The following is a 56225-nucleotide window of genomic DNA, read 5'->3' on the forward strand; positions in this document are numbered from 1 at the left end:
ACAGGCGGATGGAAACGCTGCAGATCCACCCCATGCATGATGACCTGATGCGGGACTTCGAGAAAGCTTCCCGAGCGACCACTCGTTGCAATCACCGCATTCATGCGGCGGATGAGCCATTTGGTAAACGGCTTGTGGTCTCGCTGTGCAGCTGAGGTAAAGATCAGCCTCAGTTTCATGCGCAGCACATCGCGCATGAAAATACCGGCGAGCATTTCAATATTGCGCCGCGCATGCCAGATGCGGAACGGTTTCGTAGCTGGCTTTGACCAGAAGGACCAAAGAGCGCTCCATCCCAGATGCGGAAGCGTATCCGGCAGGCCCGGCCCCATCGTCGCAATGTTCAACCCCTTTGCGCGCTGCAAGGGGATCAGCTGAACGATTGTCGATGTGACACCGGAGAGGCGGCGCTTGAAATTCGGCGCCACCACCTCAACGTCCTGAACCCGAACCGGTCCGGAATCTGGCTTATGCACGGACACGGAAATCAGACGAACTTCAAACCGACGATTTCATAGGAACGCGAGCCGCCCGGTGCGTTGACTTCAATCGTATCGCCTTCGCCCTTGCCGATCAGCGCACGCGCAATCGGCGATGAAATGGAGATGCGGCCTTCCTTCACATCGGCTTCCTGATCGCCGACGATCTGGTAGACCTTCTCTTCTTCCGTATCCTCATCAATCATGGTGACGGTGGCACCGAACTTGATGCGGTCACCCGACAGCTTCGAGACATCGATAATCTCGGCGCGCGCGACCAGATCTTCCAGTTCGTTGATACGACCTTCATTCAGGCTCTGGGCTTCTTTCGCAGCATGATATTCGGCATTTTCCGACAGATCGCCATGCGCACGTGCTTCGGCGATCGCCTCAATAATCCGAGGGCGCTCCGATTGCTGACGCCAGCGCAGCTCTTCCTTGAGCTTTTCGAAACCGCCAGGGGTCATAGGGAACTTTTCCATACCCAGTCCTTTCCTTCGTCCGGTACTCACCTCTCCCCGAGGTCCTGCACGCACCGGCATCTTGATTTGCCCGCCTCACCTCGCGCAATGCTTGGATAGTGCGAGGCGCTTTTCGAAGGCCAACCAGCCTCCGACACACAAAAAGAAAACGGTCACCGAAACATCCGCCTCGGAACCGTTCGAATAGCCGTTCACAGAACTATAGCATTTCCATCAACCATTTCACGCGGAAAAATATGTCTCTGTCAACTGTGCCCTTAAGCGGCACCTATTGCGCGTTAACCGGCCAGCTCGCGGGCCACTTCTCCGGGCCTCCGGCATAATTGCCATCGCAATCGCCTTTTGAACGTTCCTGCACCAGAACGAAACGCACCCGGCCCTCGCCGCTGTCAGTAGCTTTCCAGACATCGTAAATGCCGCAATCTCCAAGCCCTCTCCCCTTGAAGAAGGCCGTCAGCGTCAAGGTTTTCTGGGCCCAGTCGATGTTCCATGCCGTGTCGGTCACAGTCGGGCCATCGTCGGAAATGGTCGGTAGCGAGATCGGCACAGTCTTGTTTTCGTAGCGGCTGTAGAAGGCATAAGGCTGATTGTAGGCGCCCGGCGATCCGCATGGCAGGCCGATAAGATCGAGGCCATCGGCAATCTTCGTCTCGAAACCGCCTGCATTGCGGAACGTGCCGGGGCTTGCCCCGCCACAGACCGCCGCCTCGTCGGAAAAATCCTTGCGGATGTCAGCCGGTATCTGCTCGATCGTTTCGATCAGCTTGAGCTGTGGCGGAACAGGCGCCGGTTTGCTGCCCTTGACCTGCAATGCCTCGACAGTTCCGTCGCGCGATTGCTGTTCGTCCACATAGATCAGCCCGCCGACAAGGCCCGAAAGCGAATAGGTCGAGGTCTTTCCGGCAAATTTCAGCTGCAGTTTCTGACCGTTCTTCATCCCGTCGAGCGCCTTGACCATATCGCCCGTATAATCCAGCTGATCGTCCTGCGCCTTCAAAGCCGAGACATCGACATCGAGCAGTGTTTGACCGTCGATGGAAATCTCCAACTTGCCAGTTTTCTGCGATGGATCGACATAGGAAAGCCGGAGTAGCGGCTTCGAGCCTGACTGGCTGCTGCGAAAGATGCCAAGCCCCGGCGCACCATCGCTTGCTACCGGCGTAAGGGTCAAAGTGCAGTTTTGCGCGAAATCGCACAGAACCAGCGTGTCGCGAACCTTCTTGAAAGCAGCCTGCGATTCCCCGCCCGCCAGAAACAGCAGTGTTGTGGCAATCAATGCCACAACAGCGGATTGACGATTTAAAGAGAGCATAAAACACTCCGTCAGTAAGAAATCGCTCTAATTATAATCAGACTATGCATGAATGTCGCAGAATCGGAAGTTCCCTTGCCGCCTGCCCATAATATTGCCTATAGCATGACGACCGGGAAAGGCTGAAAAGCGTCCGGTTTCTCTTTCTGCAATGACATATCCCGAACCGAGGTAATGATGACGCGCGTACAGGCCAATATGCTGCTGCTTCTGGCAGGCGTCATCTGGGGCATGGGTTTCGTCGCCCAATCGACGGCAATGGCCAGTATCGGCCCGTTTCTGTTCATCGGTATCCGCTCGGCAATCGCCGCCCTTACTGTCCTGCCATGGGCCGTAGCCGAGGGCCGTCGGGCGAAGACCAGCCTGAGCCGCTCGAACTATCTCTTCTTCATGTTCATCGGACTGAGCCTGTTCACCGGGCTTGTTCTCCAGCAGATCGGGCTCATCACCACATCCGTCACCAATGCCGGTTTTCTGACCGGGCTCTATGTCGTCATGGTGCCAGTGCTTGGCGTCGTCCTGTTTCGCACTTGGCCGCATCCTGTCGTCTGGCCGAGTGCGGCGGCATGTCTGGCAGGCATATTCCTGCTTTCCGGCGGAACGTTGACTGCGCTCAAGCAAGGTGACTGGCTGGTCATTTGCGGCGCGGTCTTCTGGGCCTTGCAGGTGGTCCTGATCAGCAGGGCAAACCGCGCAGGGCGACCGATAACGCTGAGCTGCATCCAGTTCGCAACCAGTGCCTTCGCAGGACTTGCGATCGCGTCCATGATCGAAGACTTCAACTGGACCGCCATCGCACTCACCTGGAAGGAAATTCTTTTCACCGGCGTCTTCTCGTCCGGCATTGCCTTCACCTTGCAGGCCATAGGACAGCGCTATACGACTTCCGCACAGGCCGCGATCTTCCTGTCGTCGGAAGCGCTTTTTGCGGCCCTGTTCGGTGCACTCTTCCTCGGCGAGCGGGTGACCTTCATAGGCTTTATCGGCTGCGGACTGATCTTCGCCGCCATGATGGCGGTGGAACTCATTCCCATGTTCTGGAAACGCAAGGCGGCGCTTATACCCGCCACCGAACCTGCCGAGTAACCCGGTCAGCCTTTGAAAATCAGGGCCGCGCCGCCTGCTATGAACGCAAAGCCCAGCAGATGGTGCCATGTAAAGGCTTCCTTGAGGTAGAACACCGAGAACAGGCTGAAGATCACCAGCGTGATGACTTCCTGAATGGTCTTGAGCTGCGCCGCTGAATAGACCTCGTGCCCGATGCGGTTGGCCGGAACCGCGAGGCAGTATTCGATCAGAGCGATGCCCCAGCTGATGAAAATGACGGTGACGAGTGGCGTGCTGGTGAATTTCAGATGCCCGTACCAGGCGAATGTCATGAAAACGTTCGAGCCGATGAGAAGCAGGATCGGCAGGACGCTCGGCGAAATCAGTGCTGACATGGAAATGACTTCAGGGACCGGGAGGATGTTGTCGGCGGCATGGCCCGAAACCGCTGCATGGTGATAGAACAAAGGCGGCATTTTGCCAATCCTGCGCGCTGGAGCGCGTTTCACTCCGGCCGGATTATGCTCTGGTCGCTGCCCTGATTACGCCACAGCACTTAACGCGAGCGCTGACTCTTCCTTTACGCTTCCAAGCTAATATTCGTGGAACGCCATCGGTCTGGTCTCCTGAAGAAAAGGTATGGACATGAGTTCTGCGTTGTCCGCCACCGCTCCAGTCAGCCGCCAGCGCTCCCGGTTGCGAGGTCTGGCCCCGTCATTATCCCTCGCCCTGCTGGCAATCATCGCCGGTTGTTCCGGTGAAAGCGCTCCGCGCCCGCAGGCCAGTGTCGGCAATTCCGACGTGATGGTTCCCGATGCACCGATTGCAAATGCTGCCCCGGTTGTAGACGCACCCGTCATGCAGGAGCCACAGCAAGAACGCATCGTCGGGCTTGCCGAGGAGGAAGAGAACCACGTCACGCAATCCACGCAGCAGAGCCAGCCGCAATATTCCGGCGACTATGGCTTCTCAGCCCCGATTCAAAATCCGGTAACAGCAGCCGAAAACATCTATACGATGTCCAATGCGGAAACCGCCTGCCGCACGCGCCTGAAACGGCTCGGCGTCGTCTTCAAGGAAAAACCGCCGATCTATCGCAGCAGTGCCTGCCAGATCGCAAATCCCATCGAGGTGTCCGGCTTCAACAGCGGCTCCATCGCGTTCAAACCGGCGGCAACGCTGAACTGTCAGGTGACCGAGGCCTTTGCCCGCTGGATCAAAGGCGACCTGCAACCTGCCTCGCGTATGCGCTATCTGTCCGGCGTGAGCACGATCTATAATGCCGGGGGCTATTCCTGCCGCACCATGAACAGCCGTCGCGGCGCGAAAATGTCGGAACATTCACGCGGCAACGCCATCGATGTCACCAAGATCGTGCTGAACAACGGCAAGAACATCATGGTGCGCAAGCCGGGCTTCTTCGCCTTTCGCGAAAAGGGCCTGCTCAACAGCGTTCGCTCCGATGCGTGCGGCTATTTCTCGACAGTTCTCGGCCCCGGCTATAACCCGGAACATGCCGATCACTTCCATTTCGACCTGATGCAGCGTCGCAGCGGCTATCGCGCTTGTAAATAGAGCATTTCCAGTAAAAGTACGAAGCGGTTTTGCGTAGGATAATGCGTGAAAACAAATAGATAGAGCGGTTCCAACCACCGGTTTTAACCGGAACCGCTCTAAATAAGCCCGGCGCAATGCCGGGCTTGACGATACTTTATTCCTCCGGCGGCACCGGCGTCGGCTTGCCGTTTTCATCCAGAGAAACCATGACGAATTCGCCATGGGTCACGAGATCCATCTGCTGGGTCAGGTAACGCTGTGCCCAGGCTTCCACCCGCAGCGTGATCGAGCTGCGCCCAACCCGCGTAATCTCGGTATAGACGCAGAGCGCGTCACCGATCTTCACCGGCTTGGCAAAGGACATTTCACGAACCGCTGCCGTCACCACGCGGCCCTTGGCGCGTTCTGCAGCACGAATGCCGGATGCGGAGTCCATCTGCGCCATCACCCAGCCGCCGAAAATATCGAACGCCGCATTCGCATCCTTGGGCATGGCCGGAACGCGCAATGTCAGCATGCCCTTCGGCGCATTGTCAGTATTCATCGAAGTCGGTCCTTAAGTGCTTGAGAGAGTCGCCCTTTAATATGAGACAAGCCCGCCACGAAGAAAAGTACCGCATGAAGCGCTTAAACCGTTAGTGTGAAAGCCGATTTCAAGAGGTCGATATTCATTAATCATGAATTGAAATCGAAAAATCGTGATGCACGTAAATAATAATCTTCATGTTATAAGTAATTAAAGAAAGTATATTAGAGGAATGACATATGAAACTATCGGTTAAGTCCTCCATAGTTACATTAGCACTTCTTGTTTCAACGAATGCTTATGCATCATCAGCAATTGTAACATCGACAATTAATCTTCGCGTCGGCCCGGGCACCCAGTACGGAACCATCGGGGCGATCCCGAATGGCGTCGGCATTACAGTGGCTGGCTGCACCAGCGGTTATGGCTGGTGTCAGGTGACCTATGGCGGCATGACCGGCTGGGCTGCATCGAGCTACATCGCCATTCAGACAGGCAACGGCTATACGACGAACGACAATTTCGGATCGACCGCCGCAGCGGTTGGCATACCGCTCATCGCAGGCATCGCCATCGGTTCGGCACTGGCGGCCAACAGCGGCCCCTATTGGGGACCCGGCTGGGGTCCAGGCCCTTATCGCGGCTGGAACGGTGGCGGCAATGTCTATAATGGCTGCATCGGGCGTAATTGCCAGTCGAACAGGGGACCAGCACGCCCACACTGGACGGACCGTCCCGGCTGGAACGATCATCCGGGCTATCATCCCGGTTTTGGCCCCGGCTTCGGGCATGGTTTTGGCCCCGGCCCTCGCATGCGTCCCGGCGGCAGGCTGTAAAGCCGCCTCTGGAACCACACCTCCTGACAACCTTCTGTCAGGAGCATCGCCGGATAGGGTAAGGGTGCGGAGGATTTCACCTTCGCACTCTTTTCATTTGGACGCTGAAAATCCATATTGGGGACATGGCTTCCTCAAAAGACAAACACTCCCAGGATTCGCACGACAAGGCTGGCGGCTTCGGTGAAGCACCACATTCAGGTGGTTTCGGCGAAATGCCTCAGGCCGAACTTTCCGGTGCGCCCCTTTCCGGCTCCATCGCCGGCCCCATCGCCGATTGGGCGAAGGAGATCGGCGACGAGGCTGCGAAACCACGCGCGAAAAACCCAAAACAACCCAAGAAAATTCCCGAGCGCAGCAAGGAAGCGTCGCGCAGCGGGCGCGGCACATCCATGGGTGGCGCTGCATCCGCCAAGGAGCGTGCAGCGGCTGGCCTCAATCCGGTTGCCGGTCTCGACATCAGTCTGGAAGACGCTGCCGGACTGAACCCGACCGGTGCGACCGCGACAGTTCAGGCCCTGTCGGACCTGATTGCCTCCGGCAATCCGCTGTTCAAGAACGGCGAACTCTGGACGCCTCACCGCCCGGCACGTCCAGATAAATCCGAAGGCGGCATCGCCATCGAGATGGAAACCAGTTTCGAACCCTCTGGCGACCAACCAACGGCTATTCGCGATTTGCTGGAAGGGCTGGACAACGACGACCGCACGCAGGTCCTGCTCGGTGTCACCGGTTCGGGCAAGACCTTCACCATGGCGCAGGTCATCCAGCGGACGCAGCGCCCTGCCCTGATCCTGGCGCCGAACAAGACTTTGGCCGCGCAGCTTTATGGCGAGTTCAAGAGCTTCTTTCCGAACAACGCCGTCGAATATTTCGTTTCCTACTACGATTATTACCAGCCGGAAGCCTATGTGCCGCGCTCGGACACTTATATCGAGAAGGAATCGTCCATCAACGAACAGATCGACCGGATGCGCCACTCGGCCACCCGCGCGCTGCTCGAACGCGACGATGTGATTATCGTCGCTTCCGTATCGTGCATCTACGGTATCGGATCGGTCGAAACCTATACGGCCATGACCTTCGAAATGAAGATCGGGGACCGGCTCGACCAGCGCCAGCTGCTCGCCGATCTCGTGGCCCAGCAATACAAGCGGCAAGACATCAATTTCGTGCGCGGCTCGTTTCGCGTGCGCGGCGACACGATCGAATTGTTCCCGGCTCACTTGGAAGATCGCGCCTGGCGCATTTCCCTTTTCGGCGATGAGATCGAGACCATCACCGAGTTCGACCCGCTCACCGGCCAGAAGACCGGCGATCTGAAATCGGTCAAGATTTATGCGAATTCGCACTATGTGACGCCGCGTCCGACCCTCAATCAGGCGATAAAGTCGATCAAGGAAGAGCTGAAGCATCGCCTTGTCGAACTGAACAATGCCGGGCGTCTGCTGGAAGCCCAGCGCCTCGACCAGCGCACGACATTCGATCTCGAAATGCTGGAAGCAACCGGTTCCTGTGCGGGTATCGAAAACTATTCACGCTATCTGACAGGCCGCAATCCCGGCGAGCCGCCTCCGACGCTGTTCGAATATATTCCGGACAATGCGCTGGTTTTCATCGACGAAAGCCACGTCACGGTTCCGCAGATCGGCGGCATGTATCGCGGCGACTTCCGCCGCAAGGCAACGCTTGCCGAATATGGTTTCCGCCTGCCATCCTGCATGGACAATCGCCCGCTTCGTTTCGAGGAATGGGACGCCATGCGCCCGCAGACCATTGCTGTTTCGGCAACGCCGGGCGGTTGGGAAATGGAAGAAGCTGGCGGCGTGTTCGCAGAACAGGTCATCCGCCCGACCGGGCTGATCGATCCGCCGGTCGAAATCCGCCCTGCCAAGTCGCAGGTCGATGATGTACTCGGCGAAATTCGTGAAACGGCACAGAAGGGTTACCGTACATTGGTCACAGTGCTGACCAAGCGCATGGCCGAAGACCTGACGGAATATCTGCATGAACAGGGCGTGCGCGTTCGCTACATGCATTCCGATATCGACACGCTGGAACGTATCGAAATCATTCGCGATCTGCGTCTCGGCGCCTTCGATGTGCTGGTTGGCATCAACCTCCTGCGCGAAGGTCTCGACATTCCGGAATGCGGCTTCGTCGCCATTCTCGATGCCGACAAGGAAGGCTTCCTGCGCTCGGAAACCTCACTGGTTCAGACCATTGGACGTGCAGCGCGTAACGTTGACGGCAAGGTCATTCTCTACGCCGACAATATTACCGGCTCGATGCAGCGCGCGATGGATGAAACCAGCCGCCGCCGTGAGAAGCAGGTTGCCTATAATGAAGAGCACGGCATCACGCCTGCCTCGGTGAAGAAGAATATCTCGGACATCCTCGGCTCAGTTTACGAGCGCGATCATGTCCGCGCGGATATTTCGGGCTTTGCGGAAGAAGGCGCGATGATGGGCAACAATCTTGCCGCCCATCTGGAGCATCTGGAAAAGCAGATGCGCGACGCCGCTGCCGATCTCGACTTCGAAAAGGCCGCGCGCCTGCGCGACGAAATCAAGCGGCTGCGTGAGACGGAACTGGCTATTGCCGACGACCCGCTGGCACGCGAGTTTGAGGCGGGCGATGCAGGTGCAAGCCGCAACAAGGGCAAGCCCACCGGCAATTCACGTTTCCGCAAGCCGGCGCTGGATGAAATGGGCGCTGATACCACGCGCCCGCTTGGCAAGTCGTCTTTGTTCCAGAAGCCATCGCTTGACGATATGGGACCGGGCACCGACATGGCAAAACCGCTCTTCCGCAAGAACACGCTTGATGAGATGACGGTCAAGCGGACCGAAGTGCCAAGTGGCGGCGACGATGCGGCGATCCGCCGTGAGCGCGCAGGCATCGGGTCTTACGAGGACCCTGCCGAAACAGCGCGCAAGAAACGCCGCCCCGGCAAGACAGGCCGACCGGGACGGTGACCGAGATCGTTGATTATGTGTTGGAAGACTTACCGGTCTTCCAACACATCACGAACGGCCATTCGATTTTCTATATTCAGCGGCACTGCCCGCCATTCATAATGCGATAGCCTGCACGGTCGGCTTCGCAACGATTGGGGAAAGTGCGCCTGTCGTTCCCACGGCGTGCACAAACAGGCATATATTCCCGCGTGCAAGCACCCGCGCCCGGCCTGCCCGGTCTGTTGCCCTGATGCGGCGGACGCATGCCGCCTTCGCCGCCCCATCCCGGACCCGGTCTTGATGAGCACTGGCCATTTGCGATGACGCGATAGCCCTCAGCTCTTGCCTGACAGGAATTGCCGAAGGTCTTGCGCGAAGAACCGCGCGTGGCGCAGACGGGAGCATAGATCATCGGGCACATCTGCGGCTGTGACGGTCCAGGGCGAATCGGCGGACGATAATCCGGGCCGCCTTCGGCAACACAACCGGCGAGAAGCAGAGCGCCCGCAAGCACAGCCAATTGTCTGAATCGATGAAACTGCATTTTCCTCTCCCTTGTCCGGATAAATCCGATCTGTCCCGGACACTAAAATGGCGCAACCTACGATAAGAGCAAGTCTTTTCGCAAAAGTGCAAAACCTTGCAGACCATATCGACAACCCGCCCATATAGGTTACTTTGGCCGATGTTGAGGGGCGGAACAGGCAGCATGAATCGTTATCGGCACGGCATAGCATTTATCCTGGCTTCGCAGCTTTTCAGCCTGCCTTCCGGCGTGGCTGCATCCTATGCGGCGAGCGAGCCGAACCCGCCAGTCTATGCGCCGCCTTTACCGCCGGAGAAGAAAGTCCCGACCGTCGGCCGCATCTGCCAGCTCATCGGTGCCAATGCCGACATCCACGGCATCCCGCGCGACTTCTTCGCCCGGCTGATCTGGAAAGAAAGCCGGTTCGATCACAACGCGGTCAGCCCTGTCGGCGCTGAAGGCATTGCGCAGTTCATGCCTTATACTGCTAAGGAGCGTGGGCTTGCCGACCCTTTCGACATAGAACAGGCCATCCCCGCATCGGCGAGTTTCCTGCGCGACCTTAAAGGCGCTTTCGGCAATTGGGGCCTTGCAGCCGCCGCCTATAATGCAGGGGCCGGGCGTGTTTCCAGCTGGATGCGGTCCGGTGGATTTCTGCCGCTCGAAACTGAAAATTACGTGCTGGACATTACCGGCGCACCTGCCGATGACTTCGCGGCAGGCAAGGAGGTCGTGAACCGCCCGCTCGATCCCAAGCTCGCCTTCGTCGATGCCTGCAAGCGCCTGCCGATCATCCGCAGCGCCACAATTCCGATGTCGCGCGTGAAACCCAAGCCATGGGGCATTCAGGTCGCTGGCAATTTCCGCCGCAGCGCGGCGGCCAATCAATGGGTGCGCCTGCGCAAACAGTTCAGCGCCGTGCTGGCAGGCCACGACCCCGTTATCAGCCGGATACGGACGCCGATGGGACGCCGTGGCATCTATGCAGTACGCATCGGCGCTAACAGCCGCGGAGAAGCCGACAGCATCTGTGCGAAGCTGCGCGCCGCCGGTGGCGCATGCATAGTTTCGCGCAATCGATGAAAATACCAGGACATATCCGTTTAAATTCGCGATATATTAGGGTTAGCCTGTTCTATTTTGGGATTGAGTCGATGATTTTCTTGAAACAATCGTAAAAAATTCTGACGATACCGGTTCAAAGATAACCAATCATGTTCCCCCCAAAGAATTTGCTTGCCAAATACCGCTTCATAGATCAGTCTCCACCTGTTCGGGCATTTAGCGAACAAATGGAAGACTGGAAGAACGGCGCGCCGGGGCCGCTATAAGTTCCGGGTCGAAGGCTCCCCTTCGGCAATGATCGGTTCCTTCCCAATGTCGAGAACTGCCTGCATAACCCTCTGCCGGGTGTGTGGTGCGCTTGGCAGAATTTGTAATACCACTGTCTCCACAAGAGCAGTGGCGCCAAGGAAAAGGAACGGATCCCATGGCACAGACCGGACTGGTCAAATTCTTCAATACCGAAAAAGGTTTCGGTTTCATCAAGCCGGACGACGGTGGCGCTGACATCTTCGTACACATTTCTGCTGTACAGGCTTCTGGCCTCACTGGCCTCGCAGACAATCAGAAGGTTTCCTACGAGACGGAACCGGATCGTCGCGGCAAAGGCCCGAAGGCCGTGAACATCACCGTTACCGGCTGATCGTTCATAAAAGAACCTACCACTTGCCCCGGCTTTTGCCGGGGTTTTTTATTGCCGGTATGCAACCCTGAACGGATCATCATTCAGGCGCGAAATATTACAGATGCTGCAAGTAATTGACCGGAAACTGACAGCTTTCCATCGCCCTTCACCATTGTTCAGCCTCCATTCATGTCGAAACAGTTAATTAGTTATTCATAAACGATACGTGTGTGCCCGTTCGGCGAGCGTATCGGAGAAATTACAGTCGAGCTTCTGAAGGAGCGAACAATGAACCGATTTGCGAAAACAGCCATTCTGGCAGCGGCATCCCTTGCGGCTGTTGCCGCACCGCTTGCAACAGCATCGGCAGATTCCTGGGGCCGCCATGGCTGGGATCGTGGCGGCTGGGATCGACCCTACTACCGCGACCGGCATCGCAACCATGGCGACGCCGTTGCCGCAGGTGTGATCGGTCTTGCAGCAGGTGCCCTCATCGGCAGCGCGCTGAGCCAGCCGCAACCGACCTACGTGCAGCCTGCCCCGGTCTATGCACCGCCTCCGCCGCCGCCAGCTTATTACCCGGCAGCCCCGGCTCGTCAGGCGACTTATTATCGCTCAAGCTATGAGCCATGGAGCCGTGGCTGGTACCAGTATTGCGCCGACCGTTACCGGTCATTCAATCCGAATACCGGCACCTATCGCGGTTATGACGGACGCGATCACTTCTGCTCCGCAAATTAAAGCACATCCCGAAAAGTGTGAAACGGTTTTCGGATAAGATGCGCGCCAAAACAAGTGATTAGAGCACCGATCTGCTTCAACCAGATCGGTGCTCCAAAGCAAACCATCCCGATGAAAAGCCGCCTTTAAAGGCGGCTTTTTTTTATGCATATCCGATGTCGTTCAAAAATGGATTGGAGCGCCGTTCATCACCGAACCTACCGCCGGGACCATGCCCGCAAATGAAACCGATATCGTCCCCGAGCGGCAGCAGCTTTTTCTTGATGGAGCGAATCAGCGCCGCGTGATCACCGCCTGGCAGATCAGTGCGCCCGACCGAGCCGTTGAAAAGCACATCACCGACTATCGCAAACCGCGCTTCGGGGTTGAAGAACACGACGTGCCCCGGCGCATGGCCCGGCGTGTGGAAGACGTCGAATTCATGCCCGGCGACGGAAACCTTGTCACCTTCGTCCAGCCAGCGGTCCGGCGTAACATTGCGCACGCCTTCAGTGATGCCATATTTTAGGCCGGTCGCTTCCAGATTATCGAGCAGGAACTTATCATCCCTGTGCGGGCCGATAATGTCCACATTCAGGGCTTCCTTGAGATCAAGGGCTGCCGCAGCATGATCGATATGGCCATGCGTGATCCAGATGGCCTCGACATCGATCCCTTGGGAATCAATCGCCTCGCGGATGCGATCCAGGTCACCGCCCGGATCGATCACGACACCCTTCTTGGTCTCGCCATCGAACAGAATGGTGCAATTCTGCTGGAAAGGCGTGACGGGAACGATGATGGCCTGCAATTGCCCCATAGTCTTACTCCACTTGAATAAATAGCGGTCCGGAAGGTGCTTTCTGACACAGAGATAGTGTCCTGTGCCCGTCAGGTGAAGCTTTAAATAGATACGGGCGGCTGATAGCCGCCCGTTTTCCCTCTCCAGGATTGTCCGAGGCGCTTTCTCCGAAAACCGTTTCACGCTTTCCGGGATAGGCCCGACAGTTCGTCTTACCGGTTGTCCCCACAACCATGCGGTCTCCAGAGCGCGTTTCGATCTGATTGAATCAGACCGGCGCTCCAACTGTTTGCTTTCACGCACATGTTACCCGATCGAAGCGGGATCAGAAATCAGTCCAGTGGACTGATTTCCCTGCGTAGGCGTTTCACACTTCTCGGGATGTCTTAGTGCGTCAGGCCTTGGCGGCCATCGCGTTCTTGATCAGGCCGACAACGGCCGTGAGCACGATACCGCCAATGCCGCCGCCTGCCAGCTGACCAACAACACCGTTGAGAACGGAATCGAGGCCACCGCCAGACAACATCGGAAGCAGCTGCCCGAGGATGACACCACCGATGCCGCCTGCCACCGTGTTACCCGTGGTGCCCAGACTGATATTCTTCACTGCTCCGGCGATGTTGCCACCAACCGCGCCAGCCACAAGCTGGAGAATGATAGGTAGTAGAGATTCCATAATCGTCACCCCATCTGAGTTTTAAACCGGAGTAGCGCGACTCCGGTAAAAAAATCTTGTGCCGAAACTTTCCAATGTCAAACAATAAGCGACGGAATAACAAAAAAGCGGCCCTAAGACCGCTCTTTTTCTGTTTAAAACTTGGTTCGGCACCTACTATTCGGCTGCCGCCCGCTTTGGCTGAACTTCCGCAGAATAGTCATTCATTAGAACATTTGTAATTTCGGAAGGTTTGAAACGGTATTGACCGATCTCGGATACCGGCGTCACTTCCGCTGCTGTTCCGCACAGGAAGCATTCGGAGAAACCGGCAAGTTCTTCCGGCATGATTGCCCGCTCGATGACTTCAATGCCGCGGCGCTTGGCAAGATCAATGACCGTGCGACGCGTAATACCGTCAAGGAAGCAGTCAGGCTTCGGCGTATGCAGTGCGCCGTCCTTCACGAAGAAGACGTTTGCACCGGTTGCTTCCGCAACCTGTCCGCGCCAGTCGAGCATCAATGCATCGGCATAGCCCTTGGCTTCGGCGGCGTGCTTGGAGATCGTGCAGATCATATAGAGACCGGCAGCCTTCGAGCGCGAGGGCGCAGTGCGCGGGTCCGGGCGGCAATATTCAGCGATATCGAGCCGGATGCCCTTCATCTTTTCTTCGGGCGAGAAATAGCTCGGCCATTGCCAGATGGCGATGGCAAGATGAATGCGGTTGTTCTGCGCCGAGACCCCCAGTGACTCCGAACCGCGCCAGGCAATCGGGCGAACATAGGCGTCTTCAAAACCCTGCTTCTTCAGAAGCTCGCGGCAGGCATCGTTGATTTCTGCAACGCTGAAAGGAATCTCGAAACCGAGAATGCGTGCAGATTCATGCAGGCGTTCGGTATGCTCATTGAGCTTGAAGATCTCGCCGCCATAGGCGCGTTCGCCTTCAAACACGGCGCTCGCATAATGCAGACCATGGGTCAGCACGTGGATTTTTGCATCTTTCCAGTCGACGAATTCTCCGTCCAGCCAGATAAATCCGTCCCGTTGATCGAATGGAATCGCAGCCATTTTCTTGCTCCTAAATATTTCATCGAGCATTTCTTTTTTCAGGATGAAACCTTGGAAATGCCCTGTCTATGCATTTTGACGCGCATCCCGAAAATCGCCTCATACTTTTCGGGATGCGCCTCAGCAGCGCTGTCTCGATCTGGTTTCAGGTCGACTTCAGACCAGATAAACTTCTCCGCATCCCGTCTTCCCCAGCTAAATCGATATAACTGGTGAGACGGCCACCTTTTCCTGCGTAATTGCTGGCCTTTTTGTTCAAAATGCTTTGAGGTCACGCAAACATATTGCGCGAATCCCAGGCGGAGCATGCATGGAAAGAAAATAAATCCTCCACAGGGTTCGAATATTGCGACAACCATTCCATCACCAACCCATTGAGACGGTGGCGGGTAGCCCGTTAGCGCAATTATTCCTCCTCCTTGCACGTATCAGCGCAAACATTATTCCAAAAAAGCCAGCTCACACTTATCGAAAATTATCTGGGCGATTGAATTATGTCAATAATGCTGACATATTTAACGCAACAGAACGGAGCACAGATGTGAATTCGACGAACGATATGAATTATATAAGCAATCCGTTGACGGCTGAGGAGGCGGCCGACCTCAACGTGATCGAACTACTGTTTTTTTCCTATCGCGACTTTACCGCCGACCCTGATCTTATTCTGGAAAAGATCGGATTCGGGCGGGCGCATCACCGTGTTCTCTACTTCATCAACCGAAAGCCCGGCATGACGGTTGCCGAGCTGCTGGAGGTCCTGCGGATCACCAAGCAGAGCCTGTCGCGCGTGCTTAAACAGTTGATCGATACGGGGCATGTGGTTCAGGCCACCGGCCTTCACGACCGCCGCCACCGCAAGCTTTATCCGACCAAGAGCGGCCGCCAGCTCACGCTTGCCCTCGCCCTTCCGCAGTCACGACGCATCGCACGTGCACTGGAGGACTGTGCGCCGCAGGACCGGGAAGTCATCGAGCGCTTCCTCTATAATATGGTCAACCCCGAGCGGCGCGCCCAGATCGACGAGTTTTCTGCCGAAGATAGTTCGACCAGACATCTCTGAACCGAGTGACACTGGGCTTGAGTGTTACGTCTAGTTGCACAAAGTGTCTGAATAAAAAAACGTCAGGCCGTGGCGAAAATGGTGGGTTTCGAGAACCGGAGCGCAGTGTACTGCTAAGCATAGTCCCGAAAAGTTGTAGACTTTTCGGATAAGATTATGCGTCTGAGCAAGTACATGAGCACCGGAAGCGCAGAAAAACGCTGTTTGCGAGCCAAGGTATGGCGACTTTTGGATCAGACAATAAGTGCTTGTATAAAAACAGGTCCACGCAGGCAGTGAATGGACGTGCCGCATTCCAGTCGATAATATGTGCACCAAAGCATCGGGCATAAGCTGGAATGCTGAAGTAAAATTATCGGAATGGGATCGAAAGACGCCATGGCTGTAGAAGAAGAAAAGACGCTCTCGGACGACGCGCCACATCTCCTCGTCGTTGACGACGATACGCGTATCCGCAGCCTTCTCTCACAATATCTGACCAATAGCGGATTCCGTGTCACCATGGCTGGAAGCGCTGCCGAAGCGCGCCGCAAACTGGAAGGCATCGATTTCGATCTGCTGATCCTCGACGTCATGATGCCGGGAGAAACCGGCGTTTCGCTGACGCGATCGCTGCGCGAGCAGAAGAACGTCCCCATCCTGATGCTGACGGCATTGTCGGAAACCGACAGCCGCATCGACGGTCTGGCTGCCGGAGCGGACGATTATCTGCCCAAGCCGTTCGATCCCCGCGAGCTGACGCTTCGCATCAACAATATCCTGCGCCGCGGCGCGCCACCCGCACAGCCGAAAATCGAGCAGATCGTGTTCGGCCCCTATACTTTCTTCATCCCGCGCCGCGAGCTGAAAAAGGGTACGGAAACCATCAAGCTGACGGATCGTGAGCAGGATATCATGGCGATTTTCGCCGAGCGTGCCGGCGAGACGATCCCCCGCCATGAGCTGACCGGTCAGGATGGCGATGTCGGTGAACGCACGATCGACGTCCAGATCAATCGCCTTCGCCGCAAGATCGAGCAGGACCCGGCCAATCCGGTCTGGCTCCAGACCGTGCGCGGTATCGGCTACAAGCTCAGCATCGAATAGCAACCATCGGCAATCAGGAATATCGCGATCAGAAAATGGTGTTTTCTCAAAACGCAGGGCGGCATGTACCAAAGGTGCAGCCGCAATGTTGTTCATGGAAAACGCCATTTGCAGACAGCAATATTTCCGGAAGCGTTTTTCGAGCCAAAAAGTGTGAAGCGGCTTTGCGACAAAATAAGTCTTTTGAGCGCAACCACAGGGTACTGAGGGACGTTTTAACACGATGAAATCGCCCTTGAGAAAATTCTCCCGCTGGTTGGCGCGCATCATGCCGAAGGGGCTTTATGCGCGTTCGCTCATCATCATCATTGCCCCGATGGTTCTGCTCCAGTCCGTGATCGCCTATGTGTTCATGGAGCGTCACTGGCAGATGGTGACCGAACGACTGTCGACCGCCGTTGTGCGCGATATTGCAGGCATCATCGACATTCTCGAAACCTATCCGCAGGAACCGGGCTACGACAATCTCATCCGCATCGCGCAGCAGCGGCTGGCGCTGAACATTTCGATCCTGCCGCCCGATCCGCTGCCACCTCCCGGGCCAAAGCCCTTTTTCGCCATTCTCGATTACTTCCTGAGTGAAGAGATCACCCGCCAGATCAATCGCCCCTTCTGGGTCGATACGGTGGGCGATTCCGATCTTATCGAAATCCGCATCAAGCTGGAGGACAAGGTGTTGCGCGTCTTTGCGCGGCGCAGCCAGGCCTATGCATCCAATACAGGCATCTTCCTGACGTGGATGGTGGGCACCGCGCTCGTTCTGCTGATCATCGCCATCGCATTCCTGCGCAACCAGATCAAGCCGATCCAGCAGCTTGCCGAGGCCGCAGAGAGTTTCGGCAAGGGGCGACCAATGCCGGAAGGGTTCCATCCGCGCGGAGCCGAGGAAGTGCGCCGTGCAGGCATCGCTTTTATTCAGATGCGCTCGCGCATCGAACGCCAGATCGAGCAGCGCACGGCCATGCTTTCCGGCGTCAGCCACGATCTGCGCACCATTCTGACCCGTTTCAAGCTGCAGCTTGCGCTGGCTGGCCACTCGATCGACACCGAGCCGCTCAATCAGGATATTGCCGACATGCAGACGATGCTCGAAGGCTATCTCGCCTTTGCGCGCGGCGAAGGTTCGGAGGAAACCGCAAGCTACGATGTCACGAGGCTTTGCGAAAAACTGGAGCATGAAGCACGCCTGCGCGAGCGCGGCTTCAAGTATCATATTGAAGGCGACAGCGAGGTCCATGTGCGTCCGAACGCCTTCTCGCGGCTGGTCAGCAATCTCGTCTCGAACGCCTTCCGTCATGCGCAGAATGTCGAGCTGTCGATTTCGCATGTTGAAGGCTGGCTGAAAGTCGTTGTGGACGATGACGGGCCGGGTATTCCGGAAGACCGCCGCGAAGACGTCTTCAAGCCTTTCGTCCGGCTGGATGAAGCGCGAACGCAGGATTCGGGCGGCACAGGCGGGCTGGGTCTTGCTATTGCACGCGATATTGCACGCAGCCACGGTGGCGACATTACGCTGGAAGACGCTCCGACCGGCGGCCTGCGCGCGACCATCCATATTCCGGCTTAAAGCGTTCTGGCCCCGTCAAATGCACGGCTGCACGTCAAGGCAGAGCGATCCGACAACGGAGTTCCATACTTCCAACGCTATTCTTTTCCCTCATCCTGAGGAGCCGTTGAAAACGGCATCTCGAAGGGCGAGGGAAAACGCACGGTGCTTGCCCTCGTCCTTCGAGATGGCTCTTTCGCAAGCTCAGGAGCCTCCTCAGGATGAGGGAGAAACGCGCTTGCTTAACGCGAAATCATCCGCTCTCAATAAAGCTTGCCACCATTCGGCACGGGCTTGTCGATTGCAGCGAGAACCACTTCGCCATCTTCGTCCGGCATGCCGAGTGTCAGCACTTCCGACATGAAGGGCCCGATCTGTCGTGGCGGGAAGTTCACGACTGCCATGATCTGTTTGCCGACCAGCTCTTCCGGCGTGTAGTGCCTGGTGATCTGGGCTGACGACTTCTTGATGCCGATCTTTTCACCAAAATCGATCTTCAGCTTGAAGGCAGGCTTGCGGGCTTCGGGAAATGGCACAGCTTCCACGATGGTTCCGCTGCGGATATCGACCTGTTCGAAATCTGCCCAGGTGATAGTGGTTGCTTCGCTCATTTTTTCACTCCCCGGCCCGCGCTCCCGGCCTCGCAGAAAACCCGGCGCGAGCGCCGGGCCAAAATTCAACTGATTTATAGTCAGGCGCGACCGACGGTCTCGAACACCACGCATTCAAGCGCTTCACGCGCCGTAACACCCGACCAGACCACAAACTGGAAGGCCTGGAAATAGGCTTCGCAAGCTTCCAGCGCCGCCGAAAGCAGCACTTCCACCTGACGGCTCGTCGGTTCCGCACCACCTGCCAGCAGCAGCGACTGGCGATACATGATCGCGCCTTCCTGCTGCCAGAGATCGAAATGGCCCATCAGAAGCTTTTCATTGATGAGCGACAGCAGGCGCATCACTTCGTTCACACGTGGCTCGGCCACCTTGATGTCGAATGCGCAGGCCAGATGCAGCGCCTCGAAATCCTCCATCCAGGAAAACGAGATGTGATAGTCAGTCCAGTTGCCCGCAACCGAAATTGCGATTTCGTCGTCGCCAGTCCGCTCGAACGTCCAGTCGTTTGAATGCGCGACCTGTTCGATCACATCCACCGGATGTGCCTCACGTGCGAATTCAAGCTCAAGAAGGCTCATGTCCGTTTCCTGTTCTGGGAACCATCTGCCCCCAGATGTTTCCTAATTCCCGGCGCGCAAGTCATTGCTCGCCCGTGCCGGCCACCGCGCAAGAACAAGCGCAGGAAAACAGGCACGAATTGATCGGTTGAGGAACCGGCATGCACGACGGCATGCAAGCGCCTCAATGGCACACGCACATACGCAACTGATACTGGAAAGCAGCCTGAAAGACGCGAAACCTGACACTCAGCCCCTCGCCGCCGCCTACATGACCGCGTTACGAATCATGTAGTGTTTTCAGTCTATTGATGCTGAATCTGAACGCCAGCCCCTTTTGAACAAAGAGCCGTGAAAGCATGTGGAAATATACGAGGGACCGACCGCGACCCTTGCCTTAACCGACTCTAAGACAAGGGTTTTTGCCACTTGCGGCCTGTTAATAAATATTCAGGGATTATTTTTGGATTTTGCCGAAGATGAAGCTGATTTTGCCGATTTGGCTTCAGAATCAACTTCGAATTTCGCAAGACGTGCTTCGAGAGCTTCGATTCTTGCCAGCAACGCGCTGTTTTCCGCACGCGCCTTGATTGCCATTTCACGAACGGCTTCGAAGTCTTCGCGCTGCACGACATCGAGTGTGTTCAGCACGCGTTCTCCTTGCGAACGCAACGCCGTTTCCACTTCACGGCGCACGCCCTGGGCAGCGCCTGCCGCATCCGTCACAAGCTTGGCGAGTTCATCAAGAACCCGGTTCTGTCCGCTGGTCATGGCAATCATTCCTTATTTCCAGGTGAGACCTGTTGAAAACATAAATTTGAAATAGGGCCGTCTCAGTTCCGATGCAAGCGCAGCTATAGAAAGTGATCAGGTTCGGCGCACTTGAATCAAAACCACGGGCCACGCGAAAATGACGGCGACCGGAAACCGGAAGCGCCACTAGCGAATGTACTTAAGGCTACCTTAAGGGTAGATCAGCACCGGAAGCCCAGAAAACGCGATTTGCAAACACGATTTGCAAACGCGATTTGCAGCCGACGGGAACAGCTTGACCATAACGGGTCGGTCCAGCATGTTCCGTCACAAAACGGAGTGATTTCATGATTGAGACGTTGCTGCCCGCATCGGCGCTCGCCTTCCCAAATATCGATCCGGTGATTTTCCGGGTCGGACCGCTGGCAGTGCACTGGTACGGCCTCGGCTATGTCGTCGGCATCATGTTCGCCTGGTGGTACGGCAAGAAGCTCTTGCGAAGCCACCGCCTGTGGGCCAACAACCAGCCGCCCATGGCGCCGGAAGCGCTCGATGATTTCGTCATCTGGGCAGCGCTTGGCGTCGTGCTCGGCGGTCGCATCGGCTACGTGCTCTTCTATAATTTCTCCTATTATATCTCCAACCCGCTTGCCATTCCGGCGGTATGGGATGGCGGCATGTCGTTTCACGGCGGCATTTTGGGCACAACGCTCGCCATGATCCTGTTTGCCCGCTCGCGCGGCATCAAGGTCTGGAGCATGTTCGACACGATTGCCGCTGGTGTTCCGGTCGGACTTGGTGTCGTGCGCGTCGCCAATTTCATCAATTCGGAACTCTGGGGTCGTGTCAGTGATGTGCCGTGGGCAGTCTACTTCCCCAATGGAGGCCCGCTGCCGCGTCATCCAAGCCAGCTTTACGAAGCGTTCCTTGAGGGTGTAGTCCTCTTCCTCGTGCTGTTCCTGCTCGTCTGGGTCGGACGCAAACTGAAGAAGCCCGGCTTCATTGCAGGCGCTTTCGTCACGGGCTACGGCCTCAGCCGCATCGTGGTCGAATTCTTCCGCGAGCCGGATGCGCAGCTCGGCTATCTCTTCGGCGGATGGCTCACCATGGGTATGGTCCTCTCGGTGCCGATGGTACTGATCGGGCTTTGGGCCATGTGGCGCGCAAACCGGACCGCAGCCAAGGATGCCTGATCTTTCGCTGAAAGACCGGCTGAAACGCCTGATCGCCACCTCCGGGCCGATCAGCGTTGCCGATTACATGGCAGCCTGCCTCGGCGACCGCGAGGCGGGCTATTATACGACGCGTGAACCTTTCGGACGCGACGGTGACTTCATCACCGCGCCGGAAGTAAGCCAGATGTTCGGTGAACTGATCGGCATCTGGTGTGTCAGCGAATGGGACGCGCTGGGAGGCCCGGACAATATCGTGCTGTGCGAAATCGGCCCCGGTCGCGGCACGCTGATGAGCGATATGCTGCGCACTATTGGCAGGCTCGCCCCGCAAATGCTGGACCATGTGCGTGTCGCCATGGTCGAAACAAGCCCGCGCCTTGCCGAAAAGCAAAAGGAAAAACTGTCCGACGCAGGCGCGAAGATCGACTGGTTCGAACGCTTTTCCGATATTCCCGCCGATACTGCCAACGGGCCGCTGATCCTCGTCACCAATGAGCTGTTCGATGCGATCCCGTTCCGGCAGTTCGTCAAGGTCGATGGCCGCTTTGTCGAACGGATGATTGCGCTCGATGACAAGGATGAGTTCCATTTCGTCAGCGGTCTGGGTGGTATAGATCCGGCGCTGTTACCTGTAGGCCATGCGGAAGCACCCGAAGGCGCGATCTTTGAAGCAGCCCCTGCGCGCACGGCCTTGATGCAGGAAATTGCCAGCCGTATCGCGACCACACGCGGCGCAGCGCTCAACGTCGACTATGGCCATCTGAAAGCCGGTTTCGGCGACACGCTGCAAGCCATGTTGAAACACGGCTTTGACGATGTATTTGCCAATCCGGGCATTGCGGACCTCACCAGCCATGTCGATTTCGACATTCTGGACAAGACCGCGCGGGCCAGCGGCTGCAAGACCGGAACAATGACGCAGGGCGAATTTCTGCTCGCAATGGGCCTGCTTGATCGCGCCGGACGGCTCGGTACGGGCAAGGACGCAGCGTTTCAGGAAAAAATCCGACAGGACGTCGAAAGACTGGCCGCACCCGATCAAATGGGAACCTTGTTCAAGGTTCTCGCATTGAGTGACGGGCTGACACGCCTCTATCCTTTCGAAACCAAGTGATGCCCTTCCCTTCAAAAAGCTTCAATTGACAAGCCAGCGGACCTCCCCCACCATCCCGCCGTTTACGAAAGCCAGCAAGATGACCGATATGCCGCAACCACTCCGCTCGCCTCTCCTTGAAAAGCCCGTCGGACAGAACGGGAAGCGGATCGCGCATGGCTTTTTCACCCGCAAGGGCGGTGTTTCCGATGGCATCTATACGGGCCTGAACGTTGGAAGCGGGTCAAACGATGTGCCGGAAAAAGTTGCCGAGAATCGCCGCCGCGTCGCCGAGAACCTTGGCGTTGCACCCGATCATCTCATGACCGTGCATCAGGTTCATTCGCCCGATGTCCTCCACGTCACCGAGCCGTTCGGCGCTCCACGCCCGAAGGCCGACGCAATGGTCACAAATGTGCCGGGCATCGCCATTGGTGCTTTGTCCGCCGATTGCGGGCCTGTGCTTTTTGCAGATCACGAAGCGGGAATCATCGGCTCCGCCCATGCCGGATGGCGTGGCGCTTTCGGCGGTGTCCTTGAAAACACGATTGAAGCCATGATCGGCCTCGGTGCGAAACGCGAGAACATCGTTGCTGTTCTCGGGCCGACCATCGGGCCGGAAAATTACGAAGTCGGGCCGGAATTCTATGCAGAATTCATCGGCAGAGATGCTGCCTACACCACCTATTTCCGGCCTTCCGACAAGCCGGAACACAAGCTGTTCGATCTGTGGACATTCATCACCGACCGGCTGACGAAGGCTGGTGTGCGGGCAGAATCCCTTCGCCAGTGCACCTATGCCGATGAGGAACAATTCTATTCCTACCGGCGCACCACCCATCGCAATGAACCCGACTACGGGCGTCAGATTGCAGCGATCGCCATCATAGAAGATTAGGAGAACCGCATGGCCCTTCACTTCGAGCCGGAAGAATTCGCAGCACGTCGCGACCGTCTGATCTTGAAGATGGAGGAGGAAAAGCTGGATGCGCTTCTGCTGTTCGCGCAGGAGAGCATGTACTGGCTGACCGGCTATGACACGTTCGGCTTCTGCTTCTTCCAATGCCTCGTCGTGAAGGCCGACGGGTCGATGGTGCTGATGACACGCTCCGCCGATTTGCGGCAGGCGCGTCATACGTCGAACATCGAGAACGTCGTCGTCTGGACCGATCGCGACAATGCCAATCCGGCTTCCGACCTTCGCAATATTCTGACCGAACTCGACCTTCTCGGCACCCGGATCGGGATCGAATATCAGACGCATGGCCTTACCGGCGCCAATGCGCGCAAGCTGGACGAACAGCTGCAGAGCTTTGCCAAGCTTTACGATGCTTCCGGCATGGTGGATCGCCTGCGGCTGCTCAAAAGCCCTGCGGAAATTGCCTATGCGAAACGCGCCGCCGAACTCAGTGACGACATACTCGACGCTGCGATAAAGCTCACCAAAGGCGGGGCGAGCGAAGCCGATATTCTGGCTGCGATGATGAGCACCAATTTTGCCGGCGACGGCGATTTTCCCGCCAACGAATATATCATCGGCTCGGGCGACGATGCCCTGCTCTGCCGCTACAAATCCGGTCGGCGCAAGCTGAACAAGAACGATCAGCTCACGCTCGAATGGTCGGGCGTCTTCCGGCATTACCACGCGCCGATGATGCGCACGATCGTCGTCGGCAAGCCGACCACACATCATCAAGAGCTCTATGCGGCTGCACGCGAGGCGCTGGAAGCAGTGGAAGCAGCCATGACGCCCGCCTCGACATTCGGCGACGTCTTTGACGCCCATGCGCGGACCATGGAAGCACACGGCCTTACCCGTCATCGCCTCAATACCTGTGGCTATTCGGTGGGAGCACGTTTCACGCCATCATGGATGGACCCGCAGATATTCTATGCCGGAAACCCGGAAAGCATCCAGCCGGACATGACGCTTTTCGCACATATGATCATCATGGATTCCGACACCCAAACCGCCATGACGCTGGGGCAGACATATCTCACAACAAATGGCGCAGCTCAGCCATTATCCCGCCATTCTCTTGATATGATTGTAAAATGAGGCGCAATCGGCGATAAAACTGCCACAAGCGCAACCCGGAAACTGCAAAGCGGCTTTCGGGCAAGATGCACGTCGATAAAATCGATAGATTATTTTGAACTGAAAATGCCCGACCGCAGAGAACCTGCGCCTTCAGGAGCATGAAGCCGAACATGAACAAGGCACGTCTTTCAACGATGTTGTTGCTGGCCGGAGTGCTTACAAGCGTCCTGGCCGCCTGCAACAGCACTGAGTCCGCTCTGAACGTACAGGGTAGCAATCAAAATTCCGGGCAAAATTCCGGGCAAACTACTACGCCAGCCGCGACACCGGGCACCCCGGCGACGGGCACCGCTCCCGTGCAGCCCACGGGAACAACTCCGGCCACGACCGGCACAGCACCTGCGACGACCACGCCAGTGGCACCGCAGCGCAGTGCAGCGCTCAAGCCGGGCAAGTTGCATATCGCCCCGATTGTCGGCGCACCGGTCAATGTGGTGACGCCGCTGACCCATCGCATGAATGACGATGCCAAGTCGAAAGGCATTGAGCTTGCAGGCAATAACGACCCGAGTGCTGCCTACGTCATGAAGGGATATTTCTCCGTTCTTTCGGAAGATAATCAGACCACCGTGCTTTACGTCTGGGATGTTCTGGATGCTTCCGGCAACCGCCTTCACCGGATACAGGGGCAGGAGAAAGTTCCAGGTGCGGCCGCAGACTCATGGAGCGTCGTTCCGGCTTCCGCAATGCAGACAATCGCCGACCGCACCATGCAGGAATATTCGACCTGGCTTGCGGCAAATCGCGCATAGAAACTTGCTTTGGCAGCAAAAGACTGAAATCTTTTGCTGAATCTGTTTTGCCTACTGTGGGAAAGCCGGAAAACCGGGCTTTTTACAGCAATTGTGTTCCCGAGGGCCTTGCAATGGCGATGACTCTTTGCAATAGGCCCCACATCCGAAAGAAAACCTTTCTAGCTGCAGTACTTGGCCGGTCAGACCGTACGCAGCTTTAAAGTTTTTAAGAGATTAAGTCCGTTCCGGCGGACTGTTGCGACAGAACCAAACTGCAAACCGCGACCGCATCGGCGTCAGAGGCAAAAGAATGAAACTTTTCGCAGGCAACTCCAACCGGGTTCTTGCCGAATCCGTTGCTCAGTATCTCAACATTCCACTCGGTAAGGCCAGCGTCCGTCGCTTCGCCGATCAGGAAATCTTCGTAGAGATTCAGGAAAACGTGCGCGGCGAAGACGTATTCGTACTGCAATCGACTTCCTACCCGGCAAACGATCACCTGATGGAACTGCTCATCATGATCGACGCCTTCCGCCGCTCGTCGGCACGTCGCATCACCGCCGTCCTGCCCTATTTCGGCTATGCCCGTCAGGACCGCAAGCCCGGCCCGCGCACGCCGATCTCTGCCAAGCTGGTCGCCAATCTCATCACCGAAGCCGGTGCGAACCGCGTCCTGACGCTTGACCTTCATGCCGGTCAGATTCAGGGCTTCTTCGATATCCCGACCGACAACCTCTACGCCGTTCCGGTCATCGCCCGCGATGTGAAGGCCAATTACGCGACCGGCAATTGCATGGTCGTTTCGCCTGACGTTGGCGGCGTGGTTCGCGCCCGTTCGCTCGCAAAGCGCATCGATGCGCAGCTCGCCATCGTCGACAAGCGCCGCGAACGTCCAGGTGAATCGGAAGTCATGAACGTCATCGGCGACGTTTCCGGCAAGGACTGCCTGCTGTTCGATGACATCGTCGATTCCGGCGGCACGCTCTGCAACGCAGCTGAGGCCCTGTTGAACAAGGGCGCCAAGAGCGTCACCGCCTACATCACGCACGGCGTTCTGTCCGGCGGCGCGGTTGCCCGTATCGCCTCGTCCAAGCTGAAGGAACTGGTCATCACCGATTCCATCCAGCCGACCACTGCCATCAACGATGCGCCAAATATCCGCGTCCTCTCGATCTCGGACCTGATTGGCGAGGCCATCGCCCGCACGGCAGCGGAAGAGTCCGTTTCGAGCCTGTTCGACTAAAACACCAGCCGGATTACAATTCCGAGACATGCCGCCAGCAACAGCACGAGCGGCATGTTGAGCCTCAGAACAACAAGCAAGAATGCCGCCGCGCCTGCAATCAGGACGGCGGCATTGTCTATTGTGCTCCAGACCGGCAGCGGCAATGTGAAGGGACCTATAGCCTTCTCGACAACCTGCGAAAACAGGACATGCAGCGAGAACCACAGCGCCAGATTGGCAATCACGCCGACGACCGCAGCCGTGATCCCGCCCAGCATGGCCGACAGCCAGCGCACCTGACGCAGCCGCTCCACGAATGGCGCGCCCGCCAATATCCATAGAAAGCAGGGCACGAAGGTAAACCACAGCGCGATCAGTCCGCCGAAAAGGCCACCCAGAAGTGGCGGCAGGCCCGACAGGTTCGCAGCCCCCACAAAGCCGACAAAAACCAGCACGAGGATCAGCGGTCCCGGCGTGGTTTCCGCCAGACCGAGCCCCGTCAGCATTTCCCCCGGCTTCATCCAGCCGAAATGCTCGACCGCCTGCTGCGCCGTATAGGAAAGAGCTGCATAAGCGCCCCCAAATGTCACCGCAGCGAGCTTCGAAAAGAAGGCCGCTTCCTGCACGAAGACATGCGCGCCACCAAAAGTGAAGAAAAGCCCGAGCAAAGGCAAAAGCCACAGCCCGCCCCAGATGAGCGTTTGCTGCGTGAATTCGCGCAAGGCGCCAGGCGTCGCCTCTCCCATAATTGCGGCAGCACCATTTCCCTGCACGATATGCCGCAGGCCACCTGCAAGAGCCGCCAGCAGAACGACGAGCGGAAACGGCAGTTTCAGGAAGGCTATCGCAACGAATGCCGCAATCGCCACCGCATAGGAAAACCCCGAGGCTAGTGTCCGTTTGGCCATGCGATAAAGCGCTTCAAAAACCACGGCGAGAACCGCAGCCTTGAGGCCGAACAACAGCCCGGCCACGATGTCGACATGCCCGAAGGAGATATACAGCGCCGACAATGCAAGCATGACGACAGCGCCGGGCAGCACGAACAGAAGCCCGGCCAGAAGGCCGCCGCGCCAGCCCTTAACCGCCCAACCGGAATAGGTCGCAAGCTGCATGGCTTCCGGCCCCGGCAACAACATGCAGAAATTGAGCGCATGAATCAGCCGCTCCTGATCCATCCATTTCTTCTCATCCACGAGAATGCGCTGCAGCATGGCGATCTGCGCGGCCGGCCCGCCGAAGGACAGAAGCCCGATCTTGCCGAATGTCGCGAAGAGTTCTTTGTAACCCGGTTGCTGAATTGGCTGTGTCACGCTGCTGCCCTGAATGATCCGTTTCGCAAGCTGTCGGCGAGGATCATTACAGGTTCATGACAGTTTTCACAGCTTACTCCGCCGCAGCGCCTTCTTCCGCCAGATCGTCCGGCGCATTCGGGTCGCCCGGTGCCGTTTCGCAGGCGAGATCGGGAAAATTGACGATGCGCATTCCCTTGAAATCGTTGCGGACCACCAGAAGCCCGCGTTCTTCAAAATAGGTCAGCAGACGCCGGGCACGGCTGAACGAGTGCGTGCCATAGGCGCGCGCCAAAGCCGCATCGGAAGGACAAGGCGCGCCGGTTACCGCCGCCTGCGCCACGATCAGGAACACGCCCTGCACATCGTCGGTGAGGCTTTCCGACAGGGCCAGCGCCTGCTGCCATGTTTCGCCACTGGCCACATCGCTTTCAATGCTGGCCTGCGCCACTGCCAGCCTGCGGCGGAAGGCAGGGAGAGCCAGCGGCTCGCCCGGAACGCGGTGAATGCGACAACGCACCAGAAAGTCCTGATAAAGCACGGCCACGGACCGGAACGACGCTTCCGGATCGTCCACGATCTCGCGCATCACCTTTTCAAGGAGCTCATCCCGTTCGGCTTCCACCATGCCGGGGAACAAAGGTTCCTGTGCCGGTTCGGCTTCGGGCTTCGGCTTTGCTACCTGCGCCAGAATCTCCGCCGTCGATGGCGGCGGTGGAGGCGGCGGCGCTCTGCGCACGGCAGCACGGATTTCCTGCGGCGCAGGCGTGAAGATGAGGTCGAGCGCATCTTCCGGCGCATCAGGAAGCGGCATCAGTTTCGGCGATGAAGACCGCGCCGATGTCTCCACCTTGCCGATCTTGATCGGCAATGGACGACGCGACAATGCGGGGCCAAGCGCCACGAAATGCCCGCGCTGCAGATCGCGGAACATTTCCGCCTGCTTGCGCTCCATGCCCAGAAGATCAGCGGCGCGCGCCATATCGATATCGAGAAATGTACGCCCCATGAGGAAGTTCGAAGCTTCAGCTGCAACGTTCTTGGCAAGCTTCGCCAGTCGCTGCGTGGCGATAACACCCGCAAGGCCACGCTTTCGTCCGCGACACATGAGATTGGTCATCGCGCCGAGCGACAGCTTGCGCGCTTCATCCGACACTTCACCGGCGGCGGCAGGCGCAAAAAGCTGCGCCTCATCCACAACCACCAGCATCGGATACCAATAGTCGCGCTCGGCATCGAACAAACCGCCAAGAAAAGCCGCAGCCGAGCGCATCTGCTGCTCGACATCGAGACCTTCCAGATTGAGCACCACCGAAACACGATGCTGGCGGATGCGTCCGGCAATGCGTGTCAGTTCGGCTTCGGTACGGGCGGCATCGACAACGACATGGCCGTAAAGATCGGCAAGCGTGACGAAATCGCCTTCAGGGTCGACGATGCACTGCTGCACCCATTGCGCGCTCTGTTCCAGAAGGCGGCGCAAAAGATGCGATTTGCCGGAGCCGGAATTGCCCTGCACGAGCAAACGCGTGGCGAGAAGCTCCTCAAGATCAAGCATGGCCTGCTTGCCACCGCCAAGCGCCGCTGCCGAGGCAGAACCGCTTCCAGCAACTGCACCCATGTCGATACCGACCTGCATCTCGCCTCCTTGTTTCAACATAGCAGGAACAAACGACTCGCACGGCCAAGCCTGCGGTCGATCAGGCATTCGCTTAACATCTTTGACGCCGCCAATGCCACCGGTTATGAGAAATGCCCACAGATGCCGGGCACGGGAACTGCTCGCAGCCCAAAAAACTTGCGCCGCCGCACGCTATGGTCTATAGCCAGCGCCATCCGCGTAGACACCCTTGGAGGCAACGCGGAATGGAGCGGTCCGGTCTTTCACCTTGTGACAGACAATACGGGCTGTTTCATGTCGTTTGTTGAAGCATGATCCCGAAAAGTGGAAACCGGTTTTCGGACAAGATCATGCGCAGATTATACAGCGAGCGACACTCCAGTAACATCGAAAGGAAATGCCATGAGCGAGACTTACGTGCTCAAGGCCGATCTGCGTACCCGGGTTGGTAAGGGGTCCTCCCGCGAACTGCGTCGCAACGGCCAGATTCCTGCAGTCATCTATGGCGACAAGCAGGAACCCCTCGCAATCGCCGTCTCCTACAAGGAGATCTTCTACAAGATTCATGGCGGTGGCTTTAAGACCACTGTTGCCACGATCGAAGTAGACGGCAAGAAGATTCAGGTCCTCCCGAAGGACTACCAGCTGGATCCGGTCCGTGACTTCCCGCAGCATGTCGACTTCCTGCGCGTTTCCGCGAAGTCGGTCGTCCACGTGAATGTTCCTGTTCACTTCAAGAACGAAGAAGCAGCTCCGGGCATCAAGCGCGGCGGCGTTCTCAACATCGTTCGTCACGACGTTGAACTGATCGTTCCGGCCAATGCAATTCCGGAAGCACTCGAGTTCGACCTGACCGGCCTCGAAATCGGCGACTCCGTCCACATTTCGGCGATCAAGCTGCCGAAGGGCGTGACCGCTGCCATCCAGGATCGCGACTTCACCATCGCCACGATTGCTGCTCCTGCCGGCCTGAAGTCGGAAGAAGCTGCTTCGGAAGGTGCTGCAGAAGAAGAAGCCAAGGACGGCGAATAATCGCTTTCCGCACAGGAGCGCTAACGCGCTTCTTATCCGAAAACCGGTTCCCACTTTTCGGGAAGCGCTACAGAAGGGGCTCTGAACCATGCTGCTCATTGCAGGTCTTGGCAATCCGGGCCCCAAATATGCGCATAACCGGCACAATATCGGTTTCATGGCGGCGGATGAAATATTCCGCCGCCATCGCTTTTCCAACTGGCAGAAGAAGTTTCAGGCCGAGATTGCCGACGGCGTGATCGACGGCGAAAAAGTGCTGCTGGTCAAGCCGCAGACTTTTATGAACCTTTCGGGTCAGTCCATCGGCGAAGCCATGCGCTTCTACAAGCTGACACCTGCCGATCTCGTCGTGATCTATGACGAACTCGACCTCATTCCGGGCAAGCTGCGCATCAAGACCGGCGGCGGCTCCGGCGGTCATAACGGCATCAAATCCATCGACGCGCATATGCAGGCCTTCCCCGGCGGCCAGAATTATCGCCGCATGCGGCTTGGCATCGGCCATCCGGGTGCGAAGGAACTCGTGCATAACTATGTCCTCGGCGATTTCGCCAAGGCCGACAATGAATGGCTGGATACGCTTCTGGGCGCTATTGCCGACAATGTGGGCCTGCTTGCCGCCAAGGGCGAAGACAACAGTTTCATGAACCGCATTGCGCTCGCCATGGGCGACGGCAATCAACGGCCCAGCGGTTTCAAGGCCGATCCCGCACAACTGGAAAAGGCGCCACCAAAGGCGCAGAGCCATATTCGCCAGGCGCGGCAGAACCAGAAGAAGCCGAATATTCCTGCCAGCGGCCCGATGGCTGAAATGCTGAAAAAGCTGCTTGGGAAAAAGGACTAAAACAGTTCCAGCAAAAGTGCGAAGCGGTTTTGCATGGGAGAATGCGTAAAAGTAAGCCGTTCCCAAGGGCGCGACGCCTCCGCCTCTTGACGCTTCACGGTCCGATGACGCATAGCCACAACAATAGAATTCTAGTCTGATAGGTACGATCATGGGTTTCAAATGCGGCATCGTCGGTCTGCCAAATGTTGGCAAGTCGACGCTTTTCAACGCGCTGACCAAAACGGCCGCCGCACAGGCCGCAAACTATCCGTTCTGCACCATCGAGCCGAACACGGGCGAAGTGGCGGTTCCCGATCCGCGCCAGAACGATATCGCCCGGATTGCCGGTTCGAAGGAAATCATCCCGACCCGCATCAACTTCGTTGATATTGCCGGCCTCGTGCGCGGCGCATCGAAGGGTGAAGGTCTCGGCAACCAGTTCCTCGCCAATATCCGCGAAGTGGATGCCATCGTGCATGTGCTGCGTTGCTTCGAGGATGACGATATCACCCATGTCGAAGGTCGTATCGATCCGGTATCGGACGCCCAGACGGTTGAAACGGAGCTGATGCTGTCGGACCTCGAAAGCATCGAGCGCCGCATCGTGCAAATCCGCAAGCGCGCTACCGGCAAGGACAAGGAAGCCCCAACCATTCTGCCGGTGATGGAAGCAGCACTCGAACTGCTCCAGAACGGCCAGCCGGTCCGCCTGATGCTGAAGGATATTGCCGCAGAAGACCTGCTGACGCTGAAGGGCCTGAACCTTCTCACCTCCAAGCCGGTTCTTTATGTCTGCAACGTCGCTGAAGGCGATGCGGCCAAGGGCAACGAGTATAGCGCTGCCGTCGACAAGATGGCCGAGGAACAGGGTGCCCAGACGGTCATCATTTCGGCTGCAATCGAAGCGGAAGTTGCGCAGCTTCCCGATGAGGAAGCCAAGGAATATCTGGAAAGCATGGACCTTGAGGAACCGGGTCTCGACCGCCTGATCCGCGCCGGTTACAAGCTTCTCGACCTCATCACCTATTTCACCGCAGGGCCGAAGGAAACCCGCGCCTGGACAATCCGGCGCGGCACCAAGGCTCCCGGCGCTGCCGGTGTCATCCATACCGATTTCGAGCGCGGCTTTATCCGTGCCCAGACCATCGCCTATGAAGACTACGTCAAATACAATGGCGAAGTCGGAGCGAAGGAAGCCGGCAAGGCAAGGGACGAAGGCAAGGAATACATCGTCCATGACGGCGATGTGATGCTGTTCCGCTTCAATACCTGATACGTTCAGGCCGCCGGAAACCGGCGGCCTTTTCTTTATGCCTACTCGGAGGAGATCGAGGGTGAGCAAGCCTCTGCCTAAATATGCTTATGAGGATATGGAGCCGGGAATGACCCTTCCCTTCGGTCCTCGTACGATCAACAAGCAAGAAATCATCGAGTTTGCCAGCGAGTTCGATCCGCAGCCGTTCCATCTTGATGAGGAAGCAGGCAAGGCGAGCGTGCTCGGCGGGCTGGCGGCATCAGGATGGCAGACCACCTCCCTCATCATGCGCATGGTCTGCGATGCCTATCTTACAAACTCAACGTCACAGGGTGGTCCCGGCGTCGAATTCACGCGTTGGAAACGCCCCGTACTCGCGGGCGATACGCTGAATGGTGTGACGACCATCAAGGACAAACGCATTTCCAAATCGCGCCCGGCAATCGGGTTGGTGACGTTCCACCATGAACTGTTCAATCAGCGTGGTGAGAGCGTGTGCGAAATGCAGCATCCATGCATGATGCTGCGCCGCGATTACGATGCGACGGCAGGAGGGGCGTCATGAGTTTCCTGGAAGAAAATCTCGGGCAGAACCTCGTCATCGGCAGCTATACGTTTACTGCCGAGGAAATCATCGATTTCGCCAGAAAATATGATCCGCAGCCGTTCCATCTGGACAGCGAAGCGGCAAAAAAGAGCGTCTTCGGCGGACTTTGTGCTTCCGGCTGGCACACCACTGCAGTGTTCATGAAGCTCAATGTCGCTTCCATCGTCAAGGCAACGAAGGAAGCTCTGAAACGCGGCGAGACGCCGCCGACATTCGGCCCCTCACCCGGCTTTGAAAACCTGAAATGGTCAAAGCCCGTCTATGCCGGAGATACGATCACCTACAAGCGCCTGGTCCACGCCATAAGGCCGCTCGCCTCCCGCCCCGGCTGGTCGATGCTGACCATGACGACGAGCGCCCATAACCAGAATGGCGAAGAGGTGCTTTCCTTCGACAATGCGGCGATGGTGAAACTGCCGCCCAAGGCTGATGCCTGAAATAACAAAGCCCGGAGCAATGTCCGGGCTTTTTCGTATTCTCAGTCGCCTTCAAAGGCCACGAGCGTGCGGACCGGCACGCCAAGAGCTTCCAGCTTCTTGCGTCCGCCGAGATCCGGCAGGTCGATGATGAAGCAGGCTGCGACGATCTCTGCGCCCATCTGAAGCAAAAGCTTCGCTGCCGCTTCCGCCGTTCCGCCCGTGGCGATCAGATCGTCCACCAGAATGATCCGTTCGCCCTTTTCAATCGCGTCGCGATGCATTTCCATTTCATCGATGCCATATTCAAGGCTGTAGGCAATGCGCACTGTATCGCGCGGCAGCTTGCCCTTCTTGCGGATCGGTACGAAACCAGCCGACAGCTGATGCGCGATTGCGCCGCCGAGAATAAAGCCACGTGCTTCGATGCCCGCTACCTTGTCGACCTTGTTGCCTGCATAGGGATAGACCAGCTCATCGACGGAACGGCGAAATGCCTGCGCATCGCCCATAAGCGTCGTCACGTCACGGAATTGGACGCCCGGCTTGGGATAGTCCGGAATGGTGCGGATCGCATCCTTCAAGCTGGCTTTAAATCCGGATTCCATTTTCCATCCTTTCAGGCGGCCTGCGGGCCGGTCAAGTTAATCAAGGCAAAGTTGGGACCAAGGACCTTTACACCCTCAAACGGGCAAATTGCAAAAGAAACCGCCCATTTCTGCCAAGAACATTGCGGCGACGCACGGTCATTTGCATGGCCTAATTGTGGCAAGGCTGATCTTCCAGTTCCAGCACAAAAAAATGGGCGCCCACGGCGCCCATCTTTTAATTCAGGTTGATCTATTGTCAGTGTTTAACATCCGACCAGATCGAACGCTTGGCGACATAAACCAGACCGGCAAAAAGGATCAGGAATATGATGACCCGGAAACCGGTCCGCTTGCGATCTTCCAGATGCGGCTCTGCAGCCCACATCAGGAATGCCGAAACGTCGCGTGCATACTGATCCACCGTTTGCGGCGAACCATCGTCATAGGTGACTTGGTCGTCGCTCAGCGGCTTTGCCATGGCCAGCGACTTGCCGGCGATGAAGTATGGGTTGAAATGCGTCCCTTCAGGAATATGCATCCCCGCTGGTGGCTGTTCATCATAGCCGGTCAGCAGTGAATGGATGTAGTCCGGACCTGCTTCGGCATATTGCGTGAATATGTCGAAGATGAAGGTCGGGAAGCCGCGTTCAACACCACGAGCCTTCGCGATCAGCGAGAAGTCCGGAGGAGCTGCACCGTTGTTCGCGGCCGCAGCTGCGTTCGCGTTCGGAAATGGCGCCGGGAAGTGATCAGTCGGGATCGCCTTGCGGGTGAACATTTCGCCATCCGCATTCGGCCCGTCCTGTACTTCATATTCAGCGGCAAATGCCTTGACCTGCTCCGGTGAGTAGCCGAGACCTTCCAGCGTGCGGAAGGCCACCAGGTTCATCGAATGACAGGCCGAACAAACTTCCTTGTAGACCTTCAGGCCACGCTGAAGCTGTCCTTTGTCATAGGTTCCGAACGGACCGGCAAAGCTCCACTTTTCCTGCTTGGGATGGTGGATCGGGAAATGTTCCGGCTCCGCGGCATTGCCGCCTTCCTCAGCCGAGGCACCACCCAGGGCGATACCAAGCGCGACCAGCGGAGCAATACCGAAGGCAGCGAAATTCTTGAGGATGTTTTTCATTGTTACGTCCTTCATCTCTCTCGCTGGTTCAGCCCCGAGTTTCAACAGGGATTTCCACGGGGGTAACCCCGGCCTTGCCGCTCTTCTCCAGAACCGCCTCGGTGATCGAGTTCGGCAAACGCTTCGGCGTTTCGATCAAGCCGATGACCGGCATGATGATGATGAAGAAAGCAAAGTAGTAGAGCGTACCCAGCTGCGCCATGAAGACGTAGGAACCTTCCGCAGGACGCGAACCCAGCCAGCCGAGGAAGATGGCGTTGATCACGAACAGCCAGAAGAACAGCTTGAACCACGGACGATAGACAGCCGAACGAACCTTCGACGTATCGAGCCACGGCACGACGAAGAGGATTGCGATCGAACCGAACATGGTCAGAACGCCGCCGAGCTTCGAGTCGATCGGGCCGATGTTGAAGGTGATGGCGCGCAGCATCGCGTAGAACGGCAGGAAGTACCATTCTGGAACGATGTGAGCAGGTGTCTTCAGAGAATCAGCCGGGATATAGTTATCCGGATGACCGAGGAAGTTCGGCATGTAGAAGACGAAGTAGGCGAAGAACACGAAGAAGACGAGCGCGCCGAAAGCGTCCTTGATGGTCGCATAAGGCGTGAACGGCAGCGTGTCGGTCTTGGACTTGACTTCAATGCCGGTCGGATTGGTCTGACCCGTCACATGCAGCGCCCAGACGTGCAGGATAACGACACCGGCAATCATGAACGGCAGCAGATAGTGCAGCGAGAAAAAGCGGTTGAGCGTTGGATTGTCGACCGCAAAGCCGCCCAGCAGAAGCTGCTGGATCGGTTCGCCGATGATCGGGAAAGCCGTGAAGAAGCCGGTGATAACCGTCGCACCCCAGAAGGACATCTGGCCCCATGGCAGCACGTAGCCCATGAAGGCGGTAGCCATCATGAGAAGGAAGATCACCACGCCCAGAATCCACAGAAGCTCGCGCGGCGCCTTGTAGGAACCGTAATAGAGACCGCGAGCGATATGGAGATAGACGGCAATGAAGAAGAAGGATGCACCGTTGGAGTGCATGTAGCGCAGCAGCCAACCGGAGTTGACGTCGCGCATGATCTTTTCGACGGAATTGAACGCAATGCCCGTATCGGCAGCATAATGCATGGCCAGCACAACGCCGGTCAGGATCTGCGAAATGAGCATGAAGCTCAAAATGCCACCAAAGGTGTACATGTAGTTCAGGTTACGCGGCGTCGGATAGGCCACGAAGGAATCATAGACGAGACGCGGCAAGGGAAGCCGTTCGTCCACCCATTTTTCGATGCCGGTCTTCGGCGTGTATGTGGAGTGTCCACCACTCATGTCTTCTCTCCCCAAGACCTGTTAGCCGATCCTGATGACCGTATCGGAAGCGAACGCATATTGCGGAATGTGCATGTTCTCCGGAGCCGGACCACTGCGGATACGTCCGGCAGTGTCATAGGTCGAGCCATGGCATGGGCAGAACCAGCCACCGAAAGAACCGGATTCACCGAGCGGCACGCAACCCAGATGGGTACACACGCCGATCATCACCAGCCAGTTTTCCTTGCCCTCGCCTGCCGAGCGGGCGACATCGGTCGCCTGCGCATCCGCTGCGAGGTTGGCGTTACGTGCGTTCTGATCCTTGAGATCACCAAGAGCGGTTGTCTTGGCATCCTCGATTTCCTTGGCGGAGCGGTTACGAATGAAAACCGGCTTACCACGCCATTTGACAGTTAGTGATGCTCCTTCCGTCAGGGACGAAACATCAACCTCGATGGACGCAGCCGCGAGTGTCGAAGCGTCCGGACGCATCTGGTCGATAAACGGCCAGGCCAGTCCGCCAACTCCGACGACACCGGCCATTCCCGTCGCAATATACAAAAAATCACGCCGTGTCGGCTCAGCCGTGTCGTGTGCGCTCACGTGCCAATTCCTTTTCAACCTGCATGTTCAATTGAACTCTCCCCTCGTCCTCTTTTGCACTTGCGCAAAAGTAGTCCTGCAAGTGCTCACAGGACGAAATTCCCTCCATTTCACTATCCGGTTTATGCGCGTAAAAATCGCTTGTCCAGACACCAACCCCTTATGACGGCACGATGTCGCAGGCGGATTTGCTTGCTCAATTCAGGGAATGCACAGCAAAGCGATAACGCATTACAGACAGTGGAAAGCTTTCAGCTTTCTCCGTTCCTCCCTATGAAACCGCCCGACTGGCGGGCCCAAAGTCCCGCATAGATGCCACCGCGGGCGATAAGTTCGTCATGCGTCCCCTCCTCCACGATGCGGCCTTGATCCATCACAACGAGACGATCGAGCGCTGCGATGGTGGAAAGGCGGTGAGCAATCGCAATAACCGTCTTTCCATCCATAAGGCGTTTCAAATTCTCCTGAATCGAAGCTTCGACCTCCGAATCGAGTGCGGAAGTCGCCTCATCGAGGATGAGGATTGGCGCGTCCTTCAAAATAGCGCGAGCGATAGCAATGCGCTGGCGCTGCCCGCCAGAAAGCTTGACGCCGCGCTCGCCCACAAAGGCATCGAACGACCGCCGCCCCTGGAAATCCTCCAGACTGGCAATGAACCCATCGGCTTCGGCCTGACGTGCTGCCTGCAGCAGTTCTTCGTCGGTCGCATCGTCGCGCGCCAGCATGATGTTGTCGCGCAGCGACCTGTGCAGCAATGCAGTTTCCTGACTGACGACCGCGACCGCCCGACGCAGCGAGGTCTGGGTGACATCGCGAATGTCCTGACCGTCCACGAGGATCGCGCCTTTCTCGACATCGTAGAGGCGCAGGATGAGATTTACGAGGGTAGACTTGCCCGCCCCGGAATGCCCGACGAGACCGACGCGTTCACCACCGCGCACAGTGAGGTTGATATTGTCGAGAACGCCCGCAGCCTTGCCGTAGTGGAACGTGACATCCTGAACATCGATACGCGCCTTAGTCACCTGCAAGGGTTTGGCACCGGGCCTATCCTCAAGACCGAGCGGAGCAGAAACCAGCCGCATGGAATTCTCGATCAGTCCGAGCTGGCGCAGCATGCCATTGAGCTGCATCATGAGACGGCCAAGGAGCATATTGAGGCGCAGCACGAGGCCAAGCGTGAACGACACCTGCCCGACCGTGATGGCATTGCGCGTCCACAAATCGATGGCAATCGCCGCAACCGTCACGATCATCAGGCCGGAAAGTGCGGTGAGCGAAACACGAACGCCGGTGAGTGAGCGCATGAACGGAAGAATTGCGCCGAGATACCGCTCGAAACCATCGCGCAGATAGCGCTCATCGTCATCGGCAGTATTGAGCTTGATCGTCTGGATGTTGGAATAGCTGTCAACGATACGCCCGTTAATCATCGATCCCGCCTCGGCAGAAGCCTCAGCGTGCTTGCGGATGCGCGGCAGATAGCGCCAGGCGATGAAGCCGAAGGCAATGATCCAAAGGACTACCGCCGCTGCCAGCCGCCAGTCGAGCCGACCGACCAGAAACAGCGTGGTGATGCTGTAGATCGCCATGAACCAGACGACCTGAATGAGACTTTCAATGAGATCGCCTGCCGCTTGCCCCGCCTGCCAGACCTTGGTGGCAATGCGCCCGGCAAAATCATTCTGGAAGAAGGCATAGGACTGGCGGAGAACATAGGAGTTCGCCTGCCAGCGGATCATATTGTAGAAACCCGGCGACAAGGTCTGGTCTTCCAGCAGCGTGTTGATCGCCGTCACGACGAGGCGGATTACAAGGACGGTTATGCCCATGAACAGAAGTTCTGGCCCTGCCGCCTGCAAAAGCGCCGACCAGCTTCGTTCGACGCCACCCTTCCCCGCCTGATCGAGAATATCGACCAGCCTGCCGGTGAAATAGAACAGGCCCGCCTCGACCAGCGGCAGCAATCCGCCAACCGCAAGCGAAACGGCGAGCGGCCATTTCGCTTGCCTCGCATAATGCCAGAGAAAGCCGAGCGTGGTTGAAGGCGGTCTCAGCCGGTCCGGTTCACGAAAGGGATCGACCCAACGTTCGAACAGGCTGTAAACCGCTTTCATCAATGGCTTCTGTCCTTATTGTACCAGCGCATCCTCGGGATTTTCATCGAAGCCGAGGAAACCGCCGGACTGGCGGGCCCATAGACTTGCATAAATGCCGCCGAGCGCCACAAGTTCCTCATGCGTGCCATCTTCGACGATGCGCCCCTTGTCCATCACCACGAGACGATCAAGCGCCGCAATGGTGGAAAGGCGGTGCGCGATGGCAATCACGGTCTTGCCTTCCATCAAGGTGTTGAGACTATCCTGAATGGCTGCTTCGACTTCCGAATCGAGCGCCGAGGTCGCCTCGTCCAGAATGAGGATCGGCGCATCCTTCAGCATCACACGCGCAATGGCAATGCGCTGGCGCTGTCCGCCGGAAAGCTTGACTCCCCGTTCGCCGACATGCGCATCCAGCCCCTGCCGTCCCTTCGGGTCGGTCAGCAGCGGAATGAACTGGTCGGCCTGCGCCAGACGAATGGCCTGCTGGAGCATCTCTTCGGTCGCATCCGGCCGCCCATACATGATGTTCTCACGAACCGAACGGTGCAGAAGCGAGGTATCCTGCGTCACCATGCCGATATTGGCGCGAAGCGAATCCTGCGTGACTTTGGAGATGTCCTGCCCATCGATCAGAATGCGGCCCTTCTCCAGATCGTAGAAGCGCAACAGCAGATTGACCAGCGTGGACTTGCCAGCACCGGACCGCCCAACCAGACCCACTTTCTGGCCCGGCTGGATCGTGAGCGTGAGATTTTCGATAACCCCTTTGCCCTTGCCGTAATGGAAGCCGATCTTGTCGAAGTCGAGTTCGCCTCTGGTCACCTGCAATGCCGGTGCACTGGGGACGTCCACGACCTCATGCGAACGCGCAATCGTCGTGATCCCGTCCTCCACCGTACCTATATTTTCAAACAGGGCCGACATTTCCCACATGATCCACTGCGACATGCCGTTGAGGCGCAGAACCAGACCAATGCCCACAGCAACGGCGCCAACGGAAATCGCTTCATTCATCCAGAGCTGGATGCCGATTGCACCCACCGCAAACAGCAGAATGCAGTTCGCCATATAGAGCGTGAAATGAAACAACGTGATGAGTCGCATCTGCCGATGCACGGTACCGAGGAAGCCATCGAGGCTTTCCTTCACATATGATTCTTCCCGGCTTGAATGCGAGAAAAGCTTCACGGTTGCGATATTGGTGTAGCTGTCGACGATACGTCCCGTCATCGATGAACGCGCATCGGCCTGCTGTTCTGAAATCACGCGCAGACGCGGGATGAAAACGCGCAGCAATATGATGTAGACGACGAGCCAGACGGCAAACGGGATCATCAGGACAAGGTCCGCAGACGCTGCAATAAACAGCGTGCCCGCAAAATAGACGATCACATAGTTGAGCACGTCCAGAAGCTTCATCACCGTTTCACGAACGGCGAGCGCAGTCTGCATCAGCTTGGTTGAAATACGCCCGGCAAACTCATCCTGAAAGAAAGCCATCGACTGGCGGATCAGGTAACGGTGCATCAGCCAGCGCACACGCATCGGATAATTGCCGAGCAATGTCTGGTGGATAAGCAGCGAATGGATCAGTACCACGCCCGGAAGGACGACCAGAACAACACCAGCAATCAGCGCAAGCCGCCAGCCTTCATTGCTCAGAAATGTCTCTCGCGACTGATGTGACAGCCAGTCGACAATATTGCCCATGAAGGCAAAGAGCGACACTTCGATCACGGCGATGAGCGTGGTGAAGATTGCCATGCCGATGATCCACGGCCAGGCACCGCGGGTATAATAAAGGCAAAAGGCTACCAGTCCGCGCGGGGGCTCGCGCGGCGGCTCTTCGGGATAGGCTTCGAGTCGTTTTTCAAACCATCTGAACATGGTGCACCTTTTAGGTGGTCCCGGAAGAATTGCCAAGACGGAAGAGGAACAAAACGGGAATATTTCTACAGATGTTTTCTGTAGAAATCACGACACCGGAGCTGTTGATGTTCCGGCTATTGCCGCCTTCGGTGCTTGCGGCGATCTGCATTTCGCGTTACCCGCATCATATGGAACTGCGCGTCGCACTTTACCAGCCCGACATTCCCGGCAACACGGGAACCATCCTGCGTATGGCCGCTTGCCTCGGCTTCGCGGTCGACCTGATCGAACCTGCCGGGTTCGACATTTCCGACCGGTCCCTGAAGCGTGCCGGCATGGACTATCTGGAGCAGGCAACCCTCACCCGCCATGCGGACTGGCACCACTTCGAAGACTGGCGTCTGCAGGCCAAGCGCCGGATCGTGTTGCTGTCCACCAAGGCAGCGATCCCCTATACGGATTATCGGTTTCAGGAAAATGACATTCTGCTCTTCGGGCGTGAGTCGTCGGGCGTTCCCGACAATGTCCACAATTCCGCCGATGCACGGCTTCTGATCCCGATGATGCCCGGCGCGAGATCGCTAAATCTTGCGGTTTCGGTTGCGATGACGGCAGGCGAAGCTCTGCGCCAGCGGAGGGACAAGGTCGATTCCCTCCGGCAGGAATGACAACGCCAGAATTGCGCTTCGCGAAAGGACCGGCTTCGCAAAGCACCCCCGCCCCATCCGGTCTGAAAGGCTCGCTTCGTCCATGAACCTGTCTGTTCGTACACTCACTCTTGCTGCTTCCGCCGCTTCCCTGCTGGCAAGCGCTCCGGCTTTCGCCAAGGAGGCTTCGCCTATCGCGCCAAAGGTGATGGTCATCACCATGTTCGGCGAAGAAGCCAAGCCATGGCTTGAAGGCGAAAAATTCACGCAGAAGATCAAGCTGCCGGGCCTGAGCCCCGAATATCCAGAGATCGACTGCACCGCCGAAGGCCTCTGTCACATGACGACGGCGATGGGCTTCGCCAATGCCGCAAGCGCGACGGCGGCTATGGCGCTGAGCGACAAGCTCGACCTCTCGCACACCTATTTCCTGATCGCTGGCATTGCCGGTGTCGACCCGAAGCACGGCACACTCGGATCGGCGCATTGGGCAAAATATTCCGTCGATGCCAATCTGAACCATCGCATCGACATTCGGGAAGCACCGGAAGGCTGGCCAACGGACTTTTTCGGCCTCGGTGCTGCAAAGCCCGGCGAAAAGCCGAAATGGGCTGCGGGCACTGAAGTCTTCGAACTGAACGGCAAGCTGGCCGATTACGCACTGGCAACAACCAAGGGCATCGAACTTCTCGATAGCGACGCAGCGAAGGAATACCGCAAGCACTACACGCAGGAAGCGGCGACCGGCTCGCCAAAGGTCACGATCTGCGATACGGCTTCGGGCGATACCTACTGGCACGGCGCGAAGCTCGGCGAAGCCATGACCGAATGGTCGAAGCTTCTGACCGACGGCAAGGCCGACTACTGCACATCCCAGATGGAAGACAATGCCACACTGACCTCGCTGAAACGGGCTGCCGACGCTGGCAAGCTCGATTTCAACCGCATCGCATTGCTGCGCACCGCGTCGAACTTCGACCGTCAGGGCAAGGACCAGACGGCTGCTGAATCGCTTGCCGCAAATTCCGGCGGCTTCCCGCTCGCCACAACCAACGCCTATCGCGTCGGGAAGGCCTATGCCGACAGCATTATCCAGAACTGGAATGCGTGGGAGAAGGCACCACAGACTGCAGGGAAATAAAACTCCAATCATTGAGCTGGCAGTTTTTTTTGAATATAAATTGCCAGCTCAAACAAGCGGTTGATTCAAAGTATTATAAAAATTACTCCATCTCAAATTACACTCTAATTGATATGGGGCTAAATAATGAAGAAAATTATATTCTTTATTTTTTTATATTCTTTGAACTGCAGCAATGCCATTTCGGCGGATATTTCAAATCAGAAAACCACAGATGTAAATTATACATTTTCTGGAAGCATCGGATACTCCTGGATCAAAGCTGACGAACTAGTCTACGACGAAGACAATAGAATAAGTCATCTTATCTGGAAGTCTCAAATGCCGATCTTAAACGGCAAGATAACGGCAGACATTGGTTCTGACCTTACATTCTCAGGAAACTTGAACGTCGGTCTGACTGGAAGCGGAAATTTACACGATTATGATTGGCTTTCCGACGTAGGCGGTTTCAGCGGATACGACTTTAACAACTGGACAGATCACTCTCTAAGTGAAACCGATTTAGACCGCTACATCAGTTTTGATGTCGCCCTGGGGCATAACTTCGTTATCAATCCGCAGAATACGCTGAATATTCATGGCGGATTTAAGTATACGAACGTGAAGTGGACGGCTTATGGCGGCGATTATGTCTACAGTTCAACCGATTTTCGTGACACTGAAGGAACATTTTCTGACGGAAAAGTAATAAGTTACGAACAGCGTTTGCCTGCGCTTTTCATTGGTTCTGAATGGACCACCAAGCTGGATCGATGGTCGTTCAGCGCTCTCGGACGTGTTGGTGTCACCGTTTCCGGCAAAGATGTCGACGATCACTGGCTACGCAACCTGCGTTTCAACGAAACATTTGACAGTGCGCCATACTTTGAACTTCAAGCCAACGCTTCCTATTCGTTTAACGAACAAACAAGCCTTTACGTCACTGCCGGGTTTGAAAAGCACTTGAAAATGAGAGGTGACACCCAAACTTTCGATCACTCCGACAACACCGTGAGCTTCGTGCCAGACGGCGCTGGCGCTTCGCTTCAGGCAGCAACTGTATCAGCTGGCCTGAAAGTAAAATTCTAGAACTTTGTTTCGATCGTGTCGAACAGACTCACGTTGAAACCAAAGCTTCCAACGTGAGACAAAACGGGTAACGATATAACGAACCAGAATTGAAAGCGCCCCGGGCTTTTGCCGCAGGGCGTTTTTACAATGTCCTAATTGGAATCTCGATTCATTGAATTAAGCCGCTGGGCTGAACCAGTTCGCTAATCCGCAGTCGCCAGCCGGCGCATGGTGAACTCGATCACGTCATCCGGGCGCTCGCACCAGCTCTCGATTTCCGTCCAGTAGGCCGCTTTCGGGAATGTCTCGAACCATTCACGCGCTTTTTCACGTGCCGCCAGCCTCGGCAGGGTGAATGTCTCGCGAACGAAACCGTCGCGCGGCATCCGGCTTTGCTTCAGGCCTTTCTGGGCGCGACTCTTCTGCAGCTGCTTGCGCAAGCCTTCGAGCGGTGGACGGGGCGGTGCTGCTGTCATGCTATGCCCTCCCGGCAAAACCGGAAATGAATGACTTCCAAACCCTAGGTAGAGAAAGATAGGGGAGCGGGTCTACAAAGACGAGTCTTTTCTTGGGGAGAGGGTCTATACTACCCTGTGATCGCGCGCTTCGTGCTTTGCGCCTGCAGCGGACTTTGATAAGCCAAGAAATAATAGTTCATCCATTTACCCTTGGCTGCCTGATACCGCCGAGCGATCCGGCAAACCGCGCCGGAAGGAAACAGACAATGCAACGCGACGAAATTCCAGCAATCATCCCCGCAGACATCGAAGAGAAGAAACAGGCGGCACAGCGCTGGTTCGAGGAACTGCGCGACCGTATCTGTGCAAGCTACGAACAACTTGAAGATGAATTGCAGGGCCCACTTTCAGATCGTGAGCCCGGACGTTTCGTCCGCACGCCCTGGCAGAAGGACGAAGGCCGTGGCGGCGGTGGCGTCATGTCGATCATGCATGGCCGTGTCTTCGAAAAGGTCGGTGTGCATGTCTCGACGGTCTATGGCGAGTTCTCGCCGGAGTTCCGCAAGCAGATTCCCGGCGCAGAGGAAGACCCGCGTTATTGGGCGAGCGGCATTTCGCTCATCGCCCATCCGCAAAACCCGAATGTGCCTGCCGTCCACATGAACACGCGCATGGTCGTGACCACGCGCCAGTGGTTCGGCGGCGGTGCCGACCTGACGCCGGTTCTGGACAGCCGCCGTACGCAGGACGATCCCGATACACTCGCCTTCCACAAGGCTTTCCGTTTCATCTGCGAGAAGCACAAGGACATCGTCGACTATCAGCGCGTGAAGGACTGGTGCGACGAATATTTCTTCCTGCCGCATCGCAATGAACCGCGTGGCACCGGTGGCATCTTCTATGACTGGCTGCATTCGCCGGACGAAAAAGGCGGCTGGGACGCGGATTTTGCCTATACACGCGACGTGGGACGAGGTTTCTCGGTCGTCTATCCGCATCTGGTGCGCCAGAACTTCAACAAGGACTGGACCGACGCAGATCGCAACGAGCAGCTCATCCGCCGTGGCCGCTATGTCGAGTTCAACCTGCTCTATGATCGCGGTACGATCTTCGGCCTCAAGACCGGCGGCAATGTGAATTCCATCCTGTCTTCCATGCCGCCCGTGGTGAAGTGGCCTTAACAGTACTGAATGAAAAGGGCCGGTTTCCCGGCCCTTTTTTATATGTTGAATGCGGTATGATAGGCGGCATCGCCCTGTGGCATATCGGGCCCGAAGGCCAGACACTGAAAATATTCCGCGGGCACACCCGGCAGTTTCAGCCGCGCATCGGCCTTGAAGCCGAAACGACCGTAATAGCCGGGATCACCCAGAAGAACGCAGCCTTTAGCTCCAGTCGCACGCAATAGCGCAAGGCCTTCGCGGATCAGCTTGCCGCCGATCCCCTCGCCTTGCCGGTCTGGACGGACCGAAACAGGGCCAAGCCCGTACCAGCCCTTGTCCTCGCCGCCGATCAGGACGGGCGAGAATGCGACATGACCCAGAATTTCGCCCTTATCTTCGGCAACCAGCGACAGAGTGAGCGCCTTTGCAGCGCGAAGCGCATCAACGATCTCTCCTTCCTTCTGGTTGCTATAAGCCACGGTGCGGAATGCCTCATCCGTGAGGTGACGGATTTCGGCGGCGTCTTCAGACGTTTCCTTGCGAATATGCATGACGCTCTCCTTCACCGGTTATTGAGCTGAGCGCGAACATTTTCGCGCCCTTTGAACGAGATGCGATAAGGACTGCCCATTCGGGATTCGATCAGCCGCTTACGGCGCAATTGCTGGAAAACTGCCATCGTGCAATCGGAAAGCAGATAGCCTTCACGGGTAAAGCATTCGATTTCGCAGATATGTCCGTCTTCGCGCAGATGGCGGATGTAACCGCCCTGCGCCAGCACGTGCAAGACGCGCTGTTCCATGCGTGAGATATTCATTGTTGTTCTTGCCTGGATGGAAACCATGACAAGCATCAGCTCTCGCGGATGGTGAACCATCCACGGCCAATGCCGTTTCCGCTCCTGAACACTGCCAGTCAGACGCTCTCAGCGCCTGCCATCTTGCAGCTTGTTCGGAACGATCAAAGGCTTCCTACAATCTCCGGCATCAACAATTCCTCGTCATGGTATTCCCGGCAAAACCCAAAATGGCAGTGCGGCAGGGAACACATAAAAACAGGAGGGCGATAAGCCCTCCTGCACATTTATAAGCGCTGAGCGCCGCTGTCAAACCGTTCAGTTTTTCGGCTGGTTGCGCAGCTTTTCGGCTTCCGCATAAAACTTCTTTTCCCACTCATTGTGGTTATCGAGCCCCTCCTTGATGAACGGCGTGAAGATCGCAAGGTTCATCAGGCACCAGTTGACCAGTCGAGCCGGGAACTTGAGCGGCTTCACAAAGTCGACGAAAAGGACCACGCGCGTTTTGTCGGTATGGTTCCACGCCTCATGCTCATAGGCATCGTCGAAAATCAACACCTTGCCTTCCTGCCAATGACAGACCTGATTGTCCACGCGGATGGCAAGCTGGTCATTCGGTTCCGGCACGATGAGACCAAGATGCAGGCGCAGCACGCCATTATAAGGTCCGCGATGCGGCGGCAGATGCTTGCCCGGTTCGAAGATGGAGAACATTGCCGTCGTCAGGCCGGGAATCTTGTTCACGATACGCCAGGTTTCCGGGCATGCCTTGATGTTCTGTTCCGACTTCACACCGAAACCGAGCAGGAAGAATGTCTTCCAGCGATTATCGGTCGAGATCGTTTTCACATCGGTCGAAATATCCTGAAAGGAAGGCAGCTCACTCTGACGCAGCAGAACCGTATCCAGCTCCTTGCGGATGGCAGGCCATTCCTTCTCGATCTCGGCGGACCAGGGGAAAGTCGCATTGTCGTAGACGGGCGGATTGCCGAGCTTGGCATATTTCAGATTGAGACCTTCGGCCCAGGATACGATCCCCATGAAAAAACGGGTGATCGGGCTTGGCCGGTCCATGGCGGCGATGCCTTCGGTGCCAAACTTCTGCTTCGGATCGGTCGCTGCTTTGTCTTGTATCGATGTATCGGGGTTGGACATCTCATATTCTTTCAAAACGCGCGCTGAAAAGTTTTCTTTGCCAGTATTGGGCCTGTTTTGGGTATGTTTCGCCCCAAAACCGGTTCCCACTTTTGGGAAACATGCTCCAGCTATAAAGCGATGAAACTACGGCTGAAATTTGCAAGCAAGCCATTAGCTATTCATTTTCAGGGCATTTCCAACAAAAGTGAGACACGGTTTTGTGTTCGGAAATGCCTGAGAAAAAGCGGTTAGAGCGAAACCGCTCTAACCGCGATCAAGTTTGTCCAGAAGCGTGGCACGGTCAATACTAAAACCGGAGTCAATCCAGAAAGTTTCGAGAGACCGCAATGTTTCTCCAAGACCGGGGCCTTTTTCAATGCCCAAAGCCAGAAGATCACTGCCCGTGACAGGGAAAACAGGCGCATCGTAATGTTCGGCAGCATCGAGAAGACGTGCGAAACCACCGGCGCGGATCATCGCATCGTCGCTGCCCACAGCATCGGCCCTCGCCGCCGCATAGGCCAGACGAATGCGGTCAAGCACAGCCTGCTTGCTGCCGCGATAGATAGTCTTCTTCAAAGCTTGCTCGGAAAGCTCCGGCTTGACCGCATCGGCCCGTGCCCAGGCTTCAAGCCGCGCCCTTTCCGCATTGGACATTTTCAGCCGCTTGCCCATCTCCTCCATCCGCACGCTGTCGGGTGGAATAATGCTTTCAAGCCGCAGCAGCGGATCAGGCTGCCAGCCAAGATCGGCCTCGGTCCGCACCAGCCCATGAATGGCGTCGATGCCCCATTTCTCGCTTTCAGGCAGAATGAGATTCAAGACACCGGCCTGTCGCATCCACAAAAGCGCGCGCGACGGATCGGGAGCGGACAGGAGTTTCTTCAGTTCCGACCAGACCCGTTCGGCGGAAAGTTGTGAAAGACCGTCCTTCAATCGTGCGCTGGCGCGCAAGCCCTCAGCCTCGGGCCGTCCCGAACCATACCAGGCGAAGAAGCGGAAAAAGCGCAGGATGCGCAGGTAATCCTCTCGAATGCGCTGTTCCGCATCGCCGATGAAGCGTAGCGTCCGGCTCTCAATATCGCCAAGCCCGCCCACATCATCGATCACGCTGCCATCAGCCGTCACATAAAGTGCATTGATGGTGAAGTCGCGCCGTTCCGCATCGGCTTTCCAGTCGGTGCCGAAGGCGACCTTGGCATGGCGGCCATTGGTTTCAATATCCTGCCGCAGCGTCGTGACCTCGAACGGATGGCCCTGCACGACAACAGTGATCGTGCCATGCTCGATACCGGTCGGCACCGGCTTGAAACCGGCTTCATTTGCCAGCCTCACCGTATCCTGCGGCAAATGCGTCGTTGCCAGATCGACATCGCTGACCTTGGTGCCGAGCAGCGTGTTGCGCACTGCGCCACCCACGACACGCGCCTCGCCGCCATCGCGGTTCAGCGCCTTGAACAGGCCTTGCAACGGCTTTGCTTTCAGCCAGTCCGCCTTGCCGGAAATATTCATACTCTCGCTCAAACGTAGAGCCTTTCATAAAGTCCGCGAATGATACCGGCGGTTGCCCCCCAGATGAATCGCTCGTGATAAGGCATGGCGTAATAAAAGCGTTCCTTGCCGTTGAATACCCGGCTTTCACGCCGATGGTTCTCCGGGTTCATCAGGAAGGAAAGCGGCACCTCGAAAATATCGGCGACTTCATCCGGGTTCGGATGCACGTCAAACGGTGTTTTCACCACCGCCAGAATGGGCGTGATCGAAAATCCGCTACCGGTGAGATAACGCGGCAGGTTGCCGATGATCTCCGCACGATCCGCCGCAAGCCCGATTTCCTCATTCGCCTCGCGCAGTGCAGCCCGTTCCGCCGTGCCGTCCTCCGGGTCGATTGCGCCGCCCGGAAAGGCGATCTGGCCGGAATGCTTGCGCAGCGTATCGGTGCGTTGCGTCAAAAGCAGTGTGGCCTCCGATCCGCGATCCACCACCGGCACCAGCACGGCGGCGTCGCGCATCTTAGCCATCGTCATTAATTGTGTAATATCGGGATTAAGCGAATGATCGCCCGTCAGATCATCCTGGCTGGGACGCCACTGCCGAACCCGCTCGGCAAAATCACCGGCTGAAAAGGCTGGGAATTCACTCATTGCAGTGCAGCCTCCAGTGCATCGGAAGCCATGATCGGAAAGACCACGCCGCCAGAGCGAACCGCAAATGTCGGCACGCCGTCGATTTCGATCTCTTCGCCCAGCGCCACCAGATCATACATCACAGCACGCGCAATCAGCGCCTCCAGCCGTCCACGAACCAGCACATAGGGCTTCAATCCACCGCTTGTCCGCTCGATCACGAAGCGCAGGGGATGCTGCGCGTCGGCGGTCACGACATCTCCCACATTGGTGCGGAAGGTCAGCACCTGCGCATCGCCTTCGCCAGACACTTCCATCTCGACGGCAACAAAATGCGCATCCTCGACGCGGATGCCGACTTTTTCCACCGGAGTTACGAGATAGGTCCGGCCGTCGTCGTCCTTGCGCAGCACGGTCGAAAACAGCCGCACAAGCTGTTTGCGCCCAATCGGCGTACCCATATAGAACCAGGTGCCATCTGCCTTGATTTCCATATCGAGATCGCCGCAAAAGTCAGGGTTCCAGCGCTCAACAGGCGGGATTCCGCGCTCTTTCGTCGCCGGACCGCTTTGCGCATCCGCATGGGCGCGCGCAATCAGGGCTTCCAGCCCGCCAGTTCCTTCCGCGGTGCGCATCGAACTTTGCGGCGCGTCTTTGCCTTCAGGGGTGCTTTTTATCATCCGACTCGGTTATTCCTGCTCGAATGTGTTTAATATGCTCGAAGTCATGAAATAGTCACCGTTTCGCGGCTTGTCAGCACTATATGCGATTTATAAGGCACTTCCGCCAGAGCGGTCATATTGCGAGGTCCACATGAGCGTTATCGTTACGCCTGAAACCGCCAATCCCGAACAGATCGTCGCGGAGGCCGAACGGGCGCTCGCGGACATCGCACGCATCAAGGAAAGCGTCGGGACTGTGATCTTCGGTCAGGAAAACGTGATCGAGCGCACGCTCGTCGCCGTTCTGGCTGGCGGGCACGCCTTGCTGGTCGGCGTACCGGGTCTCGCCAAGACCAAGCTGGTCGAAACGCTGGGCACCGTGCTCGGCCTTTCCGGCCAGCGCATCCAGTTCACGCCCGACCTGATGCCATCCGACATCATCGGTTCGGAAGTCATGGAACAAGATGCCGACGGGCGCCGCTCCTTCCGCTATCTCAAGGGCCCGATCTTCGCGCAGCTCCTGATGGCTGACGAAATCAACCGTGCTTCGCCGCGCACGCAGTCTGCGCTTTTGCAGGCCATGCAGGAATATCATGTCACGGTCGCGGGCCAGCGCTACGACTTGCCCGCACCGTTTCATGTGCTTGCGACACAGAACCCGCTGGAACAGGAAGGCACCTATCCGCTGCCGGAAGCCCAGCTCGATCGCTTCCTGATGCAGATCGACATTCTCTATCCGGAACTGGATGCGGAACGCCGCATTCTTCTGGAAACAACCGGCGTTTCCGAGGCCAAGGCCTATGAGATCATCAACGCCGAACGGCTGATCGAAATGCAGACTTTAGTGCGACGCATGCCGGTGTCGGAAAGCGTTGTGGAAGCAATCCTCAAGCTGGTGCGCTCCGCCCGTCCCGATGCCGATAACGACCATGCGAAGAAGCACATCGCCTGGGGTCCCGGCCCCCGCGCCAGCCAGGCATTGATGCTCTGCGCACGCGCTCGCGCGCTCTATGAAGGCCGTCTCGCCCCATCCGTAGACGACGTGAAGGCACTGGCCGAGCCAGTCCTTCAGCACCGCATGGCGCTCAACTTTGCTGCGCGCGCCGACGGCATGCATATTCGTGACGTCATCGCAAATTTGGTAAAGGCTGCCGTCTGATGGTCATTGGCGCAGAAGTTTCCACCGCAGATCGCAAGGAGACACTTGCTCGCGCCCGTGCGCGGGCAGCGGCTATCCCCGATCTGCTGGTTGAAGCTCAGCGCGTGGTCAACACCGTCATGAATGGCTGGCACGGACGGCGCAAACGCGGTCCCGGCGAAAATTTCTGGCAGTTCCGCCCCTATGTGGACGGCGAATCCCTTGCCCGTATCGACTGGCGGCGTTCCGCGCGCGACGATCATACCTATGTCCGCGACCGCGAATGGGAATCCGCCCATACGGTCTGGCTCTGGTGCGATTTCTCGCCCTCAATGCTCTATCGCTCGCAGCTCGCGCCTGTTTCCAAGGAAGCGCGTTCGCTCGTGCTGACGCTCGCTCTTGCCGAACTTTTATCGCGCTCGGGCGAACGCATTGCCTTTCCGGCGCTGATCCAGCCTTTTTCTGCCCGCAACGGAGCTGAACGTCTGGCGGCAGCGCTGATGCACGAAGCGCCGGTTGCAGCACTGCCCGACATCACCCAGATCCGCCGTTTTTCGGAAGTCGTCCTCGTATCGGATTTCCTGCATCCGTTCGATGAACTGACCGATCTTCTCGACCGTCTGGCACAACGCGGTGTCCGCGCGCATCTGGTTGAAGTTGCCGATCCTGCCGAAGAAACATTTCCCTATTCGGGCCGCACCGAATTCCGCGATCCTGAAACCGGCGCCACGCTCGTCGCCGGTCGGGCCGAAACCTATGCGGACGATTATCGCCGCCTCTACATTGCGCGCCGTGAAACCCTGTCGGATTTCTGCAAGCGGCTCGGCTGGAGCTATACGGTCCACCGGACAGACAGGCCGACGGCGGAAGCACTGGCACGGCTTCACGATGCGCTGAGCACCAGCGGAAACTTGAGCGCCGCCCTGCCTGCAGCGGGAGGCGCGCGCACATGAATTTTCTGCCGCTCGCCTTCGGTTCGCCGCTCATTCTCGCGGGGCTGATCGCCCTGCCGGTCATCTGGTGGCTTTTGCGCATGACGCCGCCGCGTCCGCAGGAAGAAACCTTTCCGCCGCTTCGCATTCTGGCGCAGGTTTTCAAGCGCGAGGAAGTGCCGTCGAAAAGTCCATGGTGGATGACGCTGCTGCGGCTGCTGATTGCCGCGCTCGTCATTCTCGCACTTGCCTCGCCGGTCTGGAATCCGCGTCCGGTCGCGCTGTCCGGCAATGAGCCGCTTGCCATCGTCATCGACAATGGCTGGGCTTCCGCCGAGGACTGGCAACAGCGGGTCAATGCTGCCGAAAAACTCATCTCCGATGCAGAGGGCAGCAATGCTCCGATCTACATCGTGGGTTCGGCGGAACCGGCCAACGCCGAAATCGGCCCCTATGACGGCAAGAGTGCTGCCGAGCGCCTTCAGGCACTGGAGCCGCGCCCGATCCCGGTTGACCGCAAGTCGGCAATGGACCGACTGGCTTCCACCTTGCCCGCGGATACAAAGGTCCGCCTTGCCTTCATGAACGACGGACTGGCATCATCAGATGATGCGGAAACCTTCGCAGAACTGGACAAGTCGGGGCATCTCGCCTCCGTTCTCTGGTATGGCGCGAGCCTCAGCCGCACTTTGGCGCTGACCGGCATAGACAACAAGGCTGACAGTCTGGAAGCCGTCGCCATCCGCCCGGAAGGCGTATCGGCTCCGCGCACGCTCACTGCCGCTGCCTATGACGACAAGGGACGCCGCATCGCCGAGGCGCCGCTTTCCTTCGCGCTTGGAAGTGCGGAAGGCACGGCACGGTTCAACCTGCCAGTGGAGCTTCGCAACGATTTCCGCCTGATCCGTGTCGATGGTATCGAACAGGCAGGCGCAACACGGCTGATTGATGCAGGATCGGAACGGCGCACCGTCGGCCTTATCGCCAGCGGTGACGGCGATCTGGCGCAGCCCCTTCTCTCGCCGCTGCATTATATTTCCCGTGCCCTGTCGCCCTATGTCAATCTGATCGAACCACGTTCTGCCGATCTTCTGCAATCCGTGCCGGAAGTGCTGGATGCAAAGCCGTCGATCCTCATCATGGCCGATATCGGCACGCTGCCACAGCCTGTCACCGAACAGCTTTCCAAATGGATCGAGGACGGCGGCACGCTGGTGCGGTTCGCAGGCCCGCGCCTTGCCGGTGCCAGCGACAATGATCCGCTTCTGCCGGTGAAATTGCGCAAGGGCGAGCGCGCCTTGGGCGGCACGCTGTCCTGGTCCGAACCGCAGAAGCTGCGCATTTTTCCTGACAAGGGACCTTTTGCCGGTCTGGCTGTCCCCGATGATGTGACCGTCACCCGGCAGGTTCTTGCCGAGCCGTCGTTCGATCTCAACGACAAGGCTTACGCCGTTCTTCAGGATGGAACGCCGCTTGTGACCGGCGAACAGCGCGGACGCGGCAATATCGTGTTGTTCCACATCTCTCCCGATGCCAGCTGGTCGAGCCTGCCCATTTCGGGTTCCTTCGTGGAAATGCTGCGCCGCATCGTGTCGCTGTCACAGAGAACCGGCGCGCAGGAAAATCAGGCTTCGGTCTCTCTGCCGCCCTACCAGCTGCTTTCGGCTTCCGGCGCGCTGACCCCGCCGACATCCGAGGCCAAGCCACTGATCGTCGAAAAGAACAAGCAGGCCAGCGTCAGCATCAACACGCCGCCCGGCTTTTATGGCAATGAGGACGGCTTGAAAGCGCTCAACATCTTCGAAGGTGCGAACATCAAGCTGCAACCCATTGCCCAGCCGACACTTTCCGTCGGAATAACACCTGCCTCCTATACATCGGACCAGTCGATTTCACTGGCGGGTCCATTCTTTGCGATCGCCGCAATGCTTCTCGCACTCGATACGCTTTTGATGCTGTGGCTGCGCGGGGCCTTCCGTCGCCGCATGAAAGTGCGTGCCAAGGTGGCGGGAATAGCTGTTCTGTTGGCCGGTTCCCTCGCCTTCAACCTTCTTCCTTCCGGAATGGGCGAAGCAAAAGCACAGACTCAATCCCAGTCTGGGGCTCAAGAGCAGGTGCATGACGACAGCAAGCCCGGAGACGAGGCGATCATCAACTCCGTCTCGCAGACGCATCTTGCCTATGTCATCACCGGCAGCGCCCAGACCGACGACATCAGCAAGGCAGGCATGCGGGGCTTGAGCTTCGCGCTGATGGACAAGACCGCACTCGAACCGGGCGACCCTATCGGCGTCGACCCCGCCAAGGACGAACTGGCCTTTTATCCGCTGATCTACTGGCCTATCGACCCGCAGGCACCGATGCCGAGCCCGGAAGCGATTGCCAATGTCGATGCCTATATGCAGCAAGGCGGCACCGTGCTTTTCGACACGCGCGACCAGTTGCAGGCCGGAGCCAGCCTCGATCCGTCCGCCTCACCCGCCAACCAGCGCCTGCGCGCCATTCTCGACGGCATGAACGTTCCGCCGCTGGAACCCGTGCCTGACGATCATGTGCTGACCAAATCCTTCTTCATCATGCCCGATTTTCCGGGTCGCTATGAAGGAAGCCCACTGTGGGTGGAGGCTTCGACACCGAACGCTTCGCCACGGGAGCGCCCCGTGCGCACCGGCGACGGCGTGACGCCGATCATGATTACAGCCAATGATTTCGCTGGCGCATGGGCTGTGGATGAGCAAGGCAATCCGCTGCTCCCGACTGTGCCAAACGATCCGATGCAGCGCATCTATGCCATTCGCGGCGGCGTGAATATCGTGATGTATATGCTGACCGGCAACTACAAATCCGATCAGGTCCACGCCAAGGACCTCATCGAACGGCTGGGGAACTAGCATGATGTTTTGCAGCCACGTCATCGCCCGATCCCGCTTCTCTTTTCCCCTCGTCGTGAACGCGAACGGCGGTAGGAGGTGAGAATGGATATCGAATTCGAACCGTTCCTCTCCACGCCCTGGCTGATTGCCATCCTCGTGCCGCTGGCGCTGTTGGTGCTGGCCACGATTGCGTTACGGATGCGCGGCGGTCTGATCCGTCTGCTGGCTGCGGCGGCACTTGCGCTCGCGCTTTTCAATCCCGTCATCATCAATGAAGAACGCGAACCGCTGAAAAGCGTGGTCTCGGTGGTCGTAGATCGCAGCCAGAGCCAGGAACTCGGCAGCCGTCGTGCCGACACTGATGCTGCCTTGAAGGCGGTGCAGGACCAGCTTGCCACCATGCCGCAGTTTGAAACCCGCGTGGTAGAAGCAGGTAAGCCCGGCGAAAACGAAGACGGTTATGCAACCCGGCTTTTTGGGCCGCTGGCACGTTCGCTTCTCGACGTGCCACCGTCCCGCGTCGCGGGCGCGATCATGATTACCGACGGTCAGGTGCACGACATCCCAGGTAACAAGAATGCGCTCGGCTTCGATGCGCCGCTGCATGGTCTCGTGACCGGAAAGCCGGACGAATTCGACCGCCGCATCCGCTTCAACAAGGCACCGCGTTATGGCATCAGCGGCAAGCCGCTCGAAATGTCGTTTACGGTGATCGATGAAGGCAAAAACCTCGGCAGCCCTGCGCCGGTCGAAATCCGCGTCAATGGCGAAACCGTCAGCGAGGAAGAAGCGCAGGTCGGGCAGGAAACACCCGTCACCATCACCTTGCCGCGCGCCGGTGTCAACA

Annotated in this window: 57 protein-coding genes (2 of these 57 cut by a window edge); 29 read left to right on the forward strand and 28 right to left on the reverse strand. The window is 57.4% G+C overall.

Annotation, left to right across the window (positions count from 1 at the left end; genetic code table 11):
- The 3 genes from AC1RHM_RS03920 to AC1RHM_RS03930 form a co-directional block, all read right to left on the reverse strand.
- Positions 1 to 476, reverse strand: the beginning of a protein-coding gene (locus AC1RHM_RS03920) for a glycosyltransferase family 4 protein (protein ID WP_029376058.1). The gene continues 595 nt to the left of window position 1, outside the view; only the first 476 of its 1071 coding nucleotides appear in the window; it begins with the start codon at positions 474 to 476; the stop codon falls past the left edge of the window.
- 11 nt (positions 477 to 487) lie between these two features.
- A complete protein-coding gene (gene greA / locus AC1RHM_RS03925) occupies positions 488 to 961 on the reverse strand; it encodes a transcription elongation factor GreA (protein WP_010659647.1) in 474 nt (157 codons plus the stop codon).
- A 268-nt stretch (positions 962 to 1229) separates the two neighbouring features.
- The gene (locus AC1RHM_RS03930; protein WP_010659646.1) at positions 1230 to 2273 is read right to left on the reverse strand and encodes a DUF1176 domain-containing protein; all 1044 of its coding nucleotides are present in this window, start codon (positions 2271 to 2273) and stop codon (positions 1230 to 1232) included.
- A 177-nt stretch (positions 2274 to 2450) separates the two neighbouring features.
- Between AC1RHM_RS03930 and AC1RHM_RS03935 the strand changes: the two genes are divergently transcribed.
- Positions 2451 to 3359: a DMT family transporter gene (locus AC1RHM_RS03935; RefSeq protein ID WP_010659645.1), complete on the forward strand. Its 909-nt coding sequence runs from the start codon at positions 2451 to 2453 to the stop codon at positions 3357 to 3359.
- A 5-nt stretch (positions 3360 to 3364) separates the two neighbouring features.
- Here AC1RHM_RS03935 and AC1RHM_RS03940 read toward each other — a convergent pair whose 3' ends face one another.
- A complete protein-coding gene (locus tag AC1RHM_RS03940; RefSeq protein ID WP_010659644.1) occupies positions 3365 to 3715 on the reverse strand; it encodes a DMT family protein in 351 nt (116 codons plus the stop codon).
- Positions 3716 to 3965: 250 nt separating this feature from the next.
- Here AC1RHM_RS03940 and AC1RHM_RS03945 point away from each other — a divergent pair, with 250 nt between their 5' ends.
- Positions 3966 to 4895 (forward strand): extensin-like domain-containing protein, encoded by a 930-nt coding sequence (locus AC1RHM_RS03945; RefSeq protein WP_010659643.1) that lies wholly within the window; start codon positions 3966 to 3968, stop codon positions 4893 to 4895.
- 136 nt (positions 4896 to 5031) lie between these two features.
- On the opposite strand, the gene AC1RHM_RS03950 is transcribed toward AC1RHM_RS03945, so the two are convergent.
- Positions 5032 to 5421, reverse strand: a complete 390-nt coding sequence (locus tag AC1RHM_RS03950; protein ID WP_010659642.1) for an acyl-CoA thioesterase — start codon at positions 5419 to 5421, stop codon at positions 5032 to 5034.
- A 221-nt stretch (positions 5422 to 5642) separates the two neighbouring features.
- Between AC1RHM_RS03950 and AC1RHM_RS03955 the strand changes: the two genes are divergently transcribed.
- Complete coding sequence (locus AC1RHM_RS03955) at positions 5643 to 6239, forward strand: SH3 domain-containing protein (protein ID WP_010659641.1); 597 nt, start codon at positions 5643 to 5645, stop codon at positions 6237 to 6239.
- A gap of 215 nt (positions 6240 to 6454) precedes the next feature.
- Positions 6455 to 9217: an excinuclease ABC subunit UvrB gene (gene uvrB, locus AC1RHM_RS03960; RefSeq protein WP_376749532.1), complete on the forward strand. Its 2763-nt coding sequence runs from the start codon at positions 6455 to 6457 to the stop codon at positions 9215 to 9217.
- Between the two features lie 76 nt (positions 9218 to 9293).
- Here uvrB and AC1RHM_RS03965 read toward each other — a convergent pair whose 3' ends face one another.
- Positions 9294 to 9743: a Kazal-type serine protease inhibitor family protein gene (locus tag AC1RHM_RS03965; protein WP_010659639.1), complete on the reverse strand. Its 450-nt coding sequence runs from the start codon at positions 9741 to 9743 to the stop codon at positions 9294 to 9296.
- 165 nt (positions 9744 to 9908) lie between these two features.
- Here AC1RHM_RS03965 and AC1RHM_RS03970 point away from each other — a divergent pair, with 165 nt between their 5' ends.
- From AC1RHM_RS03970 to AC1RHM_RS03980, 3 genes are all read left to right on the forward strand, one after another.
- Positions 9909 to 10808, forward strand: a complete 900-nt coding sequence (locus AC1RHM_RS03970) for an SPOR domain-containing protein (RefSeq protein ID WP_010659638.1) — start codon at positions 9909 to 9911, stop codon at positions 10806 to 10808.
- Between the two features lie 406 nt (positions 10809 to 11214).
- A complete protein-coding gene (locus tag AC1RHM_RS03975) occupies positions 11215 to 11430 on the forward strand; it encodes a cold-shock protein (protein WP_010659637.1) in 216 nt (71 codons plus the stop codon).
- A gap of 270 nt (positions 11431 to 11700) precedes the next feature.
- On the forward strand, positions 11701 to 12153 hold the full coding sequence (locus AC1RHM_RS03980) for a BA14K family protein (protein WP_010659636.1): 453 nt from the start codon (positions 11701 to 11703) through the stop codon (positions 12151 to 12153).
- 142 nt (positions 12154 to 12295) lie between these two features.
- Here AC1RHM_RS03980 and AC1RHM_RS03985 read toward each other — a convergent pair whose 3' ends face one another.
- From AC1RHM_RS03985 to AC1RHM_RS04000, 4 genes are all read right to left on the reverse strand, one after another.
- The gene (locus AC1RHM_RS03985) at positions 12296 to 12952 is read right to left on the reverse strand and encodes an MBL fold metallo-hydrolase (RefSeq protein WP_010659635.1); all 657 of its coding nucleotides are present in this window, start codon (positions 12950 to 12952) and stop codon (positions 12296 to 12298) included.
- Between the two features lie 376 nt (positions 12953 to 13328).
- Positions 13329 to 13610 carry a hypothetical protein gene (locus tag AC1RHM_RS03990; RefSeq protein WP_010659634.1) on the reverse strand — a complete coding sequence of 94 codons (282 nt, stop codon included), beginning with the start codon at positions 13608 to 13610 and terminating at the stop codon, positions 13329 to 13331.
- 156 nt (positions 13611 to 13766) lie between these two features.
- On the reverse strand, positions 13767 to 14657 hold the full coding sequence (locus tag AC1RHM_RS03995) for a branched-chain amino acid aminotransferase (RefSeq protein ID WP_010659633.1): 891 nt from the start codon (positions 14655 to 14657) through the stop codon (positions 13767 to 13769).
- Positions 14658 to 14695: 38 nt separating this feature from the next.
- Positions 14696 to 15016 (reverse strand): hypothetical protein, encoded by a 321-nt coding sequence (locus AC1RHM_RS04000; RefSeq protein WP_162998230.1) that lies wholly within the window; start codon positions 15014 to 15016, stop codon positions 14696 to 14698.
- A 182-nt stretch (positions 15017 to 15198) separates the two neighbouring features.
- Between AC1RHM_RS04000 and AC1RHM_RS04005 the strand changes: the two genes are divergently transcribed.
- The 3 genes from AC1RHM_RS04005 to AC1RHM_RS04015 all read left to right on the forward strand — a co-directional run bounded on the left by AC1RHM_RS04005 (position 15199) and on the right by AC1RHM_RS04015 (position 18373).
- The gene (locus tag AC1RHM_RS04005; RefSeq protein WP_010659631.1) at positions 15199 to 15720 is read left to right on the forward strand and encodes a MarR family winged helix-turn-helix transcriptional regulator; all 522 of its coding nucleotides are present in this window, start codon (positions 15199 to 15201) and stop codon (positions 15718 to 15720) included.
- Positions 15721 to 16098: 378 nt separating this feature from the next.
- Positions 16099 to 16806 (forward strand): response regulator, encoded by a 708-nt coding sequence (locus AC1RHM_RS04010; RefSeq protein ID WP_012091674.1) that lies wholly within the window; start codon positions 16099 to 16101, stop codon positions 16804 to 16806.
- Between the two features lie 223 nt (positions 16807 to 17029).
- Positions 17030 to 18373, forward strand: coding sequence for an ATP-binding protein (locus tag AC1RHM_RS04015; protein ID WP_010659629.1), 1344 nt, complete (start codon positions 17030 to 17032; stop codon positions 18371 to 18373).
- A 242-nt stretch (positions 18374 to 18615) separates the two neighbouring features.
- Here the strand turns inward: AC1RHM_RS04015 and AC1RHM_RS04020 are convergent, their stop codons facing one another.
- From AC1RHM_RS04020 to AC1RHM_RS04030, 3 genes are all read right to left on the reverse strand, one after another.
- The gene (locus tag AC1RHM_RS04020) at positions 18616 to 18963 is read right to left on the reverse strand and encodes a tRNA-binding protein (RefSeq protein ID WP_010659628.1); all 348 of its coding nucleotides are present in this window, start codon (positions 18961 to 18963) and stop codon (positions 18616 to 18618) included.
- 80 nt (positions 18964 to 19043) lie between these two features.
- Positions 19044 to 19544: a type III secretion system chaperone family protein gene (locus tag AC1RHM_RS04025; protein ID WP_010659627.1), complete on the reverse strand. Its 501-nt coding sequence runs from the start codon at positions 19542 to 19544 to the stop codon at positions 19044 to 19046.
- Positions 19545 to 19973: 429 nt separating this feature from the next.
- Complete coding sequence (locus tag AC1RHM_RS04030) at positions 19974 to 20294, reverse strand: accessory factor UbiK family protein (RefSeq protein ID WP_010659626.1); 321 nt, start codon at positions 20292 to 20294, stop codon at positions 19974 to 19976.
- A 329-nt stretch (positions 20295 to 20623) separates the two neighbouring features.
- On the opposite strand from AC1RHM_RS04030, the gene lgt reads away from it, so the two are divergent.
- From lgt to AC1RHM_RS04060, 6 genes are all read left to right on the forward strand, one after another.
- On the forward strand, positions 20624 to 21469 hold the full coding sequence (lgt, locus tag AC1RHM_RS04035; RefSeq protein WP_010659625.1) for a prolipoprotein diacylglyceryl transferase: 846 nt from the start codon (positions 20624 to 20626) through the stop codon (positions 21467 to 21469).
- Entirely contained in the window at positions 21462 to 22565 is a 1104-nt protein-coding gene (locus AC1RHM_RS04040) for a class I SAM-dependent methyltransferase (RefSeq protein ID WP_010659624.1), read from the forward strand. Before lgt ends, AC1RHM_RS04040 begins: the two co-directional genes overlap by 8 nt.
- 79 nt (positions 22566 to 22644) lie before the next feature.
- Positions 22645 to 23442: a peptidoglycan editing factor PgeF gene (gene pgeF, locus AC1RHM_RS04045; protein ID WP_036563639.1), complete on the forward strand. Its 798-nt coding sequence runs from the start codon at positions 22645 to 22647 to the stop codon at positions 23440 to 23442.
- 9 nt (positions 23443 to 23451) lie between these two features.
- Positions 23452 to 24603 (forward strand): M24 family metallopeptidase, encoded by a 1152-nt coding sequence (locus AC1RHM_RS04050; protein ID WP_010659622.1) that lies wholly within the window; start codon positions 23452 to 23454, stop codon positions 24601 to 24603.
- A gap of 140 nt (positions 24604 to 24743) precedes the next feature.
- Positions 24744 to 25397 (forward strand): hypothetical protein, encoded by a 654-nt coding sequence (locus AC1RHM_RS04055; protein WP_010659621.1) that lies wholly within the window; start codon positions 24744 to 24746, stop codon positions 25395 to 25397.
- Between the two features lie 292 nt (positions 25398 to 25689).
- Positions 25690 to 26622: a ribose-phosphate pyrophosphokinase gene (locus AC1RHM_RS04060; RefSeq protein ID WP_010659620.1), complete on the forward strand. Its 933-nt coding sequence runs from the start codon at positions 25690 to 25692 to the stop codon at positions 26620 to 26622.
- On the opposite strand, the gene chrA is transcribed toward AC1RHM_RS04060, so the two are convergent.
- Complete coding sequence (gene chrA / locus AC1RHM_RS04065) at positions 26619 to 27917, reverse strand: chromate efflux transporter (RefSeq protein ID WP_010659619.1); 1299 nt, start codon at positions 27915 to 27917, stop codon at positions 26619 to 26621. The two genes, AC1RHM_RS04060 and chrA, sit on opposite strands and share 4 nt — an antisense overlap.
- A gap of 73 nt (positions 27918 to 27990) precedes the next feature.
- The gene (locus AC1RHM_RS04070) at positions 27991 to 29535 is read right to left on the reverse strand and encodes an ATP-binding protein (protein ID WP_010659618.1); all 1545 of its coding nucleotides are present in this window, start codon (positions 29533 to 29535) and stop codon (positions 27991 to 27993) included.
- 384 nt (positions 29536 to 29919) lie between these two features.
- Between AC1RHM_RS04070 and AC1RHM_RS04075 the strand changes: the two genes are divergently transcribed.
- The 5 genes from AC1RHM_RS04075 to AC1RHM_RS04095 all read left to right on the forward strand — a co-directional run bounded on the left by AC1RHM_RS04075 (position 29920) and on the right by AC1RHM_RS04095 (position 33674).
- Positions 29920 to 30549, forward strand: coding sequence for a 50S ribosomal protein L25/general stress protein Ctc (locus tag AC1RHM_RS04075; RefSeq protein ID WP_010659617.1), 630 nt, complete (start codon positions 29920 to 29922; stop codon positions 30547 to 30549).
- Between the two features lie 88 nt (positions 30550 to 30637).
- Entirely contained in the window at positions 30638 to 31393 is a 756-nt protein-coding gene (gene pth / locus AC1RHM_RS04080; protein WP_010659616.1) for an aminoacyl-tRNA hydrolase, read from the forward strand.
- Positions 31394 to 31544: 151 nt separating this feature from the next.
- Positions 31545 to 32648 carry a redox-regulated ATPase YchF gene (gene ychF, locus AC1RHM_RS04085; RefSeq protein ID WP_151576233.1) on the forward strand — a complete coding sequence of 368 codons (1104 nt, stop codon included), beginning with the start codon at positions 31545 to 31547 and terminating at the stop codon, positions 32646 to 32648.
- 61 nt (positions 32649 to 32709) lie between these two features.
- Positions 32710 to 33195: a MaoC family dehydratase gene (locus tag AC1RHM_RS04090; RefSeq protein ID WP_010659614.1), complete on the forward strand. Its 486-nt coding sequence runs from the start codon at positions 32710 to 32712 to the stop codon at positions 33193 to 33195.
- Entirely contained in the window at positions 33192 to 33674 is a 483-nt protein-coding gene (locus AC1RHM_RS04095; protein ID WP_010659613.1) for a MaoC family dehydratase, read from the forward strand. The genes AC1RHM_RS04090 and AC1RHM_RS04095 overlap by 4 nt, the downstream gene beginning before the upstream one ends.
- Positions 33675 to 33715: 41 nt before the next feature.
- Here AC1RHM_RS04095 and AC1RHM_RS04100 read toward each other — a convergent pair whose 3' ends face one another.
- The 6 genes from AC1RHM_RS04100 to AC1RHM_RS04125 form a co-directional block, all read right to left on the reverse strand.
- Positions 33716 to 34261: an adenine phosphoribosyltransferase gene (locus AC1RHM_RS04100; protein ID WP_010659612.1), complete on the reverse strand. Its 546-nt coding sequence runs from the start codon at positions 34259 to 34261 to the stop codon at positions 33716 to 33718.
- 238 nt (positions 34262 to 34499) lie between these two features.
- On the reverse strand, positions 34500 to 35372 hold the full coding sequence (locus AC1RHM_RS04105; RefSeq protein ID WP_012091661.1) for a cytochrome c1: 873 nt from the start codon (positions 35370 to 35372) through the stop codon (positions 34500 to 34502).
- 28 nt (positions 35373 to 35400) lie between these two features.
- Positions 35401 to 36696 (reverse strand): cytochrome b, encoded by a 1296-nt coding sequence (locus AC1RHM_RS04110; protein WP_010659610.1) that lies wholly within the window; start codon positions 36694 to 36696, stop codon positions 35401 to 35403.
- A 21-nt stretch (positions 36697 to 36717) separates the two neighbouring features.
- Positions 36718 to 37281 carry a ubiquinol-cytochrome c reductase iron-sulfur subunit gene (gene petA / locus AC1RHM_RS04115; protein WP_010659609.1) on the reverse strand — a complete coding sequence of 188 codons (564 nt, stop codon included), beginning with the start codon at positions 37279 to 37281 and terminating at the stop codon, positions 36718 to 36720.
- Positions 37282 to 37532: 251 nt separating this feature from the next.
- Positions 37533 to 39398, reverse strand: coding sequence for an ABC transporter ATP-binding protein (locus tag AC1RHM_RS04120; protein WP_029376056.1), 1866 nt, complete (start codon positions 39396 to 39398; stop codon positions 37533 to 37535).
- A gap of 15 nt (positions 39399 to 39413) precedes the next feature.
- Entirely contained in the window at positions 39414 to 41270 is a 1857-nt protein-coding gene (locus AC1RHM_RS04125; RefSeq protein WP_010659607.1) for an ABC transporter ATP-binding protein, read from the reverse strand.
- Between the two features lie 170 nt (positions 41271 to 41440).
- Between AC1RHM_RS04125 and AC1RHM_RS04130 the strand changes: the two genes are divergently transcribed.
- The 3 genes from AC1RHM_RS04130 (at position 41441) to AC1RHM_RS04140 (ending at position 44111) form a co-directional block, all read left to right on the forward strand.
- On the forward strand, positions 41441 to 41920 hold the full coding sequence (locus tag AC1RHM_RS04130; RefSeq protein ID WP_010659606.1) for a tRNA (cytidine(34)-2'-O)-methyltransferase: 480 nt from the start codon (positions 41441 to 41443) through the stop codon (positions 41918 to 41920).
- Positions 41921 to 42002: 82 nt separating this feature from the next.
- Entirely contained in the window at positions 42003 to 43040 is a 1038-nt protein-coding gene (locus AC1RHM_RS04135; protein WP_010659605.1) for a purine-nucleoside phosphorylase, read from the forward strand.
- 126 nt (positions 43041 to 43166) lie between these two features.
- A complete protein-coding gene (locus AC1RHM_RS04140; RefSeq protein ID WP_036563636.1) occupies positions 43167 to 44111 on the forward strand; it encodes an omptin family outer membrane protease in 945 nt (314 codons plus the stop codon).
- 185 nt (positions 44112 to 44296) lie between these two features.
- On the opposite strand, the gene AC1RHM_RS04145 is transcribed toward AC1RHM_RS04140, so the two are convergent.
- Positions 44297 to 44569 (reverse strand): hypothetical protein, encoded by a 273-nt coding sequence (locus tag AC1RHM_RS04145; protein WP_010659602.1) that lies wholly within the window; start codon positions 44567 to 44569, stop codon positions 44297 to 44299.
- A 248-nt stretch (positions 44570 to 44817) separates the two neighbouring features.
- Here AC1RHM_RS04145 and hemF point away from each other — a divergent pair, with 248 nt between their 5' ends.
- Positions 44818 to 45732 (forward strand): oxygen-dependent coproporphyrinogen oxidase, encoded by a 915-nt coding sequence (gene hemF / locus AC1RHM_RS04150; protein ID WP_010659601.1) that lies wholly within the window; start codon positions 44818 to 44820, stop codon positions 45730 to 45732.
- Positions 45733 to 45770: 38 nt separating this feature from the next.
- Here the strand turns inward: hemF and AC1RHM_RS04155 are convergent, their stop codons facing one another.
- From AC1RHM_RS04155 to AC1RHM_RS04180, 6 genes are all read right to left on the reverse strand, one after another.
- Entirely contained in the window at positions 45771 to 46265 is a 495-nt protein-coding gene (locus AC1RHM_RS04155; RefSeq protein ID WP_010659600.1) for a GNAT family N-acetyltransferase, read from the reverse strand.
- A gap of 11 nt (positions 46266 to 46276) precedes the next feature.
- A complete protein-coding gene (locus AC1RHM_RS04160; protein ID WP_010659599.1) occupies positions 46277 to 46531 on the reverse strand; it encodes a YjhX family toxin in 255 nt (84 codons plus the stop codon).
- 297 nt (positions 46532 to 46828) lie between these two features.
- A complete protein-coding gene (olsC, locus tag AC1RHM_RS04165; protein ID WP_010659598.1) occupies positions 46829 to 47665 on the reverse strand; it encodes an ornithine lipid ester-linked acyl 2-hydroxylase OlsC in 837 nt (278 codons plus the stop codon).
- Between the two features lie 246 nt (positions 47666 to 47911).
- Positions 47912 to 49171, reverse strand: coding sequence for a CCA tRNA nucleotidyltransferase (locus tag AC1RHM_RS04170; RefSeq protein ID WP_029376055.1), 1260 nt, complete (start codon positions 49169 to 49171; stop codon positions 47912 to 47914).
- Positions 49168 to 49791 carry a CoA pyrophosphatase gene (locus AC1RHM_RS04175; RefSeq protein WP_010659596.1) on the reverse strand — a complete coding sequence of 208 codons (624 nt, stop codon included), beginning with the start codon at positions 49789 to 49791 and terminating at the stop codon, positions 49168 to 49170. Before AC1RHM_RS04175 ends, AC1RHM_RS04170 begins: the two co-directional genes overlap by 4 nt.
- Complete coding sequence (locus AC1RHM_RS04180; protein WP_010659595.1) at positions 49788 to 50453, reverse strand: DUF1285 domain-containing protein; 666 nt, start codon at positions 50451 to 50453, stop codon at positions 49788 to 49790. The genes AC1RHM_RS04175 and AC1RHM_RS04180 overlap by 4 nt, the downstream gene beginning before the upstream one ends.
- Before the next feature lie 133 nt (positions 50454 to 50586).
- Between AC1RHM_RS04180 and AC1RHM_RS04185 the strand changes: the two genes are divergently transcribed.
- From AC1RHM_RS04185 to AC1RHM_RS04200, 4 genes are all read left to right on the forward strand, one after another.
- A complete protein-coding gene (locus tag AC1RHM_RS04185; protein WP_010659594.1) occupies positions 50587 to 51594 on the forward strand; it encodes an AAA family ATPase in 1008 nt (335 codons plus the stop codon).
- A complete protein-coding gene (locus AC1RHM_RS04190) occupies positions 51594 to 52526 on the forward strand; it encodes a DUF58 domain-containing protein (protein WP_010659593.1) in 933 nt (310 codons plus the stop codon). Before AC1RHM_RS04185 ends, AC1RHM_RS04190 begins: the two co-directional genes overlap by 1 nt.
- Positions 52523 to 55396, forward strand: a complete 2874-nt coding sequence (locus tag AC1RHM_RS04195) for a DUF4159 domain-containing protein (RefSeq protein WP_010659592.1) — start codon at positions 52523 to 52525, stop codon at positions 55394 to 55396. The genes AC1RHM_RS04190 and AC1RHM_RS04195 overlap by 4 nt, the downstream gene beginning before the upstream one ends.
- A gap of 84 nt (positions 55397 to 55480) precedes the next feature.
- A protein-coding gene (locus AC1RHM_RS04200; protein WP_010659591.1) for a glutamine amidotransferase crosses the window boundary here: on the forward strand, positions 55481 to 56225 show its beginning. The gene runs 1331 nt beyond the window's last position; only the first 745 of its 2076 coding nucleotides appear in the window; its start codon is at positions 55481 to 55483; its stop codon lies beyond the right edge, outside the window.

Source organism: Brucella sp. GW823-FHT04E01 (assembly GCF_058796175.1).

Excerpts from the sequence above, each read along its gene's own strand:
- AC1RHM_RS04015 (WP_010659629.1), top strand. The coding sequence starts at position 17,030 with ATGAAATCGCCCTTGAGAAAATTCTCCCGCTGGTTGGCGCGCATCATG.
- AC1RHM_RS04070 (WP_010659618.1), bottom strand. The coding sequence starts at position 29,535 with ATGCAGGTCGGTATCGACATGGGTGCAGTTGCTGGAAGCGGTTCTGCC.
- AC1RHM_RS04025 (WP_010659627.1), bottom strand. The coding sequence starts at position 19,544 with ATGAGCCTTCTTGAGCTTGAATTCGCACGTGAGGCACATCCGGTGGAT.
- AC1RHM_RS04140 (WP_036563636.1), top strand. The coding sequence starts at position 43,167 with ATGAAGAAAATTATATTCTTTATTTTTTTATATTCTTTGAACTGCAGC.
- AC1RHM_RS04055 (WP_010659621.1), top strand. The coding sequence starts at position 24,744 with ATGAAGCCGAACATGAACAAGGCACGTCTTTCAACGATGTTGTTGCTG.
- AC1RHM_RS04185 (WP_010659594.1), top strand. The coding sequence starts at position 50,587 with ATGAGCGTTATCGTTACGCCTGAAACCGCCAATCCCGAACAGATCGTC.
- pth (WP_010659616.1), top strand. The coding sequence starts at position 30,638 with ATGCTGCTCATTGCAGGTCTTGGCAATCCGGGCCCCAAATATGCGCAT.
- AC1RHM_RS04105 (WP_012091661.1), bottom strand. The coding sequence starts at position 35,372 with ATGAAAAACATCCTCAAGAATTTCGCTGCCTTCGGTATTGCTCCGCTG.
- AC1RHM_RS03940 (WP_010659644.1), bottom strand. The coding sequence starts at position 3,715 with ATGTCAGCACTGATTTCGCCGAGCGTCCTGCCGATCCTGCTTCTCATC.
- olsC (WP_010659598.1), bottom strand. The coding sequence starts at position 47,665 with ATGTCCAACCCCGATACATCGATACAAGACAAAGCAGCGACCGATCCG.
- AC1RHM_RS04155 (WP_010659600.1), bottom strand. The coding sequence starts at position 46,265 with ATGCATATTCGCAAGGAAACGTCTGAAGACGCCGCCGAAATCCGTCAC.
- AC1RHM_RS04145 (WP_010659602.1), bottom strand. The coding sequence starts at position 44,569 with ATGACAGCAGCACCGCCCCGTCCACCGCTCGAAGGCTTGCGCAAGCAG.
- AC1RHM_RS04195 (WP_010659592.1), top strand. The coding sequence starts at position 52,523 with ATGAATTTTCTGCCGCTCGCCTTCGGTTCGCCGCTCATTCTCGCGGGG.
- AC1RHM_RS04000 (WP_162998230.1), bottom strand. The coding sequence starts at position 15,016 with ATGGTTGTCGCAATATTCGAACCCTGTGGAGGATTTATTTTCTTTCCA.
- ychF (WP_151576233.1), top strand. The coding sequence starts at position 31,545 with ATGGGTTTCAAATGCGGCATCGTCGGTCTGCCAAATGTTGGCAAGTCG.
- lgt (WP_010659625.1), top strand. The coding sequence starts at position 20,624 with ATGATTGAGACGTTGCTGCCCGCATCGGCGCTCGCCTTCCCAAATATC.
- AC1RHM_RS04095 (WP_010659613.1), top strand. The coding sequence starts at position 33,192 with ATGAGTTTCCTGGAAGAAAATCTCGGGCAGAACCTCGTCATCGGCAGC.
- pgeF (WP_036563639.1), top strand. The coding sequence starts at position 22,645 with ATGACCGATATGCCGCAACCACTCCGCTCGCCTCTCCTTGAAAAGCCC.
- AC1RHM_RS03980 (WP_010659636.1), top strand. The coding sequence starts at position 11,701 with ATGAACCGATTTGCGAAAACAGCCATTCTGGCAGCGGCATCCCTTGCG.
- AC1RHM_RS04125 (WP_010659607.1), bottom strand. The coding sequence starts at position 41,270 with ATGTTCAGATGGTTTGAAAAACGACTCGAAGCCTATCCCGAAGAGCCG.
- AC1RHM_RS03995 (WP_010659633.1), bottom strand. The coding sequence starts at position 14,657 with ATGGCTGCGATTCCATTCGATCAACGGGACGGATTTATCTGGCTGGAC.
- AC1RHM_RS03955 (WP_010659641.1), top strand. The coding sequence starts at position 5,643 with ATGAAACTATCGGTTAAGTCCTCCATAGTTACATTAGCACTTCTTGTT.
- hemF (WP_010659601.1), top strand. The coding sequence starts at position 44,818 with ATGCAACGCGACGAAATTCCAGCAATCATCCCCGCAGACATCGAAGAG.
- AC1RHM_RS04050 (WP_010659622.1), top strand. The coding sequence starts at position 23,452 with ATGGCCCTTCACTTCGAGCCGGAAGAATTCGCAGCACGTCGCGACCGT.
- AC1RHM_RS04130 (WP_010659606.1), top strand. The coding sequence starts at position 41,441 with ATGGAACTGCGCGTCGCACTTTACCAGCCCGACATTCCCGGCAACACG.
- AC1RHM_RS04010 (WP_012091674.1), top strand. The coding sequence starts at position 16,099 with ATGGCTGTAGAAGAAGAAAAGACGCTCTCGGACGACGCGCCACATCTC.
- AC1RHM_RS03945 (WP_010659643.1), top strand. The coding sequence starts at position 3,966 with ATGAGTTCTGCGTTGTCCGCCACCGCTCCAGTCAGCCGCCAGCGCTCC.
- AC1RHM_RS03970 (WP_010659638.1), top strand. The coding sequence starts at position 9,909 with ATGAATCGTTATCGGCACGGCATAGCATTTATCCTGGCTTCGCAGCTT.
- greA (WP_010659647.1), bottom strand. The coding sequence starts at position 961 with ATGGAAAAGTTCCCTATGACCCCTGGCGGTTTCGAAAAGCTCAAGGAA.
- AC1RHM_RS03990 (WP_010659634.1), bottom strand. The coding sequence starts at position 13,610 with ATGGAATCTCTACTACCTATCATTCTCCAGCTTGTGGCTGGCGCGGTT.
- AC1RHM_RS04040 (WP_010659624.1), top strand. The coding sequence starts at position 21,462 with ATGCCTGATCTTTCGCTGAAAGACCGGCTGAAACGCCTGATCGCCACC.
- AC1RHM_RS03930 (WP_010659646.1), bottom strand. The coding sequence starts at position 2,273 with ATGCTCTCTTTAAATCGTCAATCCGCTGTTGTGGCATTGATTGCCACA.
- AC1RHM_RS03965 (WP_010659639.1), bottom strand. The coding sequence starts at position 9,743 with ATGCAGTTTCATCGATTCAGACAATTGGCTGTGCTTGCGGGCGCTCTG.
- AC1RHM_RS04180 (WP_010659595.1), bottom strand. The coding sequence starts at position 50,453 with ATGATAAAAAGCACCCCTGAAGGCAAAGACGCGCCGCAAAGTTCGATG.
- AC1RHM_RS04190 (WP_010659593.1), top strand. The coding sequence starts at position 51,594 with ATGGTCATTGGCGCAGAAGTTTCCACCGCAGATCGCAAGGAGACACTT.
- uvrB (WP_376749532.1), top strand. The coding sequence starts at position 6,455 with ATGCCTCAGGCCGAACTTTCCGGTGCGCCCCTTTCCGGCTCCATCGCC.
- AC1RHM_RS04020 (WP_010659628.1), bottom strand. The coding sequence starts at position 18,963 with ATGAGCGAAGCAACCACTATCACCTGGGCAGATTTCGAACAGGTCGAT.
- AC1RHM_RS04160 (WP_010659599.1), bottom strand. The coding sequence starts at position 46,531 with ATGAATATCTCACGCATGGAACAGCGCGTCTTGCACGTGCTGGCGCAG.
- AC1RHM_RS03935 (WP_010659645.1), top strand. The coding sequence starts at position 2,451 with ATGACGCGCGTACAGGCCAATATGCTGCTGCTTCTGGCAGGCGTCATC.
- AC1RHM_RS03950 (WP_010659642.1), bottom strand. The coding sequence starts at position 5,421 with ATGAATACTGACAATGCGCCGAAGGGCATGCTGACATTGCGCGTTCCG.
- AC1RHM_RS04135 (WP_010659605.1), top strand. The coding sequence starts at position 42,003 with ATGAACCTGTCTGTTCGTACACTCACTCTTGCTGCTTCCGCCGCTTCC.
- AC1RHM_RS04120 (WP_029376056.1), bottom strand. The coding sequence starts at position 39,398 with ATGAAAGCGGTTTACAGCCTGTTCGAACGTTGGGTCGATCCCTTTCGT.
- AC1RHM_RS04100 (WP_010659612.1), bottom strand. The coding sequence starts at position 34,261 with ATGGAATCCGGATTTAAAGCCAGCTTGAAGGATGCGATCCGCACCATT.
- AC1RHM_RS04175 (WP_010659596.1), bottom strand. The coding sequence starts at position 49,791 with ATGAGTGAATTCCCAGCCTTTTCAGCCGGTGATTTTGCCGAGCGGGTT.
- AC1RHM_RS04030 (WP_010659626.1), bottom strand. The coding sequence starts at position 20,294 with ATGACCAGCGGACAGAACCGGGTTCTTGATGAACTCGCCAAGCTTGTG.
- AC1RHM_RS03985 (WP_010659635.1), bottom strand. The coding sequence starts at position 12,952 with ATGGGGCAATTGCAGGCCATCATCGTTCCCGTCACGCCTTTCCAGCAG.
- AC1RHM_RS04060 (WP_010659620.1), top strand. The coding sequence starts at position 25,690 with ATGAAACTTTTCGCAGGCAACTCCAACCGGGTTCTTGCCGAATCCGTT.
- AC1RHM_RS03975 (WP_010659637.1), top strand. The coding sequence starts at position 11,215 with ATGGCACAGACCGGACTGGTCAAATTCTTCAATACCGAAAAAGGTTTC.
- AC1RHM_RS04075 (WP_010659617.1), top strand. The coding sequence starts at position 29,920 with ATGAGCGAGACTTACGTGCTCAAGGCCGATCTGCGTACCCGGGTTGGT.
- AC1RHM_RS04110 (WP_010659610.1), bottom strand. The coding sequence starts at position 36,696 with ATGAGTGGTGGACACTCCACATACACGCCGAAGACCGGCATCGAAAAA.